The 55,999-nt window shown below is 48.2% G+C and carries 61 protein-coding genes and 4 pseudogenes (2 of these 65 only partly in view); 33 read left to right on the top strand and 32 right to left on the bottom strand.

The genetic code is table 11. The annotated features are described in order from the left end of the window. Nucleotides 1-535 carry the 5' portion of a class I SAM-dependent methyltransferase gene (locus HRE53_RS08035; RefSeq protein WP_235109888.1) on the bottom strand. 128 nt of this gene lie to the left of the window's left edge, so only the first 535 of its 663 coding nucleotides appear in the window; its start codon is at nt 533-535; its stop codon lies beyond the left edge, outside the window. Next, entirely contained in the window at nt 462-794 is a 333-nt protein-coding gene (locus tag HRE53_RS08030) for a hypothetical protein (RefSeq protein WP_235109887.1), read from the bottom strand. The genes HRE53_RS08035 and HRE53_RS08030 overlap by 74 nt, the downstream gene beginning before the upstream one ends. A 36-nt stretch (nt 795-830) precedes the next feature. Here HRE53_RS08030 and HRE53_RS08025 point away from each other — a divergent pair, with 36 nt between their 5' ends. From HRE53_RS08025 to HRE53_RS08015, 3 genes are read left to right on the top strand one after another with little or no spacing between them, the layout of a single operon-like run. Next, nucleotides 831-1,640, top strand: coding sequence for a hypothetical protein (locus HRE53_RS08025; protein ID WP_235109885.1), 810 nt, complete (start codon nt 831-833; stop codon nt 1,638-1,640). Beyond that, nucleotides 1,637-2,104: a hypothetical protein gene (locus tag HRE53_RS08020; protein WP_212662970.1), complete on the top strand. Its 468-nt coding sequence runs from the start codon at nt 1,637-1,639 to the stop codon at nt 2,102-2,104. The genes HRE53_RS08025 and HRE53_RS08020 overlap by 4 nt, the downstream gene beginning before the upstream one ends. Before the next feature lie 21 nt (nt 2,105-2,125). Continuing rightward, nucleotides 2,126-2,416 (top strand): hypothetical protein, encoded by a 291-nt coding sequence (locus HRE53_RS08015; protein WP_235109883.1) that lies wholly within the window; start codon nt 2,126-2,128, stop codon nt 2,414-2,416. A 44-nt stretch (nt 2,417-2,460) separates the two neighbouring features. On the opposite strand, the gene HRE53_RS08010 is transcribed toward HRE53_RS08015, so the two are convergent. The 3 genes from HRE53_RS08010 to HRE53_RS08000 form a co-directional block, all read right to left on the bottom strand. Next, nucleotides 2,461-2,937 carry a DUF29 domain-containing protein gene (locus HRE53_RS08010; RefSeq protein WP_235109882.1) on the bottom strand — a complete coding sequence of 159 codons (477 nt, stop codon included), beginning with the start codon at nt 2,935-2,937 and terminating at the stop codon, nt 2,461-2,463. 65 nt (nt 2,938-3,002) lie between these two features. After that, complete coding sequence (crtD, locus tag HRE53_RS08005) at nt 3,003-4,526, bottom strand: C-3',4' desaturase CrtD (protein ID WP_235109879.1); 1,524 nt, start codon at nt 4,524-4,526, stop codon at nt 3,003-3,005. Nucleotides 4,527-4,609: 83 nt separating this feature from the next. Then, nucleotides 4,610-5,128 (bottom strand): pentapeptide repeat-containing protein, encoded by a 519-nt coding sequence (locus tag HRE53_RS08000; RefSeq protein ID WP_235109878.1) that lies wholly within the window; start codon nt 5,126-5,128, stop codon nt 4,610-4,612. A gap of 376 nt (nt 5,129-5,504) precedes the next feature. Here HRE53_RS08000 and HRE53_RS07995 point away from each other — a divergent pair, with 376 nt between their 5' ends. Next, a complete protein-coding gene (locus tag HRE53_RS07995) occupies nt 5,505-5,846 on the top strand; it encodes an antibiotic biosynthesis monooxygenase (protein WP_212662965.1) in 342 nt (113 codons plus the stop codon). A 230-nt stretch (nt 5,847-6,076) separates the two neighbouring features. Here HRE53_RS07995 and HRE53_RS07990 read toward each other — a convergent pair whose 3' ends face one another. The 4 genes from HRE53_RS07990 to HRE53_RS07975 form a co-directional block, all read right to left on the bottom strand. Further along, a complete protein-coding gene (locus HRE53_RS07990; RefSeq protein WP_235109876.1) occupies nt 6,077-6,655 on the bottom strand; it encodes a hypothetical protein in 579 nt (192 codons plus the stop codon). After that, nucleotides 6,630-7,850 (bottom strand): sulfite exporter TauE/SafE family protein, encoded by a 1,221-nt coding sequence (locus HRE53_RS07985; RefSeq protein ID WP_235109874.1) that lies wholly within the window; start codon nt 7,848-7,850, stop codon nt 6,630-6,632. Before HRE53_RS07985 ends, HRE53_RS07990 begins: the two co-directional genes overlap by 26 nt. Before the next feature lie 3 nt (nt 7,851-7,853). Then, nucleotides 7,854-8,339, bottom strand: a complete 486-nt coding sequence (locus HRE53_RS07980; RefSeq protein ID WP_235109872.1) for a hypothetical protein — start codon at nt 8,337-8,339, stop codon at nt 7,854-7,856. Nucleotides 8,340-8,516: 177 nt separating this feature from the next. Beyond that, complete coding sequence (locus HRE53_RS07975) at nt 8,517-9,107, bottom strand: macro domain-containing protein (protein ID WP_235109869.1); 591 nt, start codon at nt 9,105-9,107, stop codon at nt 8,517-8,519. Between the two features lie 196 nt (nt 9,108-9,303). Between HRE53_RS07975 and HRE53_RS07970 the strand changes: the two genes are divergently transcribed. From HRE53_RS07970 to HRE53_RS07915, 12 genes and pseudogenes are all read left to right on the top strand, one after another. Next, nucleotides 9,304-9,948, top strand: coding sequence for a DUF1877 family protein (locus HRE53_RS07970; RefSeq protein ID WP_235109866.1), 645 nt, complete (start codon nt 9,304-9,306; stop codon nt 9,946-9,948). 107 nt (nt 9,949-10,055) lie between these two features. After that, nucleotides 10,056-10,349 (top strand): hypothetical protein, encoded by a 294-nt coding sequence (locus tag HRE53_RS07965; RefSeq protein ID WP_235109865.1) that lies wholly within the window; start codon nt 10,056-10,058, stop codon nt 10,347-10,349. Between the two features lie 116 nt (nt 10,350-10,465). After that, nucleotides 10,466-11,017, top strand: a complete 552-nt coding sequence (locus HRE53_RS07960) for a hypothetical protein (RefSeq protein ID WP_235109863.1) — start codon at nt 10,466-10,468, stop codon at nt 11,015-11,017. Between the two features lie 52 nt (nt 11,018-11,069). Further along, nucleotides 11,070-11,450, top strand: coding sequence for a hypothetical protein (locus HRE53_RS07955; RefSeq protein ID WP_235109862.1), 381 nt, complete (start codon nt 11,070-11,072; stop codon nt 11,448-11,450). Nucleotides 11,451-11,474: 24 nt separating this feature from the next. Further along, the gene (locus tag HRE53_RS07950) at nt 11,475-11,834 is read left to right on the top strand and encodes a hypothetical protein (RefSeq protein ID WP_235109861.1); all 360 of its coding nucleotides are present in this window, start codon (nt 11,475-11,477) and stop codon (nt 11,832-11,834) included. 173 nt (nt 11,835-12,007) lie between these two features. Beyond that, nucleotides 12,008-12,421, top strand: a complete 414-nt coding sequence (locus HRE53_RS07945; RefSeq protein WP_235109860.1) for a hypothetical protein — start codon at nt 12,008-12,010, stop codon at nt 12,419-12,421. A 131-nt stretch (nt 12,422-12,552) separates the two neighbouring features. Beyond that, nucleotides 12,553-12,972, top strand: coding sequence for a BlaI/MecI/CopY family transcriptional regulator (locus tag HRE53_RS07940; protein ID WP_235109859.1), 420 nt, complete (start codon nt 12,553-12,555; stop codon nt 12,970-12,972). Next, nucleotides 12,972-13,832 carry a M56 family metallopeptidase gene (locus HRE53_RS07935; RefSeq protein WP_235109858.1) on the top strand — a complete coding sequence of 287 codons (861 nt, stop codon included), beginning with the start codon at nt 12,972-12,974 and terminating at the stop codon, nt 13,830-13,832. The genes HRE53_RS07940 and HRE53_RS07935 overlap by 1 nt, the downstream gene beginning before the upstream one ends. 136 nt (nt 13,833-13,968) lie before the next feature. After that, nucleotides 13,969-14,256 (top strand): hypothetical protein, encoded by a 288-nt coding sequence (locus HRE53_RS07930; RefSeq protein WP_235109855.1) that lies wholly within the window; start codon nt 13,969-13,971, stop codon nt 14,254-14,256. After that, nucleotides 14,256-15,134: a DUF692 family multinuclear iron-containing protein gene (locus HRE53_RS07925; RefSeq protein WP_235109853.1), complete on the top strand. Its 879-nt coding sequence runs from the start codon at nt 14,256-14,258 to the stop codon at nt 15,132-15,134. Before HRE53_RS07930 ends, HRE53_RS07925 begins: the two co-directional genes overlap by 1 nt. Continuing rightward, the gene (locus HRE53_RS07920; protein WP_235109850.1) at nt 15,131-15,334 is read left to right on the top strand and encodes a hypothetical protein; all 204 of its coding nucleotides are present in this window, start codon (nt 15,131-15,133) and stop codon (nt 15,332-15,334) included. Before HRE53_RS07925 ends, HRE53_RS07920 begins: the two co-directional genes overlap by 4 nt. 62 nt (nt 15,335-15,396) lie before the next feature. After that, a pseudogene (locus tag HRE53_RS07915) lies at nt 15,397-16,589 on the top strand (ABC transporter permease). Here HRE53_RS07915 and HRE53_RS07910 read toward each other — a convergent pair. The 3 genes from HRE53_RS07910 to HRE53_RS07900 form a co-directional block, all read right to left on the bottom strand. Continuing rightward, entirely contained in the window at nt 16,581-16,922 is a 342-nt protein-coding gene (locus HRE53_RS07910) for an MGMT family protein (RefSeq protein ID WP_212662952.1), read from the bottom strand. The pseudogene HRE53_RS07915 and the gene HRE53_RS07910 overlap by 9 nt on opposite strands. A 60-nt stretch (nt 16,923-16,982) precedes the next feature. Next, on the bottom strand, nt 16,983-18,443 hold the full coding sequence (locus HRE53_RS07905) for a VanZ family protein (RefSeq protein WP_235109848.1): 1,461 nt from the start codon (nt 18,441-18,443) through the stop codon (nt 16,983-16,985). Nucleotides 18,444-18,695: 252 nt separating this feature from the next. Beyond that, complete coding sequence (locus tag HRE53_RS07900; protein ID WP_235109846.1) at nt 18,696-19,364, bottom strand: riboflavin synthase; 669 nt, start codon at nt 19,362-19,364, stop codon at nt 18,696-18,698. Between the two features lie 234 nt (nt 19,365-19,598). On the opposite strand from HRE53_RS07900, the gene HRE53_RS07895 reads away from it, so the two are divergent. The 5 genes from HRE53_RS07895 (at nt 19,599) to HRE53_RS07875 (ending at nt 24,288) form a co-directional block, all read left to right on the top strand. Then, nucleotides 19,599-20,111: a bifunctional nuclease family protein gene (locus HRE53_RS07895; RefSeq protein WP_212662949.1), complete on the top strand. Its 513-nt coding sequence runs from the start codon at nt 19,599-19,601 to the stop codon at nt 20,109-20,111. A 15-nt stretch (nt 20,112-20,126) separates the two neighbouring features. After that, nucleotides 20,127-21,296, top strand: coding sequence for an aldo/keto reductase (locus HRE53_RS07890; protein WP_235109844.1), 1,170 nt, complete (start codon nt 20,127-20,129; stop codon nt 21,294-21,296). 275 nt (nt 21,297-21,571) lie between these two features. Continuing rightward, nucleotides 21,572-21,931 (top strand): DUF760 domain-containing protein, encoded by a 360-nt coding sequence (locus tag HRE53_RS07885; RefSeq protein WP_212662947.1) that lies wholly within the window; start codon nt 21,572-21,574, stop codon nt 21,929-21,931. Nucleotides 21,932-22,107: 176 nt separating this feature from the next. Beyond that, the gene (locus tag HRE53_RS07880; protein ID WP_235109842.1) at nt 22,108-22,275 is read left to right on the top strand and encodes a hypothetical protein; all 168 of its coding nucleotides are present in this window, start codon (nt 22,108-22,110) and stop codon (nt 22,273-22,275) included. Nucleotides 22,276-22,392: 117 nt separating this feature from the next. Continuing rightward, entirely contained in the window at nt 22,393-24,288 is a 1,896-nt protein-coding gene (locus HRE53_RS07875; RefSeq protein WP_235109841.1) for a GTPase family protein, read from the top strand. On the opposite strand, the gene HRE53_RS07870 is transcribed toward HRE53_RS07875, so the two are convergent. Then, on the bottom strand, nt 24,280-25,377 hold the full coding sequence (locus tag HRE53_RS07870) for a radical SAM protein (RefSeq protein WP_235109839.1): 1,098 nt from the start codon (nt 25,375-25,377) through the stop codon (nt 24,280-24,282). The two genes, HRE53_RS07875 and HRE53_RS07870, sit on opposite strands and share 9 nt — an antisense overlap. Nucleotides 25,378-25,385: 8 nt before the next feature. On the opposite strand from HRE53_RS07870, the gene HRE53_RS34305 reads away from it, so the two are divergent. Further along, nucleotides 25,386-25,511, top strand: a complete 126-nt coding sequence (locus tag HRE53_RS34305; protein WP_255801297.1) for a hypothetical protein — start codon at nt 25,386-25,388, stop codon at nt 25,509-25,511. 60 nt (nt 25,512-25,571) lie between these two features. Here HRE53_RS34305 and HRE53_RS07865 read toward each other — a convergent pair whose 3' ends face one another. The 3 genes and pseudogenes from HRE53_RS07865 to folK form a co-directional block, all read right to left on the bottom strand. Beyond that, nucleotides 25,572-25,697, bottom strand: coding sequence for a hypothetical protein (locus tag HRE53_RS07865; protein WP_235109836.1), 126 nt, complete (start codon nt 25,695-25,697; stop codon nt 25,572-25,574). Between the two features lie 160 nt (nt 25,698-25,857). Then, nucleotides 25,858-26,407 (bottom strand): annotated as a pseudogene (locus HRE53_RS07860) (NUDIX hydrolase). A gap of 165 nt (nt 26,408-26,572) precedes the next feature. Further along, entirely contained in the window at nt 26,573-27,079 is a 507-nt protein-coding gene (folK, locus tag HRE53_RS07855; RefSeq protein WP_235109834.1) for a 2-amino-4-hydroxy-6-hydroxymethyldihydropteridine diphosphokinase, read from the bottom strand. Nucleotides 27,080-27,184: 105 nt separating this feature from the next. Between folK and HRE53_RS07850 the strand changes: the two genes are divergently transcribed. From HRE53_RS07850 to HRE53_RS07835, 4 genes and pseudogenes are all read left to right on the top strand, one after another. Further along, complete coding sequence (locus HRE53_RS07850; RefSeq protein ID WP_235109833.1) at nt 27,185-28,852, top strand: serine protease; 1,668 nt, start codon at nt 27,185-27,187, stop codon at nt 28,850-28,852. Between the two features lie 217 nt (nt 28,853-29,069). Then, nucleotides 29,070-29,918, top strand: coding sequence for a photosystem I biogenesis protein BtpA (btpA, locus tag HRE53_RS07845; protein ID WP_212666376.1), 849 nt, complete (start codon nt 29,070-29,072; stop codon nt 29,916-29,918). Between the two features lie 24 nt (nt 29,919-29,942). Continuing rightward, the gene (locus HRE53_RS07840) at nt 29,943-30,584 is read left to right on the top strand and encodes a CAAX prenyl protease-related protein (protein ID WP_235109831.1); all 642 of its coding nucleotides are present in this window, start codon (nt 29,943-29,945) and stop codon (nt 30,582-30,584) included. Between the two features lie 331 nt (nt 30,585-30,915). Beyond that, nucleotides 30,916-32,143: pseudogene (locus HRE53_RS07835) on the top strand (RNA-guided endonuclease InsQ/TnpB family protein). A 3-nt stretch (nt 32,144-32,146) separates the two neighbouring features. Here the strand turns inward: HRE53_RS07835 and HRE53_RS07825 are convergent. The 3 genes from HRE53_RS07825 to HRE53_RS07815 all read right to left on the bottom strand — a co-directional run bounded on the left by HRE53_RS07825 (nt 32,147) and on the right by HRE53_RS07815 (nt 36,580). Next, nucleotides 32,147-32,515 carry an SRPBCC family protein gene (locus HRE53_RS07825; protein WP_235109827.1) on the bottom strand — a complete coding sequence of 123 codons (369 nt, stop codon included), beginning with the start codon at nt 32,513-32,515 and terminating at the stop codon, nt 32,147-32,149. A 265-nt stretch (nt 32,516-32,780) separates the two neighbouring features. Beyond that, the gene (locus HRE53_RS07820; RefSeq protein ID WP_235109825.1) at nt 32,781-35,561 is read right to left on the bottom strand and encodes a DAHL domain-containing protein; all 2,781 of its coding nucleotides are present in this window, start codon (nt 35,559-35,561) and stop codon (nt 32,781-32,783) included. Then, nucleotides 35,561-36,580 carry a cytochrome-c peroxidase gene (locus tag HRE53_RS07815; RefSeq protein WP_315876433.1) on the bottom strand — a complete coding sequence of 340 codons (1,020 nt, stop codon included), beginning with the start codon at nt 36,578-36,580 and terminating at the stop codon, nt 35,561-35,563. Before HRE53_RS07815 ends, HRE53_RS07820 begins: the two co-directional genes overlap by 1 nt. Before the next feature lie 418 nt (nt 36,581-36,998). Between HRE53_RS07815 and HRE53_RS07810 the strand changes: the two genes are divergently transcribed. Together HRE53_RS07810 and HRE53_RS07805 are read left to right on the top strand one after the other, a co-directional pair. Continuing rightward, nucleotides 36,999-37,451, top strand: a complete 453-nt coding sequence (locus HRE53_RS07810) for a ubiquinol-cytochrome c reductase iron-sulfur subunit (RefSeq protein WP_212662937.1) — start codon at nt 36,999-37,001, stop codon at nt 37,449-37,451. 46 nt (nt 37,452-37,497) lie between these two features. Beyond that, nucleotides 37,498-39,330: a response regulator gene (locus tag HRE53_RS07805; protein ID WP_235109822.1), complete on the top strand. Its 1,833-nt coding sequence runs from the start codon at nt 37,498-37,500 to the stop codon at nt 39,328-39,330. On the opposite strand, the gene hemH is transcribed toward HRE53_RS07805, so the two are convergent. From hemH to HRE53_RS07780, 5 genes and pseudogenes are all read right to left on the bottom strand, one after another. After that, the gene (hemH, locus tag HRE53_RS07800; protein ID WP_212662935.1) at nt 39,327-40,490 is read right to left on the bottom strand and encodes a ferrochelatase; all 1,164 of its coding nucleotides are present in this window, start codon (nt 40,488-40,490) and stop codon (nt 39,327-39,329) included. The two genes, HRE53_RS07805 and hemH, sit on opposite strands and share 4 nt — an antisense overlap. A 186-nt stretch (nt 40,491-40,676) precedes the next feature. After that, a complete protein-coding gene (gene thiS / locus HRE53_RS07795; RefSeq protein WP_315874849.1) occupies nt 40,677-40,886 on the bottom strand; it encodes a sulfur carrier protein ThiS in 210 nt (69 codons plus the stop codon). A 142-nt stretch (nt 40,887-41,028) separates the two neighbouring features. Beyond that, nucleotides 41,029-42,065: pseudogene (locus tag HRE53_RS07790) on the bottom strand (thiamine phosphate synthase). An 87-nt stretch (nt 42,066-42,152) separates the two neighbouring features. Continuing rightward, nucleotides 42,153-42,578 (bottom strand): hypothetical protein, encoded by a 426-nt coding sequence (locus tag HRE53_RS07785; RefSeq protein WP_235109821.1) that lies wholly within the window; start codon nt 42,576-42,578, stop codon nt 42,153-42,155. Between the two features lie 164 nt (nt 42,579-42,742). Then, nucleotides 42,743-43,219, bottom strand: a complete 477-nt coding sequence (locus tag HRE53_RS07780; RefSeq protein WP_235109820.1) for a hypothetical protein — start codon at nt 43,217-43,219, stop codon at nt 42,743-42,745. 522 nt (nt 43,220-43,741) lie between these two features. On the opposite strand from HRE53_RS07780, the gene HRE53_RS07775 reads away from it, so the two are divergent. From HRE53_RS07775 to HRE53_RS07765, 3 genes are read left to right on the top strand one after another with little or no spacing between them, the layout of a single operon-like run. Then, nucleotides 43,742-44,323, top strand: a complete 582-nt coding sequence (locus tag HRE53_RS07775) for a DUF3747 domain-containing protein (RefSeq protein ID WP_235109819.1) — start codon at nt 43,742-43,744, stop codon at nt 44,321-44,323. Further along, a complete protein-coding gene (locus HRE53_RS07770) occupies nt 44,277-44,849 on the top strand; it encodes a hypothetical protein (protein WP_235109818.1) in 573 nt (190 codons plus the stop codon). The genes HRE53_RS07775 and HRE53_RS07770 overlap by 47 nt, the downstream gene beginning before the upstream one ends. Beyond that, nucleotides 44,818-45,255, top strand: coding sequence for a hypothetical protein (locus HRE53_RS07765; RefSeq protein WP_235109817.1), 438 nt, complete (start codon nt 44,818-44,820; stop codon nt 45,253-45,255). The genes HRE53_RS07770 and HRE53_RS07765 overlap by 32 nt, the downstream gene beginning before the upstream one ends. Here HRE53_RS07765 and ttcA read toward each other — a convergent pair. After that, the gene (gene ttcA, locus HRE53_RS07760) at nt 45,252-46,088 is read right to left on the bottom strand and encodes a tRNA 2-thiocytidine(32) synthetase TtcA (RefSeq protein ID WP_235109816.1); all 837 of its coding nucleotides are present in this window, start codon (nt 46,086-46,088) and stop codon (nt 45,252-45,254) included. The genes HRE53_RS07765 and ttcA overlap by 4 nt on opposite strands. A gap of 461 nt (nt 46,089-46,549) precedes the next feature. Between ttcA and HRE53_RS07755 the strand changes: the two genes are divergently transcribed. Beyond that, nucleotides 46,550-46,939 (top strand): hypothetical protein, encoded by a 390-nt coding sequence (locus tag HRE53_RS07755; RefSeq protein ID WP_235109815.1) that lies wholly within the window; start codon nt 46,550-46,552, stop codon nt 46,937-46,939. A 355-nt stretch (nt 46,940-47,294) separates the two neighbouring features. Beyond that, nucleotides 47,295-47,837, top strand: a complete 543-nt coding sequence (locus HRE53_RS07750) for a hypothetical protein (protein ID WP_235109813.1) — start codon at nt 47,295-47,297, stop codon at nt 47,835-47,837. Nucleotides 47,838-48,046: 209 nt separating this feature from the next. Here the strand turns inward: HRE53_RS07750 and HRE53_RS07745 are convergent, their stop codons facing one another. The 7 genes from HRE53_RS07745 to HRE53_RS07715 all read right to left on the bottom strand — a co-directional run. Then, nucleotides 48,047-48,382, bottom strand: a complete 336-nt coding sequence (locus tag HRE53_RS07745) for a septal ring lytic transglycosylase RlpA family protein (protein ID WP_212662928.1) — start codon at nt 48,380-48,382, stop codon at nt 48,047-48,049. Between the two features lie 84 nt (nt 48,383-48,466). Further along, nucleotides 48,467-48,901 (bottom strand): hypothetical protein, encoded by a 435-nt coding sequence (locus HRE53_RS07740; RefSeq protein ID WP_235109812.1) that lies wholly within the window; start codon nt 48,899-48,901, stop codon nt 48,467-48,469. 191 nt (nt 48,902-49,092) lie between these two features. Further along, nucleotides 49,093-50,025 (bottom strand): cation diffusion facilitator family transporter, encoded by a 933-nt coding sequence (locus HRE53_RS07735; protein WP_235109811.1) that lies wholly within the window; start codon nt 50,023-50,025, stop codon nt 49,093-49,095. 85 nt (nt 50,026-50,110) lie between these two features. Beyond that, entirely contained in the window at nt 50,111-52,582 is a 2,472-nt protein-coding gene (locus HRE53_RS07730) for an ATP-dependent Clp protease ATP-binding subunit (RefSeq protein WP_212662925.1), read from the bottom strand. 228 nt (nt 52,583-52,810) lie between these two features. Then, nucleotides 52,811-53,416 carry a GNAT family N-acetyltransferase gene (locus tag HRE53_RS07725; RefSeq protein ID WP_235109810.1) on the bottom strand — a complete coding sequence of 202 codons (606 nt, stop codon included), beginning with the start codon at nt 53,414-53,416 and terminating at the stop codon, nt 52,811-52,813. Nucleotides 53,417-53,461: 45 nt separating this feature from the next. Beyond that, nucleotides 53,462-55,231: a serine protease gene (locus HRE53_RS07720; protein WP_235109809.1), complete on the bottom strand. Its 1,770-nt coding sequence runs from the start codon at nt 55,229-55,231 to the stop codon at nt 53,462-53,464. Nucleotides 55,232-55,357: 126 nt separating this feature from the next. Next, nucleotides 55,358-55,999: the 3' portion of an ABC-F family ATP-binding cassette domain-containing protein gene (locus HRE53_RS07715; protein ID WP_212662922.1), read on the bottom strand. The gene runs 1,062 nt beyond the window's last position; only the last 642 of its 1,704 coding nucleotides appear in the window; its start codon lies beyond the right edge, outside the window — the gene reads right to left on this strand; its stop codon occupies nt 55,358-55,360.

Below are 55,999 nucleotides of genomic sequence, written 5' to 3'. Positions count from 1 at the left end.
TCCAGTCCTGAATGCTCTCTTGGGCGTAAACCGTGGAATAGGGTTCTCGGAAAAGTCGAATTAGCCAGTCTGCATGGCGGAGGCGGTTTTGATTGCCGTCCAAAATAATTAGTTGCCCACCCGGTTGCAGCAATCGGCGACATTCTTGCAAGACCAAGCGAGAAATGTGTGGGGGCATTTCATGGAACACCATGCAAAGGGTTATCACATCAAAGCTGTGAGCTTCTAGATCTGTAGCTTCAGCTAAGCCGTGGAGCCAGTGGATATTGAGCTGAGCCTTTTGGCTTTTGTGTTGGGCATGACACAACATATAGGGTGATAAATCTAAGCCAATGACTTCAGCTTGGGGGTAAGCGGCTTTGAGTATCAAGGTCATGGAACCCGTCCCACAGCCTAAATCGAGAATTCGTTGAGGCTGACCCTGAATAGATGTCAGTGCTTGTTGTCGAAGGCGAGTTTCACTAGGGGGAGAGGCAAAGGCGGTAACGGCGTCGTAGGTGACAGCAGCTTCTTTGCAGAGATAGCCCCCTTCCACTCCATGAAAGTTGGGGATACGGTAGTACTGGGGGGTAGGTTAGGTCTGGATTGCGGAGGGCATGACATCCTGCTTCCCAGTCATAGGTATCGTATTGTTTCTGATTGTCAGCACCGATGAGGATGCGTACAAACCCTTTCACACAGATTTGCCATAGTGCCTGAGGTACCGTTGTCTTCAAAATCTTGGGGTTGTCGTCTACAGTGAAGTGAGTCAATCGGTGGGCTGATCGTTCCGTCAAGGTTAGACCGAAGTCCACACTGTTAGCAGGCCGTCCAGATTGCACTCTTGCTCAATGATAAAACCAACGTACTCCCCTTTCTATCAAGCGGCAGATGTGCTCGCGTCAGGAGCAGGGGGTAGTCAGCCACTTCTCCCTTATCAGCCAATTCCGTTGTGGGGGGCTTCTGTTGCCTTCGTGGGAGAATTCGATGCGACCCTAGAGACCCTACGGACTTTCTGTGAGCGGTTTGACGCAGAAGTTGTGGCGGATCTGGAAGGGGACATTACCCTTCTAGTGGTGGGTAATAATGTCCCAACCCTTGAAACTAGAGCTACTGTCTGTTCAGAAGCGGAGTTGTTGAATCTGACCGATTGGGTACCAGTGTCTTTCCCAACGTTGATGGATCGCCTCATTGCAGAAGGGTTTGATATTACCTTTCGCTCTAATGAAGGGGATGGATTTCAGGCGACTGTCCAGTGGTCAACAGACAGTACTGAGCTATCCTCTGCACTACTCGCTTTTGCCAGGCAATCAGAGATTGTCCAACACATTATGGAAGAGGCCCCTCGTCGCTACTCAGCCCGACAATTAGCTAAGGTGTCAGCAGACTTTGCGCTTTTAGATCCCCAAGATCCTAATCAGGGTTGGTATCAGTTTCTAGAGACATCTGAGTTTGCTTGGGATTTCGACGCGGTGAGTGACCAGATCATTGTCTCAGGTTTGTCATTACTCAAAACGATGCAGGCCTGTGTAGGGGATATTGCGGTTCTCGCCATTCATGATCAGGCATTAGAAAATAGTGTGGATGCAGTTCATATAATTGGAGGGCTGGATCCGCAAGGACAGCTCATGGGTTTGATCTTGCATCGGGTGTGGACATGATGACTCAACTGCAATGTATCCCCGCTTCCATGTGGGGTTGGAATTATGGGATTGAGACATCCCAAGGAACTGCCATGGTGGAATTCAAGGTGATGAAGGATGAAGGTGAAATTGTCCTCCCCCAGACGAGCTACTCTATTGAGCATCCCATGCTGTCTGGAGAATGGATGTTGAAACAAGTCACCGATGGCAAGGATTCAATGGTTGCTCGGGCCCGGAAGCCGAATCCTCTGAGACGAAAACTTGAGCTAACCTTTGGGACTAAAAAACTATTTTTACAGGCCGTTTCACCTTTTCGGCGCGAATTCCAAATTCGTCAAGAGAGTCAGATCTTGGGTCGCATTCGTCCAGACAGTTTTTCGTCGAGACAAGCCACGATTGAGGTAGATGCCCCGTTGGATCTGAGGATTCAATTGTTTCTGTTCTGGCTAACCGTGATGCTTTGGCGTCAAGGAGCTTCGTAAATAATCCACTACTGAGAAGCTATGAAAAAGTTTTACCCAGTCATCAAAGTTCTTTCCCCTATCCTGATTTGTGCGGCGATTGGCGTGGAAATCTGGACGCTATATGCGTTGCAGACAGGAAGTCCGTTACCCCCTCTGCCCATTGGGTTACTTTGGTTTGGACGATTTGCTCTTACGGCCCATGCGGTGGAAGGAGTGGTGGCGAGTCTGTTTGCCAAGTCTTACGAGAAATCTCCAATTCCTTACGGGCTATATACCTTTTTTGTCGGTACGGTGGGCTTACTAGAACTGTTTGAACCAGCCAAGAGCTAGAACTACGACACTGCTAGTTCTAATTGTCGAGGATATTCATCTCTCTAGCCCTGTTCTACATTGCTAGGTAAAAACTCGGCATCTAGTGCAGATTCTATTAGGTAGGGACACATCTCCGGGAAAATATTGATGGGTAATCCAGTTTCATCAGCGGCTTGTAATCTTGCTCCCGTATAGCAATCCTCATATTCTTGCTGGAGATAAGCATTCAGACTAGGAGAGTCTTTGAGGATGCGGGCGATTCGTCGTCGGTGTTCTCGAATGGAGCCACGCCAACTAGCAGATCGCTGCTCTGGTTGAAATTGCCATTTGAGTAAGTGAAGCAGCACAATTTCCAAATTGCTACAGAGTGCACGCCGATCGCGTTTCCCCAAGTCTTCCACCTCTTCAATCAGGTTCTCAATGTCCAGTTCGTCAAATTTTCCCTGCTGTAATAGCAAGGTGGCTTGAGTGATCCATTGGGCGAAATCAGCGTTGTAAAGTTGTTGATGGGATGTGGTGGGTCTCTGTAGGCTGGTCATATTGGCTACCGTCGCTCCCTATACTCTGACATATATAAGAGCGAAGGCAGAGAGAGCTGCAATGATTACTGCACCGAGAGCGTACCGTCCATTGCCATCAATTGATTGACGGCAGTCAAGGCAGAATAGCTGACTCCTGCTGTGCCTTCGCCGGGATGAGTGGAATCCCCCACTAGCCATAGCCGTTTGATCGGTGTTCGTGTTGCAAAGCCAAAGGGGCCAAAGGTAGACAGGCGCTGACCGATGCCACCGACAATGCCTTGGCTACGGCCTGTAAAGTGAGCAAAGGTTCTGGGGGTTGCTGCTTCCTGATGAATGATGGTATCTGGGGTGAGGTGGAAGTATTGACTCAGATGTGCGATCGCACCCTCAATATACGCTTGCTTCAACCCCTCATAATTCTCCGTCTTTTCCCATAACGTTGGATCCGTAAAGGAAGACGCGATGATGGTGGCTTTACCTTCTGGGGCGCGACCATCCCCTGATCGGCTCACCGATACAAACAGAGAGTTATTTTCGCCAATGGGGCCGTCATAGTCATAGAGAAACTGCAGATGGGGCGGGCAATTGGCAGGAATTGCGTCTTCCTCTACCCCGAGATAAATCACAAATGCACCCGAAGAAGGCGGCAGTTTTTTGACCCGCTGTTGATACTGTCGAGGCGCATCCTCTCCCAGTAAACGGACGAGGTTTTGCACCGTCACATTCGCCACGATATGGTCAGCTGATTCCGTCCAAATCTTACCTGTTTTTTGCTGACGGATTAATGCACCTAAAAATTCCTGATTATGCACCTGAATTTGATCAACGCTATGGCCCATATGCAGTTCACCGCCATGTTTTTGCAGGGCTTCGACGATGCGATCGCTGAGCACCTGCATACTGCCATGCAAATGAAACAATCCTTGGGGCGCTTGCGATACTCCTAGCGCCGTGGCGGCATACAGTAAAGCGGTCTGATCGGCATTGACCTGGGAATAAAGCTTGAGTTGGAGGTCTAAAAAGGTTTTTAAGCGACGTTGATTGCCTAGGCCCGTTAGTCTGAGGAGTTGACCCACCGTCGTAAATAGATGAGGCACGGTTAGTAAGGTATCGGGGCGAACCGCTTGTAAAAGCTGCCATCCATCCCAAAGATTACGGGGAGGAATGACTGGATCGCGGGATTGAAACCCCCAGTTGTAACGAAACAGGTTTGCTAGGAGCTGCCAAAACCTATCACTACCGGGGAATTGTTTTTCCCGTTCTGCCTGCCATTGGTTTGGGTCTCGCCAGACGGAGATGGGTTCAGTTTCTCCGGGCAAAAAGACTGCACAAGCCGGATCGCAATGGCTGGCGGTTGGAATCTCAACCCCCAATTCCTGAAAGATCCGATGATGGATACCGCCGGGTTCTAAACCCGCTACTTGGGTTGCCCCCACATCAAAGGTAAAACCCCGCCGTTTAAAAGTAGAGGCACAGCCTCCTGGTACCCAGGCTTGATCAAAGACTTTGACACGATAACCTCGCTTCGCCAACAATGCCCCTGCTGTTAAGCCGCCAATGCCTGCACCAATAACAACGACAGCAGTTTCATGAGGTGACTTAGACATGGGGGAGAGATAGGCATGTTACATTTCTTAATGAAATTATAACCTTAACTTTCCCCTGTCAGGGTGCTGACTCTAATGGAAGATTATGAACATTGCCAGCCCCAGTGCCTCTCTCTCAGCCCTCTCTCTTTTTGTTTGCTGGAGTTGGCCAGTGTTTCTGCTGTCCATAGCTTCATTCCTGCAAGGACTGGATTGAAGGAAGGGCTAAATTGAGTATCTTCACTGTAGAGAGCACCCTTTAAGTTCGCATCTTGGAATAAACAATCCATCAGATTGGTATCGCGGAGATCTGTGCCAATCAATTGAGCTTTGTGGAGATTCGCTCCCTGAAGATTGGCCCCCATCAAGTAGGCATGAGATAAATTAGCCCGCTGTAAATGGGTCTGCTGCAACGAAGCCATTTCTAAGTGGCTGCGGTAGAGATAACATTCCCGCATATTCGCCTGGTCTAAGCATCCAGAGGCCAGAATCGATCGTTGGAGATTAGCCCGCTGTAGGCTGGCTGCCTGCAAATTTACGGCTGTTAAATCTAGGTGTTTGAGGACCACGCCATCCAAGTGAACCCCGACTAGATCTATGCCGCGAAAGGATGTTTGACCCATCAGGCATAGGTCTAAAAATGGCAGTCCTTTGCTCAAAAATGAGTCTAAGAGATTGATATTCATCAATTCTGAGTTAAAAGCAGTGAGGATGTCTAAGTTTCAGCATTCCCGACTGGCAATATTTTATTTCTCAAGATAAATAAAGTTTATGATTGTGAGCAAAAAGATGAATAAATATGAACGGCTAGGGGGCAATTAAATCCCTAGCACTTCCTTAGATGTTGTTTAAGTTCCCCAGTATTGGTCAGGTCACCTTCTACCCTATGGGTATGGATCAATCCTCAGCCAGGACAGGCAGATTGATCAACGATTGGGGTTCGTTTTGTTACCCCAAAACCCTAGCCAAATTTCTCCCAAATGGCGGAAGGAGTAAACAATGTCAGACTTTCAGGATTGTTTGAAGCGGCGGTTTGCATCAGTAGCGATTGGTGAGTTCAAACCGGGTAAATTTGCAGAGGTTCGACACCTGTATGAACAAGCGATCTCAACTTATTCTGATGGCTTTGAAGGAGCCTATCTGTTCCAAGAACCCGGCACAGACAAAGGCGTATCGGTCATTCTCTGGGACAACTTAGAAGATATGGAAGCCCATGAGGGTGAAGAACAAAAAGCCATTATCAATCAAATGGCTCCTTATTTCTCAGAGCCGCCTAAAGTCTCTGTCTATGAACTCGTTTGTAAAATTGACCCGAATGAGACCCCAAAATCAGGCACATAAGGGGTGTGGTTATAACAACGGAGTCATTCATATTCAGTCTTCCGTATAGGGCTGAGGGTATTCATGCAGCCTATGCTGCAGAGTTTTAGTTGAGCAACAAGTCATCTTCACGCAGCTATCATTCCTCTTTACCCAGATTTTGTGGAAGCTCTATGAGAAGGGGTAAGTGTTTTCTTGATTCAGTTTGATGACGAGAGGGATCAGGGAGGGGGATGATCTCAATTGGCTATTTACTGTTTTTTGCGTAGCCAAAGAACCAGCATCAACAGACTGAGTCCTGTGCCAATACTAATGCTGAGCCATGCAATCTTGGGTAGACCTGATTGCGATGAAGATTGGGGAGGATCTGTCGGCTGGGCCGGAGAAGATGGTTGAGGGTTGCTTCCCTTGGCGACTGTGACTGGAAAACTAAACTGAAACGGTTGGAATGCGTCGCCCGTTTGCGGCTGGCCTTGAATGCTTAATTGGTAAGCGCCTGGTTTTGGAAAAGTTACATCAGCTCCAGGAATATTTTGGTATTGCTCTGCGGAGATGGCGGTTAAGGGAGGTTGAGAAATCGCCTGCCCATTTTCCTCGGAAATGACCTGAAATTTACAATCGCATTGGGAGAGAGGAATCGTGCGGCCTCCCTTTTGGGTGAGGACAAACCAGACTTGGGCAGGTTCTCCCGCCCGTGGGTTGTGATCGGGTTCTAAGTGGAAGGTGACCGCAACGGATCCGGAGGCTTTGACGGTGTGAGCCTGTCCTGGTCCGCTCCATAACCCAATCGCTAATATGGCTAAACTACTGCAGTGGAGAAGACGCACCATAAAATTTCTCTAGTGAAAACAAGGCCCAGACCCAGCGGCAGCGCAGGAGTAAGACGAGGAGGATTGTAGTTGAGATCGCAACGGTCCTGCCTAAATGCATGCCTGTCCATTCCAGCCCCCCTAAATAATGGGATCCGATCATCACAGTATGGCCTCCTGCTAAGAGGAGAGCGGGGACACTCAGCAGATGGAGCCGTCGCCAATGGGGGCCTAATCGTTTAACCATCCAGTTGTTACTGGTGGTGGCTAAGGGAGTGAGCAAGGCCAAAGCAACGATACCTGCCCAGAGGCCCGCTTGATGGAGGGGCAGCATAAAGGGAAGGGCTGTGAGAGACCACTGAAAAGAATGGTCGAGAACCCGCAATATATGGATCAGCGACAGCACAAAAGCTCCGACCCCTAACAACCGACGATAGTGCAGTGGGGCCGACCATACAGGCTGGATGGGACGGGCCAGTAGGGCCAACATCAATAACAGCAAGGCGGTATGACTACTGTAGTCCTGCATCTCTCCAGTTCTGAGGATAGTCAGCAAACCTATGATCAGCATCAGCCAGCCCCCCATTTGGAACAGTTGGCTGCGTCGATCCTGGCTGAGAACGGCAGTAGAAAAACCGACGCCTAATAAGGTGGGCATCGTTCCCAAACCGAAACACAGCATCGTGGCACTTCCTAGTAACCAGTCCCCTGTGGCAGCGGCTTTGATTTGGGCGGCATACAGAAAGCCACAGGGAATTAATCCCCAGACCATGCCCAGCAAAGCGGGAGTCCACCAGTGGGGATGATGAGCTAGCCCCACCATGGCCCGGTTGAAACGCTCATGCAGCCCCAATTTCAGTAATGGATGTGGCAATGGTAATTTAGGTAACCAGTCGGGGCGAATTTGCCGAATTCCCAGCCAGATCAATAAAATACCCATCAAAAAGGCAATGCTCCGACGCAGGATACTATCGATACCTGCTAGTTCTCCACCCACAGCTAGGACAGAACTGAGGGCACCAATGGCTGCCCCGATTAGGCCATAGCTCAAAATTCGTCCTAGATTGAGCAGGAAGTGAAACGTCAGCTGTTGTTGCCAAGTTCTGGATTCACCTGAGGTCAAGGCAAAACTGGCTGCTAATGGTCCACACATACCGACGCAATGGCCAAAGCTGCCTACAAATCCCAGGACGGCGACGAGCAACAGGTCTAGCATTTCTTAAGGCTGGGGCGCAACCTGAATCACTTCAGTGTCGCTGATGGGCTGTCCTCGATGGACGAGGGATTCATGCCCGTTACTGTTGAGGGTGACTTTGAGGGTGTTAGATCCGGATGGTAACTCAGAGAGGTAATACCAGTTGCCGTAGAGGCGAGTTACTTTTTTGTCATTGATATATAAGTGGGCATGGCCTTCAGAAGTCTTGCTAGCAGAGTTGACTTGAGCTGGGGCAAAGTTGAAATTAGTGACTTTTAATTCTAAGTTCCAGCCTTGGACCTGATCGGGATGAACGACTAACTCAATGGTGGGGGTGGCTTGATTGGCAGAAATTTCTAGTTGTTTGTGGTGGTGATGTTGGGTCTGGCTTTGATCGGCTGATGAAATGGTTTGGGGTTGAGTATGGTGGGATTGCACGATTCGGGGTGTCACCAATACCCCAACGCCTATATAAGTGGCCAGTAAAGCCCATCTTCGAACAGAAGTCATAACCAGATTCCCCAGAGAATAGAAATGCGATCGCAAGTCAAAACCAACCTGCAATTTCACTCGCAAATTATTTGCCCAACCTATCCTGAGGGACCCTTTCTGAAAAAGTCAAAAGACAACCTGTCGTATTGAGAATCTACACCCTGCTTGAAACCATATCTAAGGGAATGGGAATGCTCAACCTTCCCAAATTTGCAGTTGCCGGGATGCTGCAACGAAGCAATTCAACAGTTTGGGTGGATAGAGAAAGTGGTCATAGGCGACAGCCATCTGCCGAGCGGCTTCGTGATAGGGAACTCGACCAATCCCTGTTCCTAAACCAGGACAGGCAATACTTTCTATGGGTCTATGGGACTGTTGATTATGCTGCCGAACGGCTAACAACATGGCCCACATGGCGCTGTAAGGAATATCTGTTCCTTTGATGATCATGGGCACCCGCATGGTTGGGGTGTGAGCTAGGTAAGGATGTTGAGGATGCCCAGTTTCGACAATCATGGATGTGCCAATGGGCTGTTCTCCCAAATACGTTTCTAGGATTTGGGATTTAACTTTCCATTCCAGATCCACTCCGAAAAATTTTGTGATCGCGGCGTCCATCCCGCCATCCATCATGCCGAAGGAGTTGGCAGGACTCACCAGGCAGTCAAACTCGGTTAACCACTCAAAATAATTATGAACAACTTCAACGTTGGGTAAATGCTCGAAAGATTCGCAAAACGCCTCGTACAGCTCAACTGCAGGCGCTAAAAGGATTAATTTTGTCAACTAAAAGCTCCATAGGGCTTGAGTCTAGCAAGCCAGAGCAGCAGCGTCAATTTGATGGTTGATGCATTTAAAAGCACTATATGGTTGTGAAAAAGATTTATTAGGCAAAGTATAAGAAGCTTTTGAGAATATGTCTGTTACATCATGTCTAACCCAAATTTCTGAAATCGAATTAGACATTATTCGACAAGATTTAGTGATTTATGAGTATGTCATTTGTTTCCTAGAGCCCAAAGATAGTGATTTACCTTTGATTTCAGATATTTCAGAATTGACACCAGAACAAAGGCAAGTCCTGGAAGAAATTACATCAGATGTGAATGAAGTTTGTAATGTTTGGACGGATTGGGATGTTGAAGTTCTAGTAGATCTGAAACAAGATTTCCCACAAGAATATAACTATTGGCGGCAAAGCCTATATTCAATTGTTAGTAACAACAAAAACCGCTCTCATTTATATTTAGGGCAGGCTTGGCATTGGATCAGCTATGTGCTGAGGGATGGTCAATCTATGAATTATTTGGATTGCATATGTGTAGATAATAATTTATGCCTCGTTAATATTTTTGCTGGTAAACCTGTTGATCCAATAGATTCATCCCCTTGTAGTTGGTATCAGGAAGTGAGTGAAGTGGCAGAAATGTCACGAGTGTTATCAGCAATTGATGAAAAAGAAATTCGACGACGTTTGGAGAAAGCAGCAAAAGTAAACCCCCCAATATATCGAGGTGGATGGTCAGAAGATCAATATCCATTCCTACAAGAGTATTTGCAAGAGATTCAGCATTTCTATCAGATTACTGCTGATCAAGGGTTGGGAATGGTCACTGTTCGCAATTGAAAACACTGTGGGAAAATATTGTGATATTCATAAGCCTGGAACGCTTGTTGCCACAGCATTTAAGTAATCCTGGATTTGATGATCGTAAAGATTAGATAGAGGTAATCTTGGCTCTAGCAAAAAAAGAAAGTCGAATGCTGGTAACGGGCGATGTCCGGTATCGCTGGGTCGTGTCCCCTGATAGTGGCTTTATGGTTCTAGTAGTCATAGATGATGAATCTTCTGGTCAAAAATTGGAAGTACAGATGGATTACGATGATCCGTCAATGCCTCAAAAGCATCGGCAAATTACCCCAAGCCTGGTACTTGGATGCATTGAAGAGGCACTCCAGAGGGGTTGGCAGCCAAGAACCCCAGACCTTAAACCATTTCGCATCTCACTTCAAAGGCTAAACGAATAGACGAACTGCGACGGACTGGTTATCAAAATCTAATTCCTGCTCGCCAATATGTAGCGAAGTCGAATTCTGCAAAAGTGATGGTGAGCTAGGATATTGGGCGGATAAATCCAACGATTATGCAGGATATAGAACAGTTACTGAGATTACTTGGCTATGATCGGCGATGGCTCGCCTATGGGTTGCTAACTCTAGAAGAGCTGGCACGTCAACATGAACTTTTTGAGTCTTCTGACGATCAAAATACTGAACACTATCGCTATGCTTCATTTCGCGGCATTCTAGATAGGCGTTTATCCTTAGCTAATGAAGAATTGGCGCAGTACATTGAATTGGCTCTGCTTGACCCTGATCGGGCGATGGCTGAGGCAGTACTTGCCAATCTTCTGTCTTGGTCTGGCTTAAGTCAGGATCAAGTTGAGCATGTGGCGACACACCCAGCCTTTCAGAGCGACTGTCATCAAAAGCTGGTGAGACGGCGACGACTTACCCTTTTGATTGAAGCAGGGCCAATTAGTGATGAATTAGTGGAAAGGTGTATAGCGAGCAAAGATCGCATGGTCCAGGAGTCACTCATCGCAGCTAGTAACATCACCAGTCAGCAACTCGATAGGTTGAAACGTGAAGGCTGTAATCGGGCTGTGCGTAATCAGGTCCGGCAGCATCAGTGATGCAGGTCTTTAGCTGGCCTATTCAAAAGAAACGAAGACTAAAGTATCTAACATGACTAGCTATGCAAAAATATCGGGCAAGTTGCCGGACTTTAAGGTTCGTTATCGATTGCTACTAGAGGGTGGTCGCCAGTATTACCAGCGAATGCGTTGCGACTGGTCGTATAAAGGAGACGATATTTCAAAAACTGGCATCTACATGATTTGGCCTGAGTTTTTGGCTTTAGACGGTTCTGTTTTTCCGCAAGATACTCCTGTCCCTATGTCTGGCATGGCAACTATGTGGATTGTGTCACCTGAAATGCGCCGTCAGATTCACTGCTCAGAAATTCAGGTAGGTGTAAAAGGCTATTTTATGGAAGGAGGTAGACGAGTCGCAGAAGCAGTTGTGATTGAGGTGATCGGCCTCCATTCGAATGCAGATCTTTATTAATGAAGTGCAAACCACAAACGGAATATGACCCTTGTTGTAGACCTTTTTGATCCGAGTTCAGATTCTTACTCATATCTCAATGCAATTGAATATGATGCAGCTGGATTGGAGTCATATCGCACAAAGTTATGGGGGTCGCAATCATTGATTCGGCGTGGCGCAAGGTACTTTCCCAAACTCAAAGATGGTGATTTATTCGTTTACCCTGAGGAATTAGATCTGTTGGCTAATGAATGTCAAATGATTTATGCAGATTCTGTGGCTATTGCCCAAGAAATTTGGTGTAATAAAGCACAGTCGGCGAGAATTCAGATATATATGGAGCGTTTTCTCTCAGCGATAGATTTAGCCAAGCAGCGAAATGCTGGTGTTTGCATCAGCTAATTCGCAACGACTCGCTGATTATGGTGAGCATACGGAACAGTGAAATACGCCTTGAGAAAATGATAAATCGATGCGTTGTTTCAACTTGAGTGTCTTGAGCATTGGGGTGCATGAGCTGTTTGAGAAAATGGCAGGCTAGCATGGGACTGTACTAAGTTTTTCAATACTCGCTCTTGTCAGACAACTCTGATGCCATACTTTTTCATCGGGTCACTGGCTGTCCGATTGTGCAAGGTCAGTTATATCTTCAAAACCTCTCCGTTGAACAACGGTTGAAGATGATTGCAGCACTGCAAGTGGCCCATCAATCAGGTGCGTCCAATCTGCACGATCCCCTTGAAGATGATCCTGATCTGCAGCCAATATTTGAAGAGGCGCGATTACAAGCCCGTCAAGAAGAGGCTCTTGGACATCAGTCGCGAATGGTTGAGTTGCAAAACACTTCACCTAAAAGTGCTGATTTGTTCTGCAGTGGGAGGGGACTATGTCATCAGCAATGGATTGTGATGAAAAGGATTCTGCTAGAAAAGTATGGCATTGAGTGGATGACTCCAGCTGAAATGAATCCATTTATGATCTTTGACTAGACAATCTTTGGCCTTCAGCACTCTGTAGCTACCAGCGCTGACCCTAAAAAGTCTTGTTTCTAAACAGTTCTGATGATGAGACATTACGTTACCTTGGTGAGTAGCCAACCTTTCAGCAGGATGTAATAGCGATGCCATCGCTCCCGGACTTTCGTCCCAAGCAGCTTTCTTTAGGTCCGTTAGAATTCGAAATTCTCAACCTGATCTGGGATCTGGGAACTGCCACCGTTAAACAGGTGCATGATCAGATTTTGGCCAACCCCGATCGCGAATTGGCCTATACCTCCGTCACCACTGTCCTCAATCGCCTCACTAAAAAGGGCTGGTTGGCTTGCGATAAGCAAAACCGTAGCTTTGTATGGCGTCCTCTGGTCTCGCGAGAACAGGCCAACTCCCTTTGGGCCTATGACCAGCTTCAGCAGTTTTTAGCAGTGGGAAATCCTGATACCGTTGCTGCTTTTGCCGATCACCTTGATCAGGCCAGCGTCGAGCAGATAGAAGCGATCGCAGATAAGATACGGGCCGCTCGTAAAGCCAGGGAGGAACAGTAATGCATTTGCTTATGATCCTCAGCGCCTTGTCCCTGGTCTGGCTTTGTCGAACCTATGGCTATCGATGGTTAGAATCCAATCGAAATCAGTGGACTTGGGCACAGCGATGGCAGGGTAACTTGTTGGTCTTTTTATGGTCGCCGTTGCTGTTGTTAATGACTGCGATCGCAGTGTTATGGATGGGACCTCAGGGCCATATGGTTTGGGTCCAGGAAGGTTGGTGGAGTTATGGCTTAGCCATTGGTTTTGTGGGTATGGCAGTTGGCCTCAACCTCAGGCTGATCATCGAAGGTTGGGCTAGCTTACAGCGCATTCATGCTTGCCCTCAAACCCAGATTCAAGGCCATTGGGCCTACCAAGTCGATCATGTCTTACCTTATGCAGCTCAGGTGGGTTTTTGGCAGTCTGAATTAGTCATCACCCAGGGATTATTGCAGACTTTATCTGCAGAGCAATTGACATCAGTCCTCGTGCACGAACAAGCGCATCAACAGTATCGCGATACGTTTTGGTTCTTCTGGTGGGGTTGGCTGCGTCGGCTGACGGATTGGCTGCCCCATTCCACAGAACTTTGGCAAGAACTCTTGCTGCTTCGAGAATTACGAGCCGACCAGTGGGCCGCCCAGCAAGTCGATCCGTTGGTGTTGGCAGAATCCTTGCTGTTGATGGTTAATCCCTCTCCTGCAGACTTTTCGGAGAGTATTTGTGCTGCCATGCAGACGGCAACGGGCCATCGATTATCAGAGCGGATAGACGCCTTGCTTGCCCCGAGGGAGACGGCTCCCCCTGCCTATTCATGGACATGGAGTGGCTTATTAGTGACGGCTGCACCTTTGTTGACCATTCCTTTTCATTACTAGAACCATAGGGAATTCGATGGGATGCCAGACTGATCACGAGGGCAGACCTATGAGTTGCAAAAATTGAAACCAGGGACTGCAAGCCTGATTCATTGCTTAGCATGGAGTCATCTCAATAACTTTGGCCCAGTCTCCCATGAAAAAGTTCTCTGTCACCGCTGGTTTGACGGCATTTTTACTCTCTTTAGTCTCTCTGGTTGCCCAGGCTCGCCCTGCTGACAATCAATGGTGGTTTCAGTCTGCCACTGTTGAACCCGAACCAGCGGTGTCAGAGACAAAACCTGAAACACCCAGCACTCAGCCCACTTTAGTCACTGAAGCTGAACCTGTTCCCGAGACTCTAACTCCGGGAATGCAACCCCACGCCCCCTTTGATCCACGCCAGCTTCCCCATGAGCCTTGTCCCCCTTGTGGCATGGGCTAATGACGCCTCAGATTGGTCTATCCTTGATGCCTCAGCCTGACTTTTGGCAGGCGGCTCAGCCTCTGTTTGATGCGGATGAGGTAGACGTGGTGGAGTGGAGCTTTGATATGGGTTGGGGTGGCGTGGTATTGCCCGATCTGTTGTGTTCTGTTTTGCGGCAGTTTAGCCAGCGCAATTGCCTGTTAGGGCATGGGGTAAGCTACTCGCTACTGTCTGCTCAACTGGATCGACGCCACTGGTTGGCTTGTCTACAGGCAGAATGTCGTGACTATTCCTATCGACATATCTCAGAACACTTTGGCTGGATGGCGACTCAGGATTTTGCTCGCAGTGCGCCGTTGCCGATGCCCCTGCTGCCAGAGACTCTGAAACTGGGATGCGATCGCATCCAGCAATTCGCAGATATTGCCCAAGTGCCCGTGGGCTTAGAAAATCTCGCCTTTGCCTTTGGCCTCCAAGATGTCCGTCAACAAGGCGAGTTCCTAGATCAGCTCTTAGAACCCGTAGATGGCTTTCTCCTGCTGGATTTGCATAATCTCTACTGCCAGATGCACAACTTTCAGCTCTCAGCCACAGAAATCTTCAGCCTCTATCCCCTCGAAAGAGTGCGAGAACTTCACCTGTCGGGTGGATCCTGGAGTCACCATGGCACGGCAACGATTCGACGCGATACCCATGATCAGGCGGTTCCAGAGCCAGTCTTTGAACTCTTAAAACTGGCCCTTCAACAGTGTCCCCAGGCCGAAGCGATTATTCTAGAACGTATGGGAAATACGCTGAACTCCGAGCAGGAGCAACTTCAATTTCGACAAGACTTTGCCCATATTCGGCAGATCACAGATCACGTTTCTCACGTTACAGAAGCAGGAGGGAAATGATGAAAGAGCAAGACCTCGCTGATTTTCAAGCCTACTTACTAGAGACTCTATCTACTCAAAACACTTCAGCAGAGATCCTCACGCAACTTAGTTCACAACCTTTAGATGAGGGCTTAGCCAGCTACATCCACACCTTGGACCCAAATATGGTGGAAGTTGCTGCCACCTTAATTAAAAAATGGGGGCAGCGCCGTCTCTAACCAGGGCTTAATCCATTCAGGACCTACAATATGGAAGTCTTTAGCACCAAGGGCAGAGAATTATGAGTTGGTGGCAGCAGCTTCGCCAGAAAAAGTTGGCTCGATTTGGAGCCGCCATTCTGATTACCTTCTACGTGTTAGTGATCGGAGCGGACTTTGTTGCCCCCTATGCCCCCTGCGACACGGAAACCATTAATACTGGAGCCTGCCAGCCCCAAGTAAATGGAGCCTTATTACCGCCCACCCAGATTTATTGGAACAATGATGATGGCCAATGGATTGGCCCCCATGTCTATCCCACCACCCTCGAACCTATTGACTGGCGCAATAAGGAATCCAAAGCCTGGCAGACCGGCATCCGTGATTTACAAGTCGATCGGACTCAACCGTCTCCCCTTCGCCTTTTTGTCAAAGGCTGGGATTATCAGTTTCTGCAACTGAAGCTGCCCTTGCCCACTCAACTCTCCTGGTCTGACCCCAAAATCGATCAGGTCACCGTCTTCCCAGGTTTTGCCTTTAATCGTCACTTGTTTGGCACTACTGGCCCTGGCTACCTCAATGTCTTGGGGACTGATGATCAGGCCCGTGACCAATTGAGCCGCCTCCTCTTTGGGGGGCGTATTAGTCTCAGCATTGGTTTGGTGGGCGTTGCTATTTCCCTGCCCTTGGGGATGCTAGTGGGGGGGGGGTATCTCTGGGTATTTCGGGGGGATGGGTGGATGCCATCTTGATGCGCTTCGCGGAAGTCTTGATGACCATTCCTGGACTGTATTTACTGGTGGCGCTGGCTGCTATTTTGCCGCCAGGATTATCCAGTAGTGAGCGCTTCTTGCTGATTGTTTTAATTACTTCGTTTGTGGGTTGGGCAGGGTTAGCTCGGGTGATTCGCGGTCAGGTGCTGTCGATTAAAGAGCAGGAGTTTATCCAGGCTGCCAAGGTGATGGGAGCAAAGCCGCTGTATATCATTACCCGCCATGTCCTCCCCCAAACGGCTACCTATGTGATTATTTCCGCGACCCTAGCCATTCCTAGTTTTATCGTGGCGGAATCAGTGTTGAGCCTAATTGGCTTGGGGATTGAGCAGCCTGATCCCTCTTGGGGCAACTTACTTTCTCTTTCAACCAATGCCTCTATCTTGATTTTGCAGCCCTGGCTGGTGTGGCCTCCTGCCGTTTTGATTATCTTGACGGTGCTGTCCTTTAACCTCTTAGGTGACACCCTGCGAGATGTCTTGGACCCCAGAGGCTCACTCTAGTACGTTCGGCTGCCACCGATAGCAGCGCAGATCCAGTTTGTCTTGGCTATTGAAGGTGACGCCTTCTTGCTCCAGCAAAATGCGTTGCAGGTCATCGCTTCCCTGGCGTTGGGGAGAATGAGAAATCATACCCTGAGCATTTACGACCCGCTGCCAAGGAATATCTGAATCCGGTGCCACTCGATACAGGGCATAACCAATCTGGCGGGCATGACGGGGCTTGCCTAATAATTCCGCAATTTGGCCATAGGTGGCGACTTTCCCTGAGGGAATTTTGCGTACTAACTGATAAATTTGTTGATAAAAATAGCTTTGACGACCTGAGGTTTTCATAGATCTATAGGTTGGGCTACTGACTATCCTCTCTTAAGGTGAAAACGGTGCAATAGACAACTAAAGCTGATACTTCTCTAAGGTGATGAAGTAAAGCTTGGTACCAAACCAGCAGAAGAAGAGCATGGCTAACACTTCAATATATTCAAATAACCAAATATTGAGGCTGCTTGTATATACCCTAGAAATAAGTGCAGCTAATATCGAGATGCCAATTACATATTGAGAAATTTCCCTAGCCGTATTAATTTGCCCCGTTGCCTGCTGTAGCTCGAATAAGACGATTGCGGGGGCAAACGTAAAGGCAATAAATAACCCTTTATATAAGTCGAAGCTCAAAAGCGCTAGCCGCCATTCTCGATAGATTTTAGACAGAGGCTGCATAAAGTATAGGCCAGCAAGTAGAGAGACTTGTTTATCTTGATTCAGATGGTTCTGGTAAATGTGAAAGGAAATGCCGTCATATACAATGACGATATTTTGATCTATAAAGTTTAGGTTTTCGTCATGCATTATGAATTCAGGAGTCATTCCTGACACTCCAGAGAGTGGAAATCGAATGCGGCTAGTCAGTCGATTCGCCTGGATGCCTAAGATAAAATTTGCATGATCTATATCTTCAGCAATCGCCAAAACTACGCCAAAGCCCTTATTGAATTTAGACTTGATTTTGAGGGCAATGGTAAAAGCTGTATTGGACTTCATGCGGCTGATGAAGTCAACGTTACTGCTTTCAACTAAATACCAAAAATCATTGTCTGCCTTAGGATGTAGCTTGGGTTGAGGGGAAGCGTTTTCGCATGAGTCTAGCTCTGAAGGCAAACGATACTGTTCTGCTATATCTGGTTCTAATAGACAGGAAAAGGCTAACGATTCATAGCTAGTGGAATCGAGCTTGAAGTCAAGTAATGGTTTGATGCTATCTGATGGCAATGCTGAATCAAACATGAGAATATTGGATGCTTTACCTAGCCATGGATTTTTCCCTGTTGCAGTATTTCCAATGGTTAAGGGATAAGACGTTTGCCAGTTACTGATCTGGATTTGGCTGGCAAATATAGAGAGTCCTAAATAGATAGAAATAAAATACCCAAGAAATGCAACGATGCAAATCTTTTTGTTGAGCCTGATCGAAAATCTTTTGGGTTTTGGTGTTAATAACTGCAGCGCATATAAGCCCCCTAAAAAACCCCCTAATCCATTGAAAATAATATCGGACAGGGTTGGATATCGACCGGGGAGAAAGAGTTGTGCCACCTCAACCAGCAGCGAGGTGGAAGTGCTGATCAACCCAATACTCATCAGACAAAGTAAGGCTTTATGCCTTGGCAGTCTGTTGGTGAGGGCATAGCTACTGAATCCTAGGGGCAAAAAGAGAATGATATTTGCCAAAATATCGATGGGATTCGTGGGATTCCGAATCCCTAAACGAATGGCGTCTTTGAGATTAAGGTCCTGGAAATTAAACGTAAATGGAGACAGGGTACTAATGGCGATCAAGGTTAGTGAACCTAGCCACAAAGCTACTATCATCACTAACTTTATTTTTCGATGCTTCATTCTTGATGGCTGTTAACAAGTAAAGAAGGCGCTTGCAAATCGGGAACTGTAGAGGGAGTGTGAGGTTTAAGTTCGGGATCGCACCATATCTAGGTTTGGAGATGACTTAGACGCGTTTAACTGCCGCTTGAAAGGGTTCTTCTGCGGCAATGTACAGTATGTTGCTCAGAGCCAGAGTGATTTTCGAGGGTATGGATGGCTGGACAAGAACCATTACAGGTTACCGAATCCGTGGGTGGCCAGGAATTCAGGTGTTATTTCAGGCAGGGTTGTGGTGGCGGATGAGGGACCTGGCAGGTGCAGGAGTTTAGCGACATATTTGCCTAACACATCGTTTTCAATATTGACCTGATCGCCTGGGTTTAAGTCTTGCAAGTTCGTGTTGGCAAAGCTATGGGGAATGACGGCAACTTTGAAGTGAGTGCCACTCTCGTTGCAGTCGGCAACCGTCAGGCTGACGCCATTGATGGCTACGCTGCCTTTATGGATGATAAAACGTGCGATCGCATCCGGTACTGTAAAACTCAACTCCCAGGATGTGTCCGTTTGTTGGAGTCCTTGGAACACCCCCACGTCATCAATATGACCCGTGACAAAATGGCCGCCTAATCGATCCCCCACGCTGAGAGCGGGTTCCAAATTGACGGCTTGGTGGGTATGTAGTCGCTGCGAAAGGGTGGTTCGCTGCACCGTTTCAGGAGACACAGACACCACAAACCCCTGAGCAACTAAAGTTTCGACGGTTAAACAGACGCCATCCACAGCTACACTGTCGCCGATGGCGAGGTCCTCCCAAAAGGGAGTGGACCCACACTTCACTAAAATTTGCTGTGGGCCTTGGGGCTGAAGATAACCGAGTCCTTGAATGAGTCCTGTAAACACTTACGTATCACGCCATCATTAACATCAGTATTTCTTACATTGTCAAAGTCTGATTGCCTTGGCTAGGATCAGGGCGGGGAATTCTATCTTAATTCTCAAACCTCGTACTTCTGAGATTCTCAGTCCGATCCTTAGAGTATAAATTGCCCTAAAGAAATTGTAGAGAATCCTCAATGGTATGGGTTTACATGAGAAGGTGTCCTCCGTGGCCATTGTTCCATTGGGTCTACAAGCATGATTGAAATGAATGTTGCGGGTATTGCTTTGGATGCCGCAACCCGCTTGCCTATCGTTCTCTTGAAAGATGCGACGGAACGTCGGGCTTTACCCATTTGGATCGGTCAAACAGAAGCTAGGGCTATTCTCACGGCATTAGAGAGCCAAAAAACACCACGCCCCATGACTCATGATTTGATGGTGAACTGCATGGATCAGTGGGACATCGATTTAGAGCGGGTGGTGATTCATTCCCTGCAAGACAATACGTTTTATGCGGTGCTGACCTTACAGCAAGGGGATTCTAAAAAAGAAGTCGATGCCCGTCCGAGTGATGCGATCGCACTAGCACTACGCATGGATAGCCCCATTTGGGTGCTAGAAGAAGTGGTTGCAGATGCCTCTATTCCCGTTGATAAAGAAGCCGATCTGCAAGAACAAGAAGAATTTCACGAATTTATCGATAATATTCGTCCCGAAGACTTTACTCAGAGTCGAGGTGGCAGCGAACCCTCGGCTGAATCTAGCTAATCCTCGCGACTCACCATGAAATATCGCCGTTTCGGCAAGACTAATCTGCATCTGTCGGTGTTTTCTCTGGGAACGATGCGATACTTACAGTCGGCTCAGAATGCTGAAGCAACCTTGGAGCGGGCCTTTGAACTGGGCATTAATCATGTCGAAACGGCCCAAGGGTATGGAAAAAGTGAAGTCTATCTCGGGCAGATGATTCAGGCTTTAGGGCTGGCAAGGGAAGATGGCTGCTATCTGCCAGAGCAAGTCCAGGGAGAGGCTAAACGCCTCTATCTCACCACGAAAATCACGCCTAAACCTGATGCCCAAGCGATGGCCGAGGCGATTGATTTGTCCCTAGAACGGCTAGGACTGGAGACTATTGATTGTCTGGCCATTCATGGACTCAATACGCCAGAGCATTTGGAATGGGTTCAGGATCCCCACGGATGTATGCAGGCGGTGCAGGCTGCAAAAGCCGCAAATCGGATTCGCCATGTAGGGTTTTCCACCCATGGTTCATTAGAGCTAATTCTGGCCGCGTTGGAGACAGATTTATTTGAGTTTGTGAATCTGCACTACAACTTTTTCTTTCAGCGCAATGCCCCAGCTGTTGAGCTGGCGAGGTGCAAAGAGATGGGCATTTTTATCATTTCCCCTGCAGATAAAGGAGGATTGCTATATACGCCACCGGAACACTTAAAAGCCCTTTGCCAGCCCCTGGATCCTCTCCATGTCAATGCCCGATTTTTACTGAGCCAGTCTGGGGTGACAACCCTGAGCGTGGGGGCTGCGAAGCCAGAAGAGTTGGATTGGCCCCTTGGGATCGCAGATCAGACTCACCCTCTCACGGACGAAGAACAGCAGATTCTTGACCGTCTTCAAATCCAGGCCCAGACGCTGCCCGATCTGTGCCAGCAATGCTATGCCTGTCTGCCTTGCCCGGAAGATATCAATATTCCAGAAATTCTGCGATTACGGAATTTGGCTCTAGCCTACGATATGGAAGAATTTGGCCGTTATCGCTATCGTATGTTTGAAAATGCGGGGCATTGGTTCCCTGGACAACGGGGCAATCGCTGTACTGACTGTGGAGACTGCTTGCCTCGTTGTCCTGAGCAGTTAAATATTCCCCAATTGCTCCAAGACACCCATACTCGTTTGCAAGGTCAGCCTCGGCCTCGATTATGGGAGTCCATTTAGAGGCCAAAAAGCAATCTAGCGAATTCTTCTTGATGCTTGATGTATAAGCGCTTGCTCTAGGCGGTCTAGGCTTGAAATCTCGCCAAAAAAGTTAACAATCGTTTATACTACCGTCAAGGAAGCAGAACGCTTGTTTACCCATTCACGAAGTTCTGATTTCTGGATGATAGTGTTGATCAAATTACCTTAAGGTTCGGGCTTCTCTCCATCGAGAACCTGGGCATACTAGAGGAAGAGATGACACAATGAACACAAGCAGATTCTGAGGGTGCTTTATGGCCTTTGACCCCGAAAACGCCAACTTTATTATGAGTGATTCAGAGGAGGCTCAGGCCAATCTCTTAATCAAATATTTACAAAATCAACCGCCAGAAGTCCTGGCCCGGGTTGCTAAGTCCGTCAGCCCCGAGATTAAGCAAATCATCTCGCAAAATGTGCAAGGGCTAGTGGGTGTCCTGCCTAGCGAAGCCTTCAGCGTTCAAGTCGTTACCGATCGCGATAATTTAGCTGGCTTGCTTGCCTCCGCGATGATGACCGGTTATTTCCTCCGCAAGATGGAACAACGGATGGAACTGGATACTAGCCTGTTGGGCAATGGTCTCTCTTTTGATCAAGATTCTGAAGACGCTGAGTAGCGTCAGTCAATAATTAGGTCATGCTCCACGTCTGAATAACACAGCAGTGAGATCACCAATCTGTGCAGACTTGTTCTAAGTGCAGTACTGGGTAAGACTCTGGCCTGCTGAGTTGTCCCAACTGTGGGAGAGCAGGTTCCCGTGGGGCTAGCTTTTTTGCGGCTCGTCACTCCCCGATGGCTCAGTTATTGTTGCAGATTTCGATTCTAATCACCTGGTTGGGCTTGGTCCTCAACATTGGCACTGGACTTTACTATATGGTCATGGGTGATCTGGTGACTGGACTAATTGCCCTCTGGGTGGGCACTCCTTATCTGTATGCTCCAGCGGTTGTCTTCTCCTAGATTGCAGAGCGACTATAGTTCTAGGGAACCTTTGCTCAGGTTTTTCAGGTTCGTTTAGTTCGTCTGCGGGCTATATTGCCCTTGGGTCCTTTTTCATTCCATCTATAAATCCGCCCTATGATTCGTCTCAAGGTCTGGCAGTGGGTCATCTTGGCCTTACCCGTCGTTAGCGTGCTCGGATTTCTCGGTGTTGCAGCTGGGCTGCAAATCCATCAGTGGGGACTGAGTTGGATTTGGGCTGTGGTGGTTTTGGTGTTTGTCGGTTGGCGATATTTACTGGCTCGCTGGGTGCGGTTGCCGGATCAGATTGCTGCAGAGGCCAGAGCTTTTATTCAAGACAATGCTGCAGAGACTCCCACTGCAGGCCAGCCCCGCCGGGAACAGGCCGAAGCCGAAATTCAAACGATTCTGGTCGCTGCTCGGGAAGATGTTCTGCCCTGGGAAGACTGGGCCCAATTCTTTCGCCGCTGCCAAACCTTGATTGAGGCGATTGCCCATGTCTACTACCCCACCACCAAACGGCCCTTTCTGAATATCTATGTGCCAGATGCCTATGGTTTATTGCGGGGTACCGTGGACGATGTGGATCAGTGGATGCAAAAGCTTTCCCCTGTGCTGGGGCAGGTGACCGTGGGACAAGCCTACGAAACCTACGAAACCTATCGAAAATTAGAGCCGGCTGCCCGCACGGTCGTCAAAGTGTGGCAATGGTCCCGGTGGATTTTTAATCCGGTGGCAGCCTTGACCCGCACCTCTACCCAAACCTATCGGACTCAGGCCAATCAACAGTTACTGGCCAACTTAGGGCAGATTGTGCGAGAGACCACTTTGCAGGCCCTCGGGGAACGAGCGATTGCCCTCTACAGTGGCGAAGCGGTGCGCTCCTTGGAGAGCCTGGTAAAACTACCAGAGGCCGAGACTCAAACCCTACAAGGGATTATTACGGAAGCCGCGCCTGCCGAGACCGTAGAGCAGGCTCCTTTGAATGTGCTCTTGGTTGGACGTACAGGGGCAGGCAAGAGTAGCCTGGTGAATACCCTGTTTGGCCGACAGACAGCAGCCGTGGATGTGTTACCCAGTACGGACACCTTGCAGTCTTACCCTTTCCAGAATGATCTAGATGAAACTCTCATTCTCTGGGATTCACCGGGGTATGAGCAAAGTGGAAGAGATGATCTACGCCAAGCAGTGATCGAGAAAGCGGCTGAGGCGGATTTGCTGTTGTTGGTCACACCGGCGACGGATCCAGCCCTGCAAATGGATCTGGCGTTTTTAGAAGAGATCACAACCCAAGTGGATGATCTGCCCATCATTAGCATCGTCACTCAGGTGGATCGGCTACGACCGATTCGAGAATGGTCTCCACCCTACGATTGGCGATCCGGTGACCAACCCAAGGAGAACTCGATTCGTGAGGCGATTGCCTATCGTCAAGAGATTTTGGGGGAACTCTCGGCGGCAATTTTGCCGATGGTGACAGAGGATAGGAGCCAGGATCGACCAGCTTGGGGAGGGACGGAACTGTCGGCAGCGATGGTGGATGAATCTGACCCGGCAAAGCAGGCCCGAATGGCGAGATTTTTGCGCGATCGCACCACCCGTATCACCACTTCTGCCAAAATCATCAATCAGTATGCCTCCCAAATGAGCACGACCCAGGGACTTGCGGCTCTGCTTAAGAGTCCGGTGTTAGGCTTTCTATCGACGATGACGACGGGTTCCCCAGCCTTAGCAACAGCCCTGGCAACTCAACTGCCCATTGAGCAGGCCCCTGTCGTCATGGGGAAGCTACAGATGGGCTATGAGTTATTTACGTTGCTTGCTGAACCTGATGCTCATCCTGTCTTTGATTTTTTGTCCCTGTGGCCGCTGCTGCTAGAAACGGCTCCCTCGATTAAGGAAGATGCCTGGGCCTTTGGCCAAACCATGGTGGAGTTTTGGTCTGGCAAGGTGAGGGTCGAGCAATTGCAGGTGCGATACCAGAGCTATCTGAGCAAGGCCACTCTAGCCTAAGCAGGCTTGATAGAGTCCTTTTAAACTGGGGCGATCTGCTGTAGCGACCCCGCGCATTAACCCGGTCAAATTGCACACGCAGGTCTGGCAATCTGTGGCATCTCGCAGGATGCACTTACCGACGCTTTGGCCATCAAAGCCCAAGCTGGTCACTCGCCGGGCCACGGTACATTGGGTGGCGTTTTGAATCACGAAGGGCGCATCAAAGAGGTAGGAATTGACGGCAGGCTGGTTAAAGGGAAATAAGTCCCAACCGTATTGGACCGCCGCTGCTTCAATCATCCCCTTCATGGTTTGCCGATCTGCCAGAGTCAGGGTATTCGGATCCGCAGGAGACTGGGTGGCTGCACCGGAGACCATGATGCCTCTCAGTTTGGTGACGGAGGTGACGAGCCATTCTACGGTTTCAGGAAAGAGGTCGAGGCTAGATTTGGTCAGGGTGATGTGGGCATATGCACCGCGCTCGGATTCATTGATATTGCGGACAATGGCCGCCGCCATGCCGTGGAGATCTTGGTAGGTATGGTTTTTGAAAAAACCTAGGGGATCTCGGGTTTGATTATGATGGTCAGGGGGACCATCGATACTGACGCTATAGACCACAGAACGCGGCACTTTGGGGAATTTGCTAGAGCCATTGGTCACGACCCAAACCACCGGAAATTTCCGGCCAGCATATTGAATCACTCTAGGGGCTAAGGTAGGTTCTCCACCCACGAGGGTGGCGAGGACCATGCCTTGGCGGGAAAGCTGGTCTAGGGTTTGGTAAATGGCTTGGTCTTTGGCTTTATGTTCGGCAGGGGTAAGCTGCAGATACCCTCGGACTCGTTGGGTTTGGTTCCAGTCGGAGGGATAGACATAGCAGTAATGGCAGCCAGCATTGCAGCGATCGGTGATTTCTACGGAAGCCCCGAAGGGGAGAGACTGTTTTTGCAGCCTCGATTTGAAAACAATGGTTATGGCTCCCAGAAAGGCTCTGGCAATGATGAAGTTACGCTTGATCCAGCCGAGAGGTGAATATTTAGGTTGGTAGGGGATAAAGAGTGATGGGTGACTTGTCTGACTCGATTGCCGATTCTGGGTGAGCATAAATGAGTATGACTAAAAATGATGGTTTTAATGCTGCTGTATCAGAATTTTTAGGAGGAAATACGAGCATTTTACCAACAAGGCTTGAGCCAGGTAGTTGGGTATTAAGAAATAATGTTGTTGGTTTTGCGTGAGTATCAAGCTTGTTGGGGGATAGCTACTAGGACAAATAGGCTGACGAACATGCCCAATTGCTAACTGAGGCTACGAAGGTTGGGTTTATTGATGATGTAAAAGCTGGTGTTTAGGATGCGGAACAGAATGAAGGCAAGGGCTACCGCATCAATTCGAAGCTGGAAGACTTGGGTGAAGTGGGCCACGAGTACGGCAGCGGCGAATCCAGGAAAGGTCTCAAAAGCATTGAGTTTGGCGAGTTGTTCTTTAAAGGCTTTCAGAGCTTGGACATAGGCGGCTTTTGAACTAGGATTGACAGAATGTAAGGGGCTAGCAGAGCGACCAAGATGTACTAGAGGCTAATCGTCACTGAAGTATGGCCCGTGCCATATAAAACCCGCAAATCGACTTTGCATCAATCGGCTCACCCGCCAAAATCGCCTGTTCAAACTCCTCAGGAGTCATCAACACTGTTTCAATATCCTCATCCTCATCCTGCTCCGGCGGATTCTCCAACAGCTCCAACTCCTGAGCCAAAAACGCATAGATAATCTCATCTGAATACCCCGGAGCCAAAGGAAACTCCCCCAACTTTTGCCACTTATGGGCCCGATACCCCGTTTCCTCCTCAATCTCCCGCCGAATCGTCACCCCCCGGCTCCTCATGGACTTCCACCGTCCCTGCCGGAAATTCCAATAGCCGTCCCTTTAAGGCAAAGCGATACTGCTTCACCAGCACAAACTTGCCGTCATTCGTAATCGGCACCGCCATCGCTCCACCGGGATGCCGTACACAAGACCAATCTCCTTCGCTGCCATTCGGTAACCGCAGACGATTCGCCTCAAACGTATACTTGCGACCGTCATAAAACATCAACGGCTTCAGGACTTCAGGGGGTTCTTGGAATAAAGACATGGGTTGAATATTTAGGTCGGAGGTCAGAATTCGAACTTGAGACTTGCAAGGGTCAAAACGCCAGGTTTTGGGACTATCTAAGAAGGAAGCAACAGGCAATTGTCTGCTTTATCTGATGAGAGGTTAGGAACCGTTTGAATCAGAGGTTAATTAGCAACTGTGGTGCTAATTAGCTAGGCGATGAACTCCCGTATAGTCTACAGCTTTAGCAAGCTCGGCAATAGTTTGCTTGAGTACTGGATGATTCCAGCCAGGACAAATTTCTGCCAAGGGAGCTAACACAAAGGCCCGCTCATGTAGATAGGGATGGGGCACCGTTAACGTCGGCGTCTGAATCACCGATTGCCCAAATAGCAGTACATCCAAATCTAAAGTGCGCGGCCCCCAACGCTCACGCCGCACCCGACCGAACTGGGATTCAATCGCCAAAAGCCGTTCTAGCAAAACTTCGGGTGAGTAGGTCGTCAATATACTGACACACCCATTTAGATAATCCGGTTGGGGCGGACCAACGGCTGCGGTTTGATACCAATGGGATGTGGCCTGTAATTTAATCTTTGAATCTTGGCTGAGTTGATCAATCGCAGCCATGAGTATCGTCCGAGAATCACCCAGATTGCTACCGAGTGCGATCGCAACTAAGTTACTAGCTTGTGGGTCTGTTAGAACCATATCGATCCTGACTACTCAACATAATCTGAATGACAATGTCAGCTTAATTGACACCAGCTAAAAATTATCTCAAAAATAAATAGTAAGTCCTTTAATCTCAACCCTATGTATTGGTCTACCCTGAGATACGTCAGCCTATTGGGCTCCAGCCTACCTCTGATTTGTCTTGTGTCTCCTGCCGCAGTGGCACTGACAGCTCCAGAAATTAACCAGCTCGCCAAAAGCACAACGATTCGGATTGTCAGTCAGACCTCGGGGTCAGGGGTCATTATTCAGCGGGATAACAACACCTATACCGTCCTTACTGCCGCCCATGTAGTGGCCACCGAAGATAGTTACGATGTGATTACACCGGATGGTCAGACGGTCGCAGTCAATGCCAAGACTATCAAAAGGTTGTCGGGGGTTGACCTGGCGATTCTGCAATTCCAGAGTCCCAACACCTATCAGGCCCTGGAGATCGGCAGCTCTGGCTCTGTCACCGAAGGAACTCGCAGCTATGTTGCGGGTTTCCCACTGCGTACCCTAGCTATTTCTGAAACCATCTATAACTTTACGGAAGGTAAAATTACCGCCAATGCCAGCCGCCCCTTAACAGATGGCTATGCTTTGGTCTATTCCAACAACACCTTACCCGGTATGAGTGGCGGTCCTGTCTTAGATGCCGACGGTAAGTTAATTGGAATTCATGGGCGGGCTGATACCACTTCCAAAGTTCAGGATCAAAATCTCAATCCTGATATCTACATTAAGAGCGGATTTAATTTAGGCATTCCCATCAATACGTTTACAACTTTGGCTCCCCAAGCAGGCATCAATATTGGCGTAGAAGCCCCATTATCTCAAGCGCCCCCTTCCCAAACCACTGCCGATGACTGGTATCTGCAAGCCCAAGCCAAAATTCAGCAAGAAGACTACAAAGGTGCGATCGCAGATCTCGATCAAGCTATCCAGCTCAAGCCTGATTATTCCGCAGCCTATTCTGCACGGGGATTTGCCCATGCCAGGCTGGCCCAAGCATCCAGTTCCCTAGCGGACAGCGAACAAGCTATTCGTCTCGACCCGGACAATGCGCAAGCCTATGTGGTCCGTGGTTTGGTGCGCAGTAGAATTGGTGAATTGGATGGGGCTTTGGCGGATGCTAGTCAAGGTTTGAGATTAAATCCTCAGCATCCATCTGGCTATGGACTGCGCAGCACGATCAAGTTTTTGCAGGCAGACTATCCAGGGGCAGTGACAGATCTGCAGCAGACAGCGAAATTGATGCGATCCCAAGGCAACATCCTAGGGGCTAAAAAAATTGAACAAGGCTTGACAGTACTTAAAAAATTACAGTCCGGCACCGACACCTTTGCTCATTTCTTATCTAGTGCGGCCATTCGACTTCAGCTCCAAGATGCCAAGGGTGCTGCCTTAGACTTTCAGAATGCCTCAGCCATCGCTCTTAAGCAGCAACAACTCGCCCAATTTATCCTGGCTAAAAGCATGTTAAGAAGTACAAATCCCAACTTGGCTCAACGCTATGCTGTACAAGAAAATGTGCAAGCCGCCTTTCCTAATAGTCGCGCCGTTCTCGCCCAAGCAGATGCAGCGATCCGTAGAAATCCCAATGACGGCAATGCCTATCGTCTGCGTGGCTCGCTCCTAGCTGAAGTGTTTGCACAACCCCAGCGAGCATTTGCCGATATCCAAAAAGCGGCAGCCTTCTACCAATCTCAAAAAGATCAGACCAATTACCAACTAATGACCTCTTATCTCAAAGCATTACAGTAAGGGTTAATAGCGGGTTGTGTTTGCAGAAAAGCTCCCCCGGAATTTTGCATATCTAAGGGCAGCTCCGCAATATACAGGAGTCCTGGAAGCTGTTATGCTAGACACTCCAGAAGCTTTTGGCCTTGCCGATAATGTTCTGGCGACTGGGCTAGAATTTTCTAGACTTTTTTATTATATTTTTTTTATAGTCTCCCTACTGAGTTTGACTCAATTATCCGTGGAGTTACAACACATTTTTAAATCCCCTAATCCCATTATTGGCGTTGTTCATTTACTGCCATTACCCACCTCCCCTCGTTGGGGCGGAAGCCTTAAGGCAGTCATTGCCAGAGCCGAACAAGAATCCACTGCCCTTGCTGCAGGCGGGGTTGATGGGCTGATTATTGAAAATTTCTTTGATGCTCCGTTCACGAAAGGTTCGGTTGATCCGGCCGTAGTCAGTGCCATGAGCTTGGTGGTGCAGCGGGTCAAGAATCTAGTGCCTTTGCCCATTGGCATTAATGTGCTCCGCAACGATGCCTGTAGCGCCATGGCGATCGCATCCTGTGTGGATGCCCAATTCATCCGAGTCAATGTGCTGACAGGGGTGATGGAAACGGATCAAGGGTTGATTGAAGGGGAAGCCCACCGTCTACTCCGGTATCGCCGCGAACTGGGGAGCGACGTCAAGATTTTTGCCGATGTCCTCGTCAAACATGCCCGTCCTTTGGGCTCTCCCAATCTGACCACAACGGTGCATGAAACCATCGAGCGGGGGTTGGCGGATGGCATTATTATCTCCGGTTGGGAAACGGGTAGTCCACCCAATTTGGGTGATTTAGAATTGGCGATTGATGCCGCCAAAGACGTTCCTGTCTTTATTGGCAGTGGTGCTAATTGGGAAAACATTCCTAGCTTGATTCAATCTGCCCATGGAGCCATTGTGTCTAGCTCCCTTAAGCGTCGTGGTCAGATCGATCAGCCTATTGATCCCATTCGTGTCAGTCGATTTGTGGAAGCCATGCGTCGCAGCTTAACTAATCAAGACACAGCGAATGTGAAATCATCGGTTATGCTCGAGTCATAAATTTTACGCGAGCTACGTATTGATATGCCGCCTTGGGTTGCCTATGTAGCCCCGATGGCTACTTTTATGCTGATTACCACTGTGGAAGGGGTATGGCCTGGTGCCTATCCCTGGCTCTATGGGGTAAAGGTGATTGTGGTGTCTATGCTGCTGGGACTTTTGGCTCGCCCCTGGCAGGATATACGACCGAGTGCCAAGGTAACGATAACTGCGATCGCAGTCGGTCTCATCGTCTTTGCCGAATGGATATTGCTTGATCAGTGGATTCCCTACCCCCATTTAGGCGAGCGAGTCGGCTACAATCCCTTCGTCAGCTTGCAAGGCTGGATCTTGCCGGTCTTTTTGGCTTTCCGCTTCTATGGTTTGGTGGTGATGGTGCCGATTATGGAGGAGATCTTTTGGCGGTCTTTTCTCCTGCGATACTTGAGCGTACCTGAATTTCAGAAAATACCCGTGGGTACCTTTACCTGGGGGGCGTTTGCCATTTCATCTATCTTGTTTGGCCTGCTCCATAGCGAGTGGCTTGTCGCCATTATTTGTGCAGTTCTGTATACCCTTTTGCTCAAGGCCACTAAGAGTCTTTATGCCTGCATAATTGCCCATAGCACGACGAATCTTGCTCTAGGGGTTTATATTCTGACTAATTCAGCTTGGCAGTATTGGTAATCTCAATTTTTTGGCTTTGATCTGAGTCTAGAGTGTTTATACTCCCTCAAATGTTCAAGGCATTGGCCACAAGGTTGCGAGACAATCCGATGTTAGGGGATAACGGGTTGATTCAGGATATACTCCGCTAAATTTGTTGTCGCTTGCCGAAACATCTTCTCGTAGACCTTGAGAATCAATGGCCCGCCCAAACGCAGCCAAAATGAGAGTTCTAAGCCAACTTTATCTAGAAAATGTGCGTGAAGACTCCAACTATACGAATGTTAGTTGGAGATGTGTATAGCACTCCATTCCAAGCATATTGTTATGCCGAACATGCTAGTGTAATAGTATGATTGTACTAGAGTTTAAAGCAAGAACCAGTCAGCATCAAACAAGTGCGATTGATGAAGCCATCAGAACGGCTCAATTCATTCGTAATAAGTGCTTGCGCTTTTGGATGGATAACAAAGGTACAGGCAAATACGACTTAAACAAGTTGTGTAGAGTTCTTGCTAATGATTTTCCTTTTGCTAAGCAACTCAACTCTATGGCTCGGCAGGCAAGTGCTGAAAGAGCTTGGAGTTCAATCAGTCGCTTCTATGAGAATTGCAAACAGGGTATAAAGCCCGTTGGCTTTCCAAGGTTTAAGAAGCATTCTCGGTCAGTGGAATACAAAACCTCTGGGTGGAAGCTTCTGAGTCCTAAAAAGATTAAATTCACTGACGGTTTTAATATTGGTGAGCTGCGTTTAATCGGGACTTATGACTTAGCAAGCTATGACGAGAGTCAAATTAAGCGAGTCAGGTTAGTTCGTAGAGCAGATGGCTACTATGTGCAATTCTGCATCAGCGTTGATGTCAAAATTGAGCTAGAACCCACCGGCAACTCCATTGGCATAGACGTTGGCTTAGAGTCCTTCTACACCGACAATAACGGCTACAAAGAACCTCCTGAAAAGTTCTATCGCAGTTCTCAAAAGAAACGTCATCGGTTACAAAAACGATTGAGCAGGACTCAAAAAAGTTCATCCAATCGGCGTAAAGCCATTAATCGTCTAGCAAGACATGAATTAAAAGTCTCACGACAGCGTAAAGAAAGGGCTAAGAGACTGGCCCTTTGCGTGATCCAATCTAACGATTTGGTTGTTTATGAGAACTTGAGGATTCGCAATATGGTGAAGAACCACTGTCTGGCTCAGTCGATCCATGATGCAGGCTGGTATCAGTTCAGACAGTGGCTGGAGTACTTTGGGAAAAAAGTATGGCAAGGTCACCGTGGCTGTGGAACCTGCATACACCTCTCAAGAATGTTCTGATTGTGGTGTACTCGTTAAAAAGTCTTTGTCTACTCGAACTCATGTTTGTGCATGTGGCTGTGAGTTAGACAGGGATGAGAATGCAGCCATCAATATCTTGAGAAAAGGAATCGCTACCGCAGGGCATGTGGGAAGCGGGCTACTCAATAGTCAAAACGCTTCTGGAGATGAGGCCGCTACTGTGTTGAACTCAGGTTTAATGCAGCAAGTCACGTCGCAGAAAGAAGAATCTCCTGCTATACCCGTAGGGTTAGCGGGATGAGTGTCAAAAAGTGAATTGACTCCGATGTTCTCCCAGGGGAGTGAGTCGATATTCTTCAACTAAGGCATGGACGAGGGGAAGGCTCATGGCTGTGAAGCAAAACGCCAAGCGCTCGTTCTGCTCCCAGACAAAGAAATGTTCTTCTACGGTTACTGTGGTCAGCTTGACCGTGCGAGTGGTGCCGACACCATAGGGTTGAGGACCATGCCATTCCACCTTGACAATTTCTTTGTACCAGAGGGGCCATGCCTCTGCTTTCTCAAAGATCGCAAATACCTGGGCTGGTGATGCGGCGAGTTCCACCTGATTCACAAATTGAACGGGCGCATTGTCCAGAAACTCTATTCCGACGGGCCGGCAGTTGAATTTCATGACTGATTTCCCATGACGATACTGAGTGGCGCTAACGCCTACTGATTAGATATACGTAACCTGCCCATGCTTGGATCTATGCCAGACTCATTCTTTGAAAAATGAGGGCGGTAGCAAACATAGCTGCGAAGGATAATAGGCTTACCTCCCAGCTTTGAACTGATGGGCCGCAGTCTATAACAGCAGAAGCCAGAGCGATTTCTTGGGCTCTGGCTTCTGGGATTAGGCGGAGTGGAATTTACCGGAATAGTCTCAAGGTCTCTATCTAATTACCAGCGGCAATTTCGATAAAGTCTTGAACCTCTTCTAGCAATTCCTCGCGATCGAGCTGTCCTTTTTGGTGAATGCTTTGGACCGCATCTCCCAGCTCTAGCCGCTCACTTGCTGTGAGATCTTTCGCCGAAACCACAATCACAGGGACATTCTGCCAGTCTGGATTTTGCCGCAGTACCTTCAGGAACTCGAAGCCATCCATCTCTGGCATCATCAGATCTAAGAAAATTAAATCTGGGACGCCATGATCACCGAGGACTTCGAGGGCTTGTTTGCCATTGCCTGCTGTTTTGTAGGGCCAATCTTCCCGTTCGAGTATGCGACCTAGCATTTCCTGGGAAGGCAGGTCATCCTCAATCACTAACATCCAGTTGCGATCTGCTGTTGTGACATATTTATCCAACAGTTCCAGTAGCCGATCTCGCTGTAAGGGTTTGGTCAGGAAGTCAGTCGCACCCAGGGAGAAACCGACTTTTTCGGCATCCACCATCGTCATCATAATAACGGGGATATCTGCTAATTTGGCACTGCCCTTGAGATTCTGAAGGACTGACCAGCCATCGAGTTCTGGCATCAAGACATCCAAAATAATCATGTCAGGCATGAGATCTTCAGCCAGCTGTAGCCCCTCTATCCCCGAAGGCGATACCACCGCATCATAACCAGCATCTGTTAAAAACCGCTGCATGATGTCACGGGCATACTCGTCATCATCAATCACGAGTACCGTCCCACCCGGCTGTCCTTTCGCCGTTTTGGGTAAAGAAATCTTACTCAGTTCGATGGGCGCAGATGGAGTTGGAATGGATGCTGCAGTTTCTGATTCCACTTGGCGAGGAATATGGATCGTAAACTCGGTGCCGTAGCCATATTGGCTGGTTACCGAAATATGCCCACCCATCATCTCAATGAACTGCTTGGTGATGGTGAGGCCTAGTCCGGTTCCCCCATATTTGCGGGTAGTGGACGCATCTGCTTGGGTAAAGGCTTTGAACACTTTTTCCAGCTGTTCTGGGGTCATGCCAATGCCAGTATCTCTAATGCTAAAGACAATCTCTTCCCCAGCATCTTCCGATACGGTGAGGCTCACTTCGCCGGATTGTGTGAACTTACAGGCATTACTGAGTAAGTTGTACAAACTCTGACGAACTTTGGTTTGATCAGCATACAGCGTCCCGATATTCTCAGGACAATGCAGGGAAACCATGTTGCTTTGCTTCTCGGCAATAGGCTGCAAGGTAGCGGCAATGGTTCTGACCATGGGGGCGATTTCAAAGGACTCTAAATAGAGTTCCATGCGTCCCGCTTCGACCTTCGAGAGGTCGAGAACAGAGTTGATCAGTTCTAGAAGATGCTTTGCCGACCCAGAAATTTTCTGTAAATCGGGGACAAAATCATCTTGTCCCATATCCTCGGCATCCTCTTCCAGCATTTCGCTGTAACCAATAATGGCGTTGAGGGGAGTTCGGAGTTCATGGCTCATATTGGCCAAGAATTCACTCTTACTCTTATTGGCTTCTTCCGCTTTCTCCCGCGCTTCTTCGGCGGCTTCCATGCTGGATGCTAACTGAGATGTACGAGCCTTGACCCGAGTCTCTAGCTCTTGGTTCATTTGCTTCAGGCTGTCTTCAGCCTCCTTGCGCATCGTCACATCTTGGAAGAACAAGGATAGTCCGTCCACGCTGGGATAGACGCGAATCTCCAACCACATTTTGCTGGGGGGATAAAACACCTCGAAGGAGGTCTTGGTTTTCTCTTTCAGGGCTTGTCGATACTCAGTTAAATGATCGGCACCCAGGAGGTCAGGAAAACTTTGCCAGAAATCTTGATTGAGAAGTTGGATGGGATCTTCTTGCAGAATCTCAGCGGCTTTATCGTTGATATACGTGATTTGCCACTGGGGATTCAGAGCCACAAAGGCATCGGTTAAACTGCTGAGAATACCGGATACCCGCTCACTAGAACGGCGCTGTTGCCGCACCACCAAATAGGCACCGCCACTGACGAGAACTAACAAGCAGCCGAAGCTGAGTAGTCGAAATAGGTCGGCTGTTTGGGTTGCTGCATCATATTGATTGATATAAGCCGTTTCTAAAGTGCTGATGGCTTTGGCCGTGGGCAGCTTCAGAATATCGCGGGTTAAGGCATCGACCTGGGGCTTATACTCCAGAATCATCTGGGTATGGGCAAGGGCCAATTGAATGCCCTGGGATTTTTTACCCTTTAATTGAGCGATTTGGGTTTCGATCTGGGAAACTAGATCTTCATCTGACGACAAGCTGTACAGTAAGACATTATCTAATAGGCTTTCCAGCTGAATGGCCTCATCCCCGGATATTCCTTTTGCAGAGCCTGTGCGCACCTCTTTTACCAGCTCTGGTAAGTAGGTTAAGGAGTTTTTGAGGATAGCGTTCTTGGATTTGAAAGATTCAACTAACTCTTCTTTCTGAGTAAAGACTTGGTTGTTCTCGCTGAGTTGAGATAAAAGGGTCTGTTGATTGCCAATAAACTCAGGAACTTGCTTCAGATCCTTCTGCAAATCGAGCTGTTCGGATATGGCTCGCACGAGGGGATCGTAGGACGTCAACAACGCATATCTCGCTTTGAGCACGCTTTGGTTAACAGTGGCATCTTTGTCCAACTGTTGAGCCATTAAGGTGCGATATTGCTGATGCTGTTGGTTGTCAACAGATAAGCTTTTGGCAATCAGGCCGCCAAACAAGACCAGGGCACCGGAGACCCCGAGGAGGCCTAGAAGTTTTTGTTTCTGCATTAGGCGACCTCTTTAATTTCACCGTTTAAGGTATTTAAGAACTTGATAATTAGGTCAACGTCTTCTTGATCTGCCTCGCGACCGAGTTGATATTTGACCATGATTTTGACGGCTTCATCTAGGGTTTTAGAGGACCCATCATGAAAATAGGGAGCCGTTAAGGCGATATTTCTTAAGCTTGGTACCTTAAACATGTAGCGGTCGTCTTCTTTGCCGGTGACGTTGTAGCGTCCCAGATCCGCTTTGGTTTCGTCCCCGCGATCTTTGATGTAGTCCCCAAAAACCCCGAATTTCTGATACATATTGCCGCCGAGCAGCACGCCCTGGTGACAGGCCACACAGCCAAACCCTTTGAAGCGTCGATAGCCTTCTTTCTCGTCTTTGGTTAAGGCGTCAGCATTGCCCCGAAGGAATTGGTCAAATTTCGAATTGGGGGTGTAGAGGGAGCGTTCGAAAGTTGCGATCGCATCCTTGATATGGTCAGCAGAAATATCGCTGTCATAGAGCTCGTTAAAAGCATTCACATATTCAGGCGACTGCTTCAGCTTGCCAATAATCTCAGGCCAACTCGATCCCATCTCATTGCCCGCATGGACAGGCCCCTCGATTTGCTCTTCCAAGCTTGAGGCTCGGCCATCCCAAAATTGCTTAAAGTGAAAGCTGTTATTGAAGACCGTGGGGGAATTAATCGTCCCCTTTTCACCGTTAATACCGATGGAGACCGGTAGGCGATCGGTGCCACCCATCGATAAGTCATGGCAGCTGGCACAAGAAATATTGTTCGTCTTAGAAAGTTTCGGATCATGGAACAGCTGCTTACCCAAAACCACTTTTTCCATATTTAAGGAAACCTGCATCGGGATCGGTTCAATTGGCTCATCACCAGCAGCCGTAACGGGTGGCCCCAGTTTGGCAATCACAGGTTGCTCAGTCATCCGTGCCAATTGTAATGACAGTAGCGATGCCACCGCGAACAAAACAATCAAGACTAGATGGCGTTTTTTTAACAGTCTGTTCACGCCCAAGACCCTCCTGGAGATAGCATTTGTCTGACCATCGATGCATTTTTTACATGAGTATTAAAGAAGACTATCGAGAACAATGGTTGCACTCTGCCTTCAATCCTTAGTTTGCCCAAATCTGGGTCTCTCTCAACAATATATTTGTAAACAAAAATATCGTAATAACAGGAATTCATGAGAGAAAAGCTAATTCCTTGAAATAAGCTCAATACTCCCATCCATCCTATGTATATCAGTGCTTAAGGTCTATTCTTAGCCTTTTTTTGTCGTCAAACAAATGTTTTTGTAGTTCAGTTTATAACCTTATTCTGGGCAAGCTAGTTCTAGTCTGCATGCACTTATTCCCTCATGTTTTTCTGGGGAATCTTCCATCAGCTAGTAAACTATTGTGGATCTCGTTCCTTAAGATTTCAGTATGAACCGCCGAAAAGTTCTGTCATGGTTGACCTTAAGTTGGATTTCAGGAGTCGTCTCCGTTGTGATTGGCGCCTGTACGCAACAGTCTTCAACCTCCCCAACCCCAGCTCCTAAAACTGAAACGACCCCTGATGGGTTTATCAAGGTGGGTCAGACCCAAGACTTAGATCAAAATGGTCGCATTCTGCAGACCTTGAAAGGGAACCAAAAAGTACTAGTTGTCCGAGATTCAAAAAGCTCAGACACCCTCCATGCTCTCAATCCGACTTGTACCCATCAGGGTTGCCCCGTAGATTGGAAGCAAGACTCACAAGATATTTTTTGTGCTTGTCATGGTTCCACTTATAAACCGGATGGAGCGGTCGTTAAAGGGCCTGCCTCTGATCCTCTAGAAAGCTATGACGTCAAAGTAGAGGGTGATGCCATTTTAGTTAAGCCTAAGGCCAGTTAATCGAGCCAATACGTACACACCTCAGGGATTAGAGAGGTCATCATTCATGCCGAAAATTCTATTAGTTGAAGATAATGAACTTAATCGCGATATGCTCGGACGCCGATTAAAGCGTCGGGGCTATGATGTTGTGATTGCAGTTGATGGGGGCGAAGGCGTCACGAAGGCTCTCACAGAGCAGCCCGATCTCATTCTGATGGATATGAGTTTGCCAGTGATGAATGGCTGGGAAGCGACTAGGACTCTCAAAGCCGGGGAACAAACAGCCGCTATTCCGATTATTGCCCTCACAGCCCATGCCATGGTAGGTGATCGAGAAGAAGCCTTATCGGCAGGGTGTGATGATTACGATACTAAGCCCGTTGATCTCAAACGGTTGCTGCAGAAAATTGAAACCTTATTGCAAGGGACTCCAGAACAATCCCCACGCCCAGTCGAATCTGTGGCACAGGCGACACCCGCAGCTGTAGTGACCCCCGCTGCTCCACCCTCAGAACAGTTAGTCACCGCTGCGGCTAGAACATCTCCATCCGAGGTGCATCAAGAAGGACGTGAGGGGACTCCCCTCGTTGCGAGTACTCCGTCATCCCTACCTTCCTCTCCTTCCCCAAAGCCTGTCTCTGAGCCCACGACTCATAAACTCTTAGTCGTAGATGATGTCGAGGCTAACCGGGATATGTTGAGTCGGCGTTTACAGCGGAAGGGCTATGAAGTTGCCCTAGCAGATAGTGGTGAAGCCGCATTGGAACTCATTGCCACCACCGAGATTACCCTGGTATTGCTGGATATTATGATGCCAGGTATTGGCGGGATCGAAACCCTGAAGCGCATTCGGCAGACCTATTCCCAAGAAGAGCTACCGGTGATTATGGCGACCGCCAAGGATGCCAGTGAAAATGTGGTCGAAGCCCTAGAATTAGGAGCTAACGATTACATCACGAAGCCGATTGATTTACCTATTGCTTTGGCTCGTATTCAAAGTCATCTCAAAACCCGTGATGCTTCGGCAGTTGCCCGACAGCAGTTGTTGGAATCTACCGTCGCAGCAGCACCTCAGCCCTCATTTTGGGATGAGCACTTTCGGTTGGTTGAAGTCATCAGTAAGCATGCCTTCGGACAAACTGCCATCGCCCAAGATCTACAAGAGCTGGATACCCCCCTACGAATTGTTCATACCTTTCGGTTAGACACCAATAGCCCAGAAGTTTTACAGGCTGTGCAAGAGCTGTTTTTAGCCGAAATGGCGACTTTGAAACAGCTGGCTCCCCATCTGCAATGTCTCCCGGTACTCAGCTTCTTACAAGATAGTGAAGTCCTTCATATCGTTCATGAACATATCGAAGGGACAATGCTAAGCAAAGTATTGGTATCTCATGCTCCCTTAAATCCCCGCATGACCTGCAAATTTGCGGATGAGGTCTTAACGATTATTGAAATCCTGCATCAGGCCGATTTGGTGCATAGTCATCCTCATCCTGATTGCTTCTTGCAGCCCAATGAAAAAGGTAAAAAATTAGTCCTGATTGACTATGGTGTTGTCCCCCGTATTCTCAGTAAGCTGAGTGTTCAATTTCCGCAATATCAAAAATTGCTTCAGGATCAAGGGGATGTCTTAGCCCCAGAAATCAGCTACGGGACCTTTAAACCTGAAACAGACCAATATGTGATTGGCAAAACCTTTTTACAAGCTTTGCAACCATCAGCCTCAGAGACCGATCCAGAAATGGTCGAACTCCATCAGGCAACAATTCAGATTTTTGCCCAGATGTGCCAATTTAATATCCAATCACGATACTCGACCATGTACGATGCCAATCGTGCTGTGCGCAATCACTGGCACAAATTATGGAAAGCCGAACTGTCTAAAAAGCAAAGCTAGAGTAGCCCCGCTAAATGCAGGGGACCATAGCCACTGATCAGTTCAACCAGTAGGGCAATAAAGCCGACCATCGCGAAGCGACCATTCCAGCGTTCAGCCGTGGTCGTCATCCCCCATTCCCAACGCTCTTGGGGATACAGCTTAATTTTTTTCTGAGGTCGGAAGACTTGAGAGAATCTTAAAGAGGGCTTGTCTAGATATTCCAGCACCATCTCACTGAGGGTATCGATAAAGTCTGGATGTATATTGACGGCTGGCATCCGGCGAAAATTTTCAATGCCTGATTCGAGCGCTAAATGCCGGTATTCCATATCGATCTCTTGGAGCGTTTCGATATGCTCTGAGATAAAGCTAATAGGCACCACCACTAAATCTTTAACCCCCTGCTGACCCAAATGCGCAATCACATTTGTGGTGTAGGGGCGTAACCACTCCATCGGCCCCACTCGACTTTGATAAGCCAAAATATGGGGGTTGGGGCGTTCTAACGCCTCCATAATCAGCTGAGTACTGGCCTCAATCTCTTGCTGGTAGGGATCACCCGATTCAGTTACATAGCTGAGGGGGACACCATGGGCACTAAAAAATACAGTGGTTTGCTCAGGATTGGCAAACTGATCCAGCTCTTGGCGCAAAAAGTCAGCCATGACCTGCACATAGCCAGGGCGATCATGCCACGAAGAGATGACAGTGTACTTAATCTTCTGTAATTCTGGGTCTTCAGACCAGATCTTCTCCAATAACCGGATACTCGAACCGCTAGTACTGATCGAAAACTGAGGATAGAGCGGCAGAATGACCAGCTCTTCAATCCCATCTCGTTTGATACGGGCAACAGCCTCTTCGGTAAAAGGATGCCAGTAACGCATGCCGATATAAACCTGAGCATCACATCCCTTAGCCTGCAAGTCATCTTGGAGCGCGTGGGCTTGGGCTTCTGTGATTCGTCGTAATGGGGAACCACCACCGATTTGCCGATAGTTGTCCCGAGACGTCCGGGCCCGCAGGGTGGAAATAAACCCGGCAAAAGGCTTTTGCATCCAAGCAAATGGCAGCCGTAAAATTTCTGGATCAGCAAACAGGTTATACAAAAAAGGACGTACATCCTTTAGCTGCTCTGGTCCCCCTAGATTCAGTAATAGAACACCGACACGGCCCATAACCTGATGATTGCCTTTGTTAAACTCTGTTACTTATTTTAACAACATTGCTGGGGTAAAGCATTGACAAATGACCAATATTTCTGATACAAATTCGCAACCCAGGCCTAAGCTGGTTTAGAAATGCCCCAAGACAACTTTCGAACTTAGAGTCGTTGCTCGAAATCGTGTTGAGATTCGGGTGGTTTAGCCGCCCCCCACAATCGTCACGATTTCTAGACGATCTCCCATCTGCAAGCGGGTTGTTTCCCAAAACTGTCGATGCAGAATTTCGCCATTGTATTCTACCGCCACGAGGCGAGGATTGAGGTTTAACTGTACCAGAAATTCTGGCAATACCATGCTGGGTGAGCAGGTTTGTCGTTCTCCATTGACTTGGATATTAATCATTTTCATTTAGAGGAATCATTCACAAAAGCGATCCGATAGGGTGAAGTCTCTATCTATATATTAAGTTCAAGATCAAAACTCAACCCTGAATCTTGATGGGGGAGCTGAAGAATAGGTTTGGTCAAAGTTGGCTATATTCAGGCTGTGTCTACGGGGTGGGAGTGGGTGTTTTCGAAAACTGTTTTAACATCTGTTGGACAGCCTGGGTCGGAGAAGGGGCATTCATAATCGCCCTCACCACGGCCACTCGTTGGGCACCTGCGGTCAAGACTTCTTCTAGGTTGGTCTCATCAATGCCGCCGATAGCGTAATAGGGCATGGGCGCATGTTGATTGGCATAGTGGATGTACTCATGGCCGACGGCCGCTTTGTCTGCTTTAGTGGGGGTTGCATAAATAGGCCCGACGCCAATATAGTCTGCTTGCTCTTGGATGGCCCGATCCATTTCTTGAGGGTTAGTCGTGGAGCGCCCCACTAACTTATCTGGCCCGAGCATTTGACGAGCTACCGCCATGGTCATGTCCTGCTGCCCCAAGTGGACTCCATCGGCATCCACGGCCACAGCAATATCAATCCGATCATTAACAATAAACAGAGCATTATATTGATGGCATAGCTGGCATAAGGTCTGGGCAATGGCCAAACGTTGCTCGTCATCTGCTTGTTTCTCTCGGTATTGAACCAGCTTTAATCCTCCCTGCAATGCCGCTTCGACGACAGGGACTAGCTGTTCGTTGGGGGAAGTGACTAAATAAAGGGGGGCATCGAGTAACTGTTGCAATCGATGGCGAGGTTGCAGTTGAGTGTCTAGGGTATACACCTGATAGCGCATCTGCTTACAGGCTGCGGCCATGTTGGTATCGTAAAGCTTGCTATATTCTTCCAGCACTCGCAGGGCTTCTTGCACCCGGCAAAGGTTGGCTTGCACAACCGTTGGTAAGTCAGTGCGGGCTGCCTCTTGGGGGGTGGGTAAGCTGTGTGCCTGGATCATTGGGGGGTATCTCGGGCCATCCGCAAGGGGGGGTGATGCCAGCTAGCCAAGTCCTGACGGAGCTGTTTGCACTGAGCGCTCAGTTGGGAATTTTCTAGACCAAATCGACACCATTCTTCAATTACCCGCAACCCTTCTCGTGCGCGATCGAGATTGGCATCCAAGATGCGATAAAGGGTCGAGGTTGTATTCATCGTTAGAAAAAAATATTAAGAATAAATCTTTTCTATCCTATCAAGGAGCTGAGCTAAAACAAGCGCCACAATGAAGTGGAAGAGAGTTTATATCTTTATTTTTTTTAAGATTTCTAATTGATCTGAAAAATGTCCAGGCATGAGGTCAATATTTAGGGCAGACTTGAGTAAATAGAGACCTAATAGCAAAACGGCAGAAATCAGTAGATTCATGGCCACAATTAGCATAAAGGCAGCGATCATATTACCTGCTTTAGTTGCTCGGGATTTGGGATAAGGACGTTGACCTTTGCGGACGTCTTTACCCACCATTAATACAACGTAGAAACGCGAGAATAATAAGTCAACGACAAAGCGAATATCAATGAGTTTTGATTTGCGCTTTTTGCGGGTAAAATCCTGGCTTTCTAACTGATTATGATTGATGCTTAAATTGGCTGTTTTTTGCGTCACTTCATGGGCAATGGCTTGACTGATAAATTGCTTGATTTCCAGTACTTGTGCTGTATTCAAATTGGAGAGAAGAGTGGGATCGATTTGTTTGATACAGTCAGGCCTAGAGATCGCCTGTGACAGAGAATCTGTAGGGGTAGAGGATACGAAATTCTGATCTTTCGGGTTGGAGTGATTTCTATCTTTTGAAAATGATGACTGAGGCAACCGAGGTATCTCCTGTACTAAGTAATGTAGAGTAGGGCCATCGATGGGGGAGCCGGCATTGATCCTAGGTATAGCCAACGACCGATGATCAATCCTGCGCCTGTCAGCATCAGCAGACGATAAAAAGTCTTTTTTCGAGACCAGCCCAAAGCCTGAATCACTGGCTGAGCAAATGCCAGTAATAGAACAACCCCAATTGCGAATATCCATACCCCTACTAATGAGATTGCCCAAGTTGGCCCTTTCCAGTTCATAAGCAGGGGGGTTGCTGTGGTATATGCAGCAATCCACACGACGGAAACAACCCATAGCATTGCACCTGCGATCGCACCCTTCTCTGCCCAGGCGACATAAGCCATCAGCACCACGGTCCAAACCCATATCAGCAGGGGGGCTGCATAGGCTGCTAGAACCCACCCCACAGCCATGTAGGCCATCAGTAGACCGAAGAGATAGCCCCAGGCGATGGGTTGAGCCATGCGTTTTCTATTCATAAGGTTAGGATGGACATTTTTGAGATGGGATTGAACGGGTGTCTAGATAATCCGTCATCGGTTTGAGGCAATCTGTGAGAAATTTGTGTACAGATATATTATTTTTTTGAAAATAAAATTAGAATCTAATCTCATATTTCCACTGGTCTGATGCCTAGAGTCTCAGGCAGGAAATATCAAACTTGATGGTGTCAAATAATACATTTTGGGCAAAGTAACCGATGCGTCTTTGTCTAAATTTTGGTTCTCTATTTTAGAACTTAAATAGCTATTTATACTCAGGAAGTTTTAATTCTTAGATCCTAAGAATAATTGTATTTGTTAACTTATATTTCACTTTTTAGTTTTGAGTAAAAAAATAGGATAAAATTTGGCACCACCGGCTATTTTGATTCTGGGATGAATGTGATTTTGTAGCCGAAGAAATCTACGTTCAGCTCACAGGTTTGTCATGGACATTCCTAAAGAAATTAGCCAGTTTTAGTAGCAAGTCACTCACTTTTTGGGAAGCGGATAGGAGTCATGAAATATCATTTGAGTCGGGTTACGGTTGCGATCTCCAGCCTATTTCTGAGCCTGTTGATTCCCCATTCAGCCCAGGCTTATACCTTTGGTCAAGAAGAAGTAGACCAAAGTAAATTTATTGCGATCGCAGTTCCGTTTGCAGAAGGGAAGCAGTATAACCTGATTATTCTGGAGCAAATTTCATCGACCCAGGCCTGCTGGGAAGAAAAGGTGGATCAGCCTGGGGTGATTGACCCTCTGCTCCTACAGTTTGACTTCACCGGTATTTGTGGACGGAGTACGGATAGTAATGGGTATTCCATTCGCCAAGGGGGGCAAGACTATGCCATGGACTATCGTCTCTCCGTGGTGAAGCAAAATGGAAACTTAGTGCTGATGGGTTATCCCTCCCGCAATCCGGGTGCTCCCAAGCTGAAAATTGGTGAAACCCAAAGTCTTACGGATGGCTTCTTGAAAATTCAGCTAGAACCCGGTTGGCGGTTCTCAAAGCGGAGTTACAACGGCAAAACCCTCGGCCATATTTATTTCACCCATGACCAAGTTCCCAGTGCAGATACTATCGCTGAAGCCCCCCTCTGATGCTGTTCCCTCCTTAGAGTCTGCCCCGCCCGCCCCACCTGAAGATGGAGTGGAGAGTCTCCCCCCTTTGGAGTCACCACAGCCACCGACTCCACCCGCAGCTCCTCCAAAAGCCAAAGGTAAATTAGATCGGTCCCAGGAGCGGGATGAATTAACGAATCTCATTACATCTCCCATTGAAATCCCAGTGCCTAATAGGGGGACAGCCACTGGGCTCTGCTCCCTCTATTCCCCCCATCCCATGCCCGCAAAACCCCCAGGTGCCATCGCCCTCCCTCGCCCGGAAACCGATCCAGAATTACCCGAGTTAGCCGGTGAAAGCCCACCTCCTCCACCTTTAACAGCTCCACAATCGACTCGATACAGACCCTCCTCCAAACCTTCAGCCAGCAAACGGCGAAAACTAGTGAAGTTGGCTGCCAAATCACCGTTATCCAAGGGGTTCTTTTCTAGTCCTATTCCCATTCCAGTTCCCTCCCCTCGCCGCACAGCCATTGCCCCTATTCCTAGCGCCCCCCATTCCTAAAGGGTTGCCTAACTTGTCGGTTCCAGGACCGACGCTTAACTCTGGCGGTGTTCTCCCTGTGCCTCAAGAGAATGTGCCCTTGGGACGCTATAGCCCTGCTTCGGATATTTATACGGCCAGTCGAGATGCAGGGCGTGCCCAGCAGTTAGCTGCAATTTCAGGCACTGGAAATCCACCTCCTCCCCCCTTGGATGAGCGCTCCAGACTTCGCTATCGGGTGATCGTTAAGACTGCAAGTTCAGCGGATTACAAGAGAATCAAAACCCTAGTTCCCGATGCGTTTCGATCTAGATATAAGGGCCGATCCGTCTTACAGGTGGGTGCTTATGAAAAGCGCAGCGAAGCAGATGAACGTCTGGATATGTTGAGCCTAGAAGGAATTGATGGGACCCTTGATATTCGCTAGGGGCATGACTTATCCGGTGAATCTACAGCAGGAGTTGCGGCAATAGCCAAGTGAGCAAAATCAAAAAGCTGTGGATCGGCCAGTTGCGATAATTCGACATTTTGTAGACTGCGAAAGATCGTTTCTAATCGCCCCGGTGTTTCTTGTTCCCAAGTTTGCAGCATTTGCTTGACTTGGACCCGCTGTAGCGTTTCCTGCGAGCCACAGAGGGTGCAGGGAATAATCGGGAATTGACGCAAATCGGCATACCGCTGGATATCCGCTTCTGGGCAGTAAGCGAGGGGACGGATCACCATATGCTGGCGATTATCGCTCAACAGTTTGGGGGGCATGGCTTCTAGCTTGCCGGCATGGAACAGATTAAGAAAGAGAGTTTCGATAATGTCTTCCCGATGATGGCCGAGGGCGATTTTGGTGGCTTGCTCTTCTTGAGCCACGCGATATAGAATCCCCCTCCGCAACCGTGAGCAGAGGCCACACATGGTCTTGCCTTCGGGAATGACGCGTTTGACCGTACTGTAGGTATCTTCTTCGACAATGCGGTAAGGGACTTGTAGTTTATCTAGATAAGTCGGTAAAATCTCTTCGGGAAAATTGGGTTGTTTTTGATCTAGGTTGACGGCCAGAATCTCAAAGTCAATGGGGGCGGCATGCTGCAGGTGCAACAAAATATCCAGCAGGGTGTAAGAGTCTTTGCCACCGGACAAACACACCATAATCCGATCGCCCGCTTCGATCATGTTGTAGTCACGAATGGCCTTGCCCACTAGCCCTCTAAGTCGAGCTTGTAGTTTCTTCAGTTGTTTGGAGGGATGGAGTTGAGTGGTGGTCATAAATAGATCGGACAATAGAGCAATCAATACTGGGCGATATCTAGTTCACTCAGAGATGGTGAAATGCTGAAGGATAGGGAGTTGTATCCAGATAGCAGTATTATTTCCAAATCGAGATAGATAGAACTCCGGCACTCTCCTATGCTTTCCTATCTTACTGACTGGCTGGAACAAGTCTTGATTGGGTTTAGCCGTGCGACTTGTTACGTGTTTTACCTGGTTCCGTTCCGTTTACAGACATTTCGAAAGCAGCACCCTGATGTTCAGATACTGGCCACAGGTGTGACGAAAGCTAGAAAGATGGAGACTGATACCAAGCTGTGCCTGAAGGTGTAACTCTCAAATTCGTGAAACCTAATACTGAGTTGGCTTAGCAAATAATTAAAATTACACTCTTAGGTGCTAATTGGTATGATTCCCCAGTTCAGTATGAGCTTGAATGGGTCGCGTCCCGACGCGGAATGCTGATTCTGACAGAAACCAGTCTATTCTGTGGAGATTGGGAGATTTCCCTGGAAACGGTGAGTGAAGCAGTATTGCTGAGCCTAACTGGAGGATATGTCCTCAAGATTTCTACAGTGGCAGGAGACCATTACCAATTTGGATTGAATAAAAATCTGGCTTGGGAGACGCAAGCCATACTGCCATTAACCAAACAACAAGGCAGTATTGCCTATTCCACCCAAAGCTTGATACTCAGGGCCATCGTGTTGATGGGGGTATTCTGGTATCTCTATCAAGGAATATTAGCGTCGAATCTGGCAAAAATCCTATTGGCATTGATCGCGTCTGTGCTGATCGGGATTCCCCTTCTCCTGCGAATTTTTCAAAAGCTTCAGCAGAATCGTTGATCTAATGTGCGTATTGCTTAGTCAGACACCAGGGAATCATAAAGAAGGGTAATTAAGGCATTTGATGATAGAGAAACGTTACACAGTAGACAACCTTCCGGCTGTTGGAACCATATATGCATTTCGCTTGGCGGATGGACGTTATGGCGCGTGTAGAATCGCAAAAATTGTATCAAACACTGACAGCGACGAATGGTCTGGGATCTGTCCTGTGATTGTCACAACGACTTACCTTGACAATGAGATACCGCAACTGGAGGATGAACGCCTTGAAGAGATTCTACGACTAACGCACCATTCATATACAGGATCGCCAGTGTGTTGGACAGTTAGCTCGCCACCCAGTTCTGACTTCATGAACATTGGTATTATTTGTCCACCCGAATCAGATCAAGACTTGCCAGAAAATCACTTTGGCTTCTGGGATACGTTCAATGGCCATCATTTATTACTGCAGGAGGAGTGGGACAACGGCAATCACGAAGAAATACTTCGTCGTCAGCAAGAAGAATTTTCGGCAAGGCTCCTGGAATCGGAGCGGAAAGAAAAAGAGCGATTGGCTCGCCTGGGAACGATGAGTTTAAAGCAATTTCGACGCGAAAAATTTTTCTCAAGATGGGAAGAATATATGACGCCAAAGATTGTGGTCAAAAAGTCCCGGCGGTTATTCAGAAGCACTATTGATACACTGATCGCTTTAGGCGAAAAACCAAAAAAACAGCATGTTCATACCCAATTAAAATTACTTATTGAAGGCTTCAATGGGCTTCAGCAGCAATATCGAACCTTGGAAACAAGTGAAAGAGACGATATTTGTCAGCATTTGAGTGATCTTTGTTATGTTCTCAAACTGAAGGACGATCCTGTGATTCTTTTTGAACAATGGGAAGATCTGTAAGTTTGTTCAATCACTGTGACAGCAATTTAAGTAAAGCAATCCCTATGGCAATCTACAAAACTGGTATAGGCTGAGTCCTTGCTGAACACTTTGGAGCAGCGATCACAGAAGCCTCCTAATTGAGTTAGGGGGCTTCTGGAAATATCAAGATTTCAACTCAGAGCAACTTCTGATCCATCTATTGCAATCCAACCGTTTGAGGCAGTCACTTACCGGAGAATTTGGATGGATACGGGTGCAACACCCGATTGCAGAAGACCAATCTGTCCAGCAGCAGCTTTGCTGAGGTCAATCCCGCAGTTGCATCGATCGTTGATGCGAACACTGACTGAAGCCCCATTATTGAGATTAGTCACTTGGACCCAGGTGCCGAAGGGTAGGCTAGGGTGAGCTGCAGTATTGCCCCATGTATCGAAGATTTCGCCAGATGCAGTTTGGCGGCCTTGGTAGTAATCACTGTAGTAAGTTGCCGTTTGAGCCAAGGCAGCAGACTGAAAAAACACTGATGCTGCAAAGGTCAAGGGAACAATTAATTTCTTGAGCATAATTACTTACTCTTTATGGGGCTTACCGTTCATCACCCTAACAAATTATTACAAATTATGTCAAATCCTCCCAATTGATGACTTTTATAACAAGACTCCCATCCGTCGTAACCGAGTTAACCGAGTCGAAATCGCCCCGCCATGCAGTGGAGAGCCTTGTTTGGTATGGAGTAAACAACAGCTTGGGCTGAAGGAGAGGGATCTAATTTCCAACTCACAGGCCAAAGGGGGATGATTAAGTGAAAGGGGGCTGGATGCTGCAGGGATAGTCTGTTCGCCTGGAATGAGCTTCCCCAACAATTTGCTGGCTACTGGGTTCGAGACTGGAAGCTGAATCTGATCTGACCACCCTTGCCAGAAAGGTTTTAACTTAAAAGGCAAGAACTGTTTCTTTTTGGATTGTTTGGGCTGAATCTTTTGCAGAGTATTGGCTGTGCTGAGGGCTAGAAGTAACCCTAGCCACCCCAAACTCAACCCTAAACACAGCCATACCATCGTCATTGCCAGGTCAAGATTCATATGCTCAACTCCTAGGAATTCAGATTTTGCAGATCACTGTACAACATCTGACTAGATAGACTGAATTCTTGTGCCTGAAGGTTACGGAAAATGAAGTATCAGACGGTTGATGGCTTTTAGAGTCAATGGATGTGGCAATTCAAGATAGTTTGGTTAGATTTTGTGTTGTAGTAGAGTCTGCATCTCAAGAGTTAGGATTTTTTCTGCATCTCTATACAAATGTCTGATAGATAAGGAATTTCTTGTTGGAGGTGAGTACGAAGCTGGTTTGCGATCGCATCCCCGTCTCCAACACTCATCTCAGACTCTACTGCCAGACAAACCTGAGCATAAAGCTGATGTCCCATCCATCGGGCCTTTAAATTTGTATAGTCATATTTGGCAAGGGCCAGCTGTAATTGCTCTGTCGTTCCAGGCTCAATGCCATCTAGTAACCGCGTCAAAATGGTCTGGCCAGAATCCCAAACAATATGCAGTAAAGCGAAAGTAATCCCTAACCCCACCACTGGATCAGCCCAAGGGTAGCCCAGCCATAACCCTATTGCACTGATGACCACTGCTAAGCTGACAAGCCCATCAGTGCGGGCATGATATCCATCTGCGACTAATGCTGCACTACCAATTTCCTTGCCGACTCGGATGCGAAATAGAGCAATGGATTCATTGCCGATGAAACCGATACCGGCTGCGATCGCAACTGCTCCCAAGTGCTCCAAAGGTTGAGGATGGATAAATCGCTGAATCGATTCATATCCCGTAGCTACGGCGCTAGCCGCAATAATCAGAATGATCATGACGCCAGCTAAATCTTCAACTCGACCATAGCCATACTGGAATCGACGGCTAGGGGCCAATCGTCCCATCCAAAAGGCAATGCCCAAGGGTAAAGCACTAATAATATCGCCGACGTTGTGGAGTAAGTCAGCCAAGAGGGCCACACTGCCAGAAAGATAAACCGCACCCACTTGGAGTAAAACCGTGATTAGCAGTCCCGCCGTAGACCATTTGACGGCCCACAAGCCCCGTTCAGAACTCGCCAAACTGGGATCGATAACGCCGTGACTGTGAGTACAGGAATCATGGTCGTGGTGATCGTGGTTGTGGACAGGGGTCTCTGCAGTCATAGATCGTCCTGGGCGTTATAGAGGTAGTAACAAGAAAGGGAAACCCTTTCGGATTTCCCTTTTTCAGCAATGAGCAGGTCGTTGATTATTCTGCGGCTTGAGGCAGCAGTTCCCGTTTTTCAGCCGGGGCAATCTTGACTTGCTGATTTTCGTCGACATCAACGATGGCAGTATCGCCTTCCTTCACCCGACCCGAGAGAATTTCTTCAGCCAAGGTGTCTTCCAGTAAGCGCATAATGGCCCGACGTAAAGGACGTGCCCCATAACTGGGGTTGTAGCCCTCTTCCACCAAACGCTCCTTAAAGCGCTCCGTGATTTCCAAGGTGATGTTCTTTTCTTCTAAGCGGACGAAGACTTCCTTCAGTAAGAGCTCAGAAATTTCTTTAACTTCAGCCTTGTTGAGCTGACGGAAGACAATGATTTCGTCTAGTCGGTTCAAGAACTCAGGTCGGAAGTAGCCCTTCAGCTCTTCGTTAACCAAGGAGCGAATCCGATTGTATTGGGAATCCGCTTCATCCTCGGCGAATTCAAAGCCAAGTCCACCGCCACCCTTCTCAATCACCTTCGACCCGATGTTCGAAGTCATGATCAGCAAGGTGTTCTTGAAGTCCACCGTCCGTCCTTTGGCATCGGTCAAGCGACCATCTTCCAAAATCTGCAGCAGCATATTGAAGACATCAGGGTGGGCCTTTTCAATTTCGTCGAAGAGGACCACGGTGTAAGGACGTCGTCGAACAGCCTCAGTGAGCTGTCCACCTTCGTTATAGCCAACATAGCCAGGAGGTGAACCAATCAACTTGGAAACCGTATGACGCTCCATGTACTCAGACATATCCAAGCGAATCATGGCTTCTTCGGCCCCAAAGAAGTAGGTTGCTAGAGCCTTAGTTAGCTCTGTCTTGCCCACCCCGGTCGGACCAGAGAAAATGAAGCTAGCAATGGGACGATTGGGATTCTTCAAACCCACACGAGCCCGCCGAATCGCCCGAGAGATAGCGCGTACGGCTTCATCCTGACCAATCAAGCGCTGGTGCAAGGTATCTTCCATATGCATCAGCTTCTCAGACTCAGATTCCGTCAGTTTACTGACGGGAACCCCAGTCCAGGAGGCCACGATATGGGCGATATCTTCTTCCGTTACTTTGGGAGAATCGTCTGTCTTTTCATCACTAGAATTTTTTTTGTTCTGAGCAATGGCTTTGATTTCGGACTTAATCTCCATCTCGCGATCCCGCAGTTCACCCGCTTTATCGAAGTCTTGAGACCGAACTGCATCGTCCTTATCTTTGAGGACCTTGCGAAGTTCCTTGTCTAATTCCTTCGCGGCAGGCGGTAGTTGCGAGTTAATCAACCGCACTCTGGATCCAGCTTCATCAATCAGGTCGATGGCCTTGTCCGGGAGATAGCGATCAGAGATATAGCGATCAGAGAGCTTAGCAGCTGCTTCCAAAGACTCATCTAAAATGCTGAGCTTATGGTGCTGCTCATAGCGTTCGCGCAGGCCATACAGAATTTCGATGGTTTCTTCAACAGAAGGCTCACCCACCATGACAGGCTGGAAACGACGTTCCAGGGCTGCATCCCGCTCAATATGCTTACGATATTCATCTAAGGTGGTGGCACCAATGCACTGCAGTTCACCCCGAGCCAACGCAGGCTTGAGGATGTTAGCGGCATCAATGGCCCCTTCAGCAGCTCCCGCACCGATGAGGGTATGAACTTCGTCAATCACCAAAATAACGTTGGAGGCTTGGCGAATCTCATCCATGATTTTCTTGAGGCGCTCTTCAAACTCACCTCGATATTTGGTGCCGGCAACCAGCAGACCAATATCCAAGGTAACCACGCGCTTCTCTTCCAGGATGTCGGGAATATCCCCATTGGCGATGCGCTGGGCGAGACCTTCTGCGATCGCAGTTTTACCCACACCTGGCTCACCAATCAGGACCGGGTTGTTTTTGGTCCGACGGCCGAGAATCTGAATGACGCGCTCAATTTCTTTTTGACGACCGACGACCGGATCGAGCTTGCCTTCAGTCGCTAGGTTAGTTAGATTGGCCCCAAATTCGTCTAGGGTTGGCGTTTTGGTTCGTCCTTGTCCACCGCCAGCAGAGACTTCTGCTGTTTCACCCAACATGCGGATGACTTGAGTGCGAACCTTAGCCAGGTCAACTCCAAGATTTTCCAGGACACGGGCGGCGACCCCTTCACCCTCACGGATGAGTCCTAAAAGCAGGTGCTCAGTGCCAATGTAATTATGACCCAATTGACGGGCCTCTTCCAAGGACAACTCGAGAACGCGCTTTGCTCTGGGGGTAAAGGGAATCTCTACCGCAACAAACCCAGAACCGCGACCGATAATTTTTTCTACTTCAACGCGAGCATCTTTAAGATTGACACCCATGGATTTCAAAACTTTGGCAGCCACGCCTGTTCCTTCTCCAATGAGGCCCAAAAGAATTTGCTCTGTGCCGACAAAATTGTGCCCCAAGCGGCGGGCTTCCTCTTGAGCCAGCATGATGACTTTAATGGCTTTTTCTGTAAAGCGTTCAAACATGGCGTTTTCCCACAACCTGCTGCTTGCTGGTAAACCCAATTTTAGCACGATAGATCGGCTGAATTGGTGATTACATAAGGATTCTCACTGAATCGATGAGGAACTTTCGTAAACGAAAAATCCTATTTTTGACCAAAACAGCTTTTTCCTTTGATCCATTGTAGATTTATCTTTCCAACAATTGGGTCATAAATGATCAAACTAGGGTGTGGATATTACGAAATTACTTTAAGAGTCTGCCTTAGCATCACCCCAGATCATCTTTAGACCACTGCATCCCCACAGGGCGAGTTGATGCTCAGTGTCGCGTTGCCATACCTCAAGAGATTGCTGAAATTGAGGGGTCTGTAAATCTCCTTGCCATAGGATGAGGGCATCCTCACCGTTGTCGTAATAGTGGGGCCGTTGCCCAGCGGTTTTGAATCCCAATTTTTTGTATAGTTTCACGGCTGCCGAGTTGGCAACATTGACTTCTAACGTGGCTCGATTGGCTTGCTCAAGTCTGGCTAATGTTAAGAGTGATGTTAATAGGGCTTGGCCCAGCCCTTGCCCTTGATGTTGAGGATGAATACCCAGCATCGTAATATGGGCTTCGTCTTCGACTCTCCATAGACAACTGATGCCAATCAAGGGATGAGATGACGCTGTCTGATCATCACGGATTGCAGGATTCGAAGCCTCCATTCGCAATCGTAGTCCCAATAAAGTACTGCTCAGCCGGTCCAATTCTTGCTGGTACCCTTGCAAACTCCACCAGCCACCAAAAATCTGCAGATCTAAAGCTACTGCCTCTGCTAAGTCTTGGGCCTTGAGAGGGCTAACCTCAGCCAACATGCTGGGCTAGCCCCTGCTGATCTCGCCTCATTACTCGATCAGCCCCTAGCTTTGGAGAGGACGATAGGACTGCACATACTGGCCGATATATCGTTTTAGATAGCTCTGCATAAAGGTTTGGATAAAGGCCTTCATCTTAGGGCGTAATGCAGGTTGCGATTGCACTTGGTTAATCGCGTTACTTAACTTCTGATAGGAATCTCGGCTGCTCGGATCTTTTGCCAGTTGAACCGCCTGTTGAAGACTGGCAAGAGCTTGTTCGTCATTCCCCGCCTGGAAGTAGGCAATTCCCCGGCTACCATACATATCCGCAAGAGCGACATTGCCAGGCTTGATGCGAATAACTTGATCAAAATCAGAAATGGCCCCTGGGTTATCGCCTTGGGTGAGGCGAATCATGCCGCGGATGGTGTAGATATCACTACTGCCAGTATTGATGCGGATGCCTTCATCAAAGTCCCGTAAGGCCCCTTGATTGTCTCCCATTTGGAAACGCAAAATTCCCCGAACGCCTACAGCTTCTAAATATTTAGGATTGAGCTGAATGGAACGATTCAGATCTTTCAGAGCGCCATCATAATTGCCCAACTGCCACCGGACAAACCCACGAAAATAGTGAACAGCATAGGCATCCTTGAAAGAGGCTTTGAGGTTTAATGCTTGATCGAAATCGGATTGAGCCCCTGATAAATCACTGCGATACCAGCGCACGACTCCCCGAGAGGCATAGCCGATTTCAGGTTTTAGACGAACTGCTTTCTCAACGTCGGATTGAGCCCCGCGAATATTGCCAGTGACCACCCGATATAGTCCGCGAATCCCATAGGCATCTGCTAACTGAGGATCAATCTGGATTGCTTGGTCTAAGTCTGCGAGCGCTCCTGGGCGATCGCCTTGCTGAAACTTGATGGTGGCCCGATCGCCATAAGCACTGGCATAGCTAGGATTTAGACTAATCGCCTGGTTCAGATCCTGCAGCGCCCCTTGGGAATCTCCCCGCTGCAGCTTATCAGTGGCCTGGAGGTAAAAGTCACCTGCCCTTGGTCCTTGGGGCACTGGCGGGCGTGGAGGAATAGAGGGATTGGATGGGCTAGGTGGAGAGGTTGCAAGGTTAGAATCTAACTTAACCCCTATCTGAGGGACCATCGTTGAGAAGGTATCAATGGGAATGCCCAGGTTCGTATCATTTTTGAAGTAGACATTGCCCTGTTGCTGAGCATCAGAGCGACCATGAATTCCGACCAGGGCTCCTTGATCATCTAAGACGGGGCCGCCGCTCATGCCAGGCCGTGTGGAATTGTTATAAACCAGGGCATAGCCATCGGCTAAAGGTTTAGACGAGTTGGCGGTGAGCCGCCCTTCGGTAAATCGGTAAATCGATAAGTTAATGGCTTGAGTCGGTTGTGGAAATCCCGCTACAAAAATGGGCTTCCCTTCTTGTATTTGGGTAGAGTTCCCCAGGTCGGCGACTTTGTAGGTTTTATCGCTTTTAAACTTGAGGACAGCTAGATCAATGCCTGGCAGGCGTTTAACGGTTTGATAGTCTAATTTGTAGCGTTGATCGGTGGGGGTGACAACATCATATTCATCGGGGGTGCCGACGACATGAAACGCAGTGAGAACGGTATAGGTATCGCCATCCCGATTGATAATCACTCCTGATCCTGGATTTTGACCATCGATTAGAACCGTGACTTGTTTCGCAATGCCACTGATTTGATCAGGACTGAGGGATTGGGCAGGTTGAGGTGCAATTGCAACTGCTGCAACCCCAATGAGTGCCACAGTCGGATAAGTAAAATTTTTGAATACCATAATGCTGAAAGATCGCCACCAGAACATACTCTAGCACGGAGAAAAATAGGCCACCTGATGCATTTCAGCAGCATTATGGTGTGTTTTAGGGGGCTAAAACGGTTGAGATTCTACTGCAGGCTACTACTAAACCTTGGCTTTTGCTTTCTTTCGCTTCTTGGTCCGCTTCGCCTCAGCTTTGGCTGCTTTCTCGGCGGCAATCTTATCTTGTTTTGCTTGCTCGGCTGTGGCAGCTATTTTCTCTTGGTAGTACTGATAATCGCCCCGATAGAGAGTCAATTCTCCCTCATTGATCTCCACAATTTTAGTCGCGACTTGTGAGATGAAATATCGGTCATGGGACACAATCACGACCGTGCCGTCGTAATCCTGTAGTGCTGCTTCTAGCATCTCTTTTGCTGGAATATCGAGGTGATTGGTCGGCTCATCTAGAATGAGTAAGTTGACGGGGCTGAGCAACATTTTGGCTAGGGCCAACCGAGCTTTCTCCCCTCCACTCAGAGCTTCCACTCGTTTGAAGGCAGTTTCGCCACTGAAGAGGAAACGTCCCAAGAGGGTCCGTACCTCTTCATTCTTCCAATCAGGTACCTCATCATGAATGGTTTCCATCACGGTTTTTGAAAGATCCAAAGCCTCTGCTTGGTTCTGCTCAAAATACCCTGGGATGACATTATGCTCTCCAAACTTGATGGTACCTTCATCGGGTGGCTCTGTTCCCATCAACATGTGCAGGAGGGTGGATTTTCCGGCCCCATTCGGGCCTAAGAT

The sequence above is a fragment of the Acaryochloris sp. 'Moss Beach' genome (assembly GCF_021497025.1).
In the GTDB taxonomy this organism is placed as follows: domain Bacteria; phylum Cyanobacteriota; class Cyanobacteriia; order Thermosynechococcales; family Thermosynechococcaceae; genus Acaryochloris; species Acaryochloris marina_A.
The sequence above is the reverse complement of the archived record's forward strand: the minus strand, read 5'-3'. Positions and strand labels throughout refer to the sequence as shown.

Excerpts from the sequence above, each read along its gene's own strand:
- HRE53_RS07805 (WP_235109822.1), top strand. The coding sequence starts at position 37,498 with ATGCCGAAAATTCTATTAGTTGAAGATAATGAACTTAATCGCGATATG.
- HRE53_RS08020 (WP_212662970.1), top strand. The coding sequence starts at position 1,637 with ATGATGACTCAACTGCAATGTATCCCCGCTTCCATGTGGGGTTGGAAT.
- HRE53_RS07885 (WP_212662947.1), top strand. The coding sequence starts at position 21,572 with ATGGCCTTTGACCCCGAAAACGCCAACTTTATTATGAGTGATTCAGAG.
- HRE53_RS07980 (WP_235109872.1), bottom strand. The coding sequence starts at position 8,339 with ATGACTTCTGTTCGAAGATGGGCTTTACTGGCCACTTATATAGGCGTT.
- HRE53_RS07955 (WP_235109862.1), top strand. The coding sequence starts at position 11,070 with ATGACTAGCTATGCAAAAATATCGGGCAAGTTGCCGGACTTTAAGGTT.
- HRE53_RS07750 (WP_235109813.1), top strand. The coding sequence starts at position 47,295 with ATGAACATTGGTATTATTTGTCCACCCGAATCAGATCAAGACTTGCCA.
- HRE53_RS07770 (WP_235109818.1), top strand. The coding sequence starts at position 44,277 with ATGACCAAGTTCCCAGTGCAGATACTATCGCTGAAGCCCCCCTCTGAT.
- HRE53_RS07880 (WP_235109842.1), top strand. The coding sequence starts at position 22,108 with ATGGCTCAGTTATTGTTGCAGATTTCGATTCTAATCACCTGGTTGGGC.
- HRE53_RS07850 (WP_235109833.1), top strand. The coding sequence starts at position 27,185 with ATGTATTGGTCTACCCTGAGATACGTCAGCCTATTGGGCTCCAGCCTA.
- HRE53_RS07990 (WP_235109876.1), bottom strand. The coding sequence starts at position 6,655 with ATGGTGCGTCTTCTCCACTGCAGTAGTTTAGCCATATTAGCGATTGGG.
- HRE53_RS08000 (WP_235109878.1), bottom strand. The coding sequence starts at position 5,128 with ATGGGTCAAACATCCTTTCGCGGCATAGATCTAGTCGGGGTTCACTTG.
- HRE53_RS07985 (WP_235109874.1), bottom strand. The coding sequence starts at position 7,850 with ATGCTAGACCTGTTGCTCGTCGCCGTCCTGGGATTTGTAGGCAGCTTT.
- HRE53_RS07930 (WP_235109855.1), top strand. The coding sequence starts at position 13,969 with ATGAAAAAGTTCTCTGTCACCGCTGGTTTGACGGCATTTTTACTCTCT.
- HRE53_RS07825 (WP_235109827.1), bottom strand. The coding sequence starts at position 32,515 with ATGAAATTCAACTGCCGGCCCGTCGGAATAGAGTTTCTGGACAATGCG.
- crtD (WP_235109879.1), bottom strand. The coding sequence starts at position 4,526 with ATGTCTAAGTCACCTCATGAAACTGCTGTCGTTGTTATTGGTGCAGGC.
- HRE53_RS07910 (WP_212662952.1), bottom strand. The coding sequence starts at position 16,922 with ATGAAAACCTCAGGTCGTCAAAGCTATTTTTATCAACAAATTTATCAG.
- HRE53_RS07720 (WP_235109809.1), bottom strand. The coding sequence starts at position 55,231 with ATGGTATTCAAAAATTTTACTTATCCGACTGTGGCACTCATTGGGGTT.
- HRE53_RS08010 (WP_235109882.1), bottom strand. The coding sequence starts at position 2,937 with ATGACCAGCCTACAGAGACCCACCACATCCCATCAACAACTTTACAAC.
- HRE53_RS07920 (WP_235109850.1), top strand. The coding sequence starts at position 15,131 with ATGATGAAAGAGCAAGACCTCGCTGATTTTCAAGCCTACTTACTAGAG.
- HRE53_RS07755 (WP_235109815.1), top strand. The coding sequence starts at position 46,550 with ATGCTGATTCTGACAGAAACCAGTCTATTCTGTGGAGATTGGGAGATT.
- HRE53_RS07875 (WP_235109841.1), top strand. The coding sequence starts at position 22,393 with ATGATTCGTCTCAAGGTCTGGCAGTGGGTCATCTTGGCCTTACCCGTC.
- ttcA (WP_235109816.1), bottom strand. The coding sequence starts at position 46,088 with ATGACCACCACTCAACTCCATCCCTCCAAACAACTGAAGAAACTACAA.
- HRE53_RS07725 (WP_235109810.1), bottom strand. The coding sequence starts at position 53,416 with ATGTTGGCTGAGGTTAGCCCTCTCAAGGCCCAAGACTTAGCAGAGGCA.
- HRE53_RS07840 (WP_235109831.1), top strand. The coding sequence starts at position 29,943 with ATGCCGCCTTGGGTTGCCTATGTAGCCCCGATGGCTACTTTTATGCTG.
- hemH (WP_212662935.1), bottom strand. The coding sequence starts at position 40,490 with ATGGGCCGTGTCGGTGTTCTATTACTGAATCTAGGGGGACCAGAGCAG.
- HRE53_RS07735 (WP_235109811.1), bottom strand. The coding sequence starts at position 50,025 with ATGACTGCAGAGACCCCTGTCCACAACCACGATCACCACGACCATGAT.
- HRE53_RS07960 (WP_235109863.1), top strand. The coding sequence starts at position 10,466 with ATGCAGGATATAGAACAGTTACTGAGATTACTTGGCTATGATCGGCGA.
- HRE53_RS08025 (WP_235109885.1), top strand. The coding sequence starts at position 831 with ATGATAAAACCAACGTACTCCCCTTTCTATCAAGCGGCAGATGTGCTC.
- HRE53_RS08015 (WP_235109883.1), top strand. The coding sequence starts at position 2,126 with ATGAAAAAGTTTTACCCAGTCATCAAAGTTCTTTCCCCTATCCTGATT.
- HRE53_RS07940 (WP_235109859.1), top strand. The coding sequence starts at position 12,553 with ATGCCATCGCTCCCGGACTTTCGTCCCAAGCAGCTTTCTTTAGGTCCG.
- HRE53_RS07925 (WP_235109853.1), top strand. The coding sequence starts at position 14,256 with ATGACGCCTCAGATTGGTCTATCCTTGATGCCTCAGCCTGACTTTTGG.
- HRE53_RS07810 (WP_212662937.1), top strand. The coding sequence starts at position 36,999 with ATGAACCGCCGAAAAGTTCTGTCATGGTTGACCTTAAGTTGGATTTCA.
- HRE53_RS07950 (WP_235109861.1), top strand. The coding sequence starts at position 11,475 with ATGACCCTTGTTGTAGACCTTTTTGATCCGAGTTCAGATTCTTACTCA.
- HRE53_RS07745 (WP_212662928.1), bottom strand. The coding sequence starts at position 48,382 with ATGCTCAAGAAATTAATTGTTCCCTTGACCTTTGCAGCATCAGTGTTT.
- HRE53_RS34305 (WP_255801297.1), top strand. The coding sequence starts at position 25,386 with ATGACTAAAAATGATGGTTTTAATGCTGCTGTATCAGAATTTTTAGGA.
- HRE53_RS07740 (WP_235109812.1), bottom strand. The coding sequence starts at position 48,901 with ATGAATCTTGACCTGGCAATGACGATGGTATGGCTGTGTTTAGGGTTG.
- HRE53_RS07870 (WP_235109839.1), bottom strand. The coding sequence starts at position 25,377 with ATGCTCACCCAGAATCGGCAATCGAGTCAGACAAGTCACCCATCACTC.
- HRE53_RS07895 (WP_212662949.1), top strand. The coding sequence starts at position 19,599 with ATGATTGAAATGAATGTTGCGGGTATTGCTTTGGATGCCGCAACCCGC.
- HRE53_RS07820 (WP_235109825.1), bottom strand. The coding sequence starts at position 35,561 with ATGCAGAAACAAAAACTTCTAGGCCTCCTCGGGGTCTCCGGTGCCCTG.
- folK (WP_235109834.1), bottom strand. The coding sequence starts at position 27,079 with ATGGTTCTAACAGACCCACAAGCTAGTAACTTAGTTGCGATCGCACTC.
- HRE53_RS07935 (WP_235109858.1), top strand. The coding sequence starts at position 12,972 with ATGCATTTGCTTATGATCCTCAGCGCCTTGTCCCTGGTCTGGCTTTGT.
- thiS (WP_315874849.1), bottom strand. The coding sequence starts at position 40,886 with ATGAAAATGATTAATATCCAAGTCAATGGAGAACGACAAACCTGCTCA.
- HRE53_RS07780 (WP_235109820.1), bottom strand. The coding sequence starts at position 43,219 with ATGAATAGAAAACGCATGGCTCAACCCATCGCCTGGGGCTATCTCTTC.
- HRE53_RS07890 (WP_235109844.1), top strand. The coding sequence starts at position 20,127 with ATGAAATATCGCCGTTTCGGCAAGACTAATCTGCATCTGTCGGTGTTT.
- HRE53_RS07775 (WP_235109819.1), top strand. The coding sequence starts at position 43,742 with ATGAAATATCATTTGAGTCGGGTTACGGTTGCGATCTCCAGCCTATTT.
- HRE53_RS07995 (WP_212662965.1), top strand. The coding sequence starts at position 5,505 with ATGTCAGACTTTCAGGATTGTTTGAAGCGGCGGTTTGCATCAGTAGCG.
- HRE53_RS07730 (WP_212662925.1), bottom strand. The coding sequence starts at position 52,582 with ATGTTTGAACGCTTTACAGAAAAAGCCATTAAAGTCATCATGCTGGCT.